General features: G+C 67.8%; 59 protein-coding genes, 1 pseudogene and 1 riboswitch (2 of these 61 only partly in view). Of the genes and pseudogenes, 29 read left to right on the forward strand and 31 right to left on the reverse strand.

Going from position 1 to position 54,209, the window contains the following annotated elements:
• The 3 genes in view from PFY01_RS05840 to PFY01_RS05850 are tightly spaced (at most 8 nt apart) and all read right to left on the reverse strand, a layout consistent with a single transcriptional unit that may run on beyond the window.
• Positions 1-630, reverse strand: partial view of a TenA family transcriptional regulator gene (locus PFY01_RS05840; RefSeq protein WP_271042767.1) — the 5' portion only. It extends 48 nt beyond the left edge of the window; only the first 630 of its 678 coding nucleotides appear in the window; its start codon is at positions 628-630; its stop codon lies beyond the left edge, outside the window.
• Positions 631-638: 8 nt separating this feature from the next.
• A complete protein-coding gene (locus PFY01_RS05845) occupies positions 639-2,063 on the reverse strand; it encodes an AMP-binding protein (protein WP_271042768.1) in 1,425 nt (474 codons plus the stop codon).
• Positions 2,060-2,746, reverse strand: coding sequence for a thermostable hemolysin (locus tag PFY01_RS05850; RefSeq protein WP_271042769.1), 687 nt, complete (start codon positions 2,744-2,746; stop codon positions 2,060-2,062). Before PFY01_RS05850 ends, PFY01_RS05845 begins: the two co-directional genes overlap by 4 nt.
• A 121-nt stretch (positions 2,747-2,867) precedes the next feature.
• Here PFY01_RS05850 and PFY01_RS05855 point away from each other — a divergent pair, with 121 nt between their 5' ends.
• From PFY01_RS05855 to PFY01_RS05865, 3 genes are all read left to right on the forward strand, one after another.
• Positions 2,868-3,431 carry an RNA polymerase sigma factor gene (locus PFY01_RS05855; protein ID WP_271042770.1) on the forward strand — a complete coding sequence of 188 codons (564 nt, stop codon included), beginning with the start codon at positions 2,868-2,870 and terminating at the stop codon, positions 3,429-3,431.
• 85 nt (positions 3,432-3,516) lie between these two features.
• Positions 3,517-4,488, forward strand: a complete 972-nt coding sequence (locus PFY01_RS05860; protein ID WP_271042771.1) for a FecR family protein — start codon at positions 3,517-3,519, stop codon at positions 4,486-4,488.
• A gap of 21 nt (positions 4,489-4,509) precedes the next feature.
• Positions 4,510-6,885: a TonB-dependent receptor gene (locus PFY01_RS05865; protein WP_271042772.1), complete on the forward strand. Its 2,376-nt coding sequence runs from the start codon at positions 4,510-4,512 to the stop codon at positions 6,883-6,885.
• On the opposite strand, the gene PFY01_RS05870 is transcribed toward PFY01_RS05865, so the two are convergent.
• The gene (locus tag PFY01_RS05870; RefSeq protein ID WP_271042773.1) at positions 6,886-7,575 is read right to left on the reverse strand and encodes a VIT1/CCC1 transporter family protein; all 690 of its coding nucleotides are present in this window, start codon (positions 7,573-7,575) and stop codon (positions 6,886-6,888) included.
• A 141-nt stretch (positions 7,576-7,716) separates the two neighbouring features.
• On the opposite strand from PFY01_RS05870, the gene PFY01_RS05875 reads away from it, so the two are divergent.
• Together PFY01_RS05875 and PFY01_RS05880 are read left to right on the forward strand one after the other, a co-directional pair.
• A complete protein-coding gene (locus tag PFY01_RS05875) occupies positions 7,717-8,754 on the forward strand; it encodes a DNA adenine methylase (protein ID WP_271042774.1) in 1,038 nt (345 codons plus the stop codon).
• A 62-nt stretch (positions 8,755-8,816) separates the two neighbouring features.
• Positions 8,817-9,095 carry a hypothetical protein gene (locus tag PFY01_RS05880; RefSeq protein ID WP_271042775.1) on the forward strand — a complete coding sequence of 93 codons (279 nt, stop codon included), beginning with the start codon at positions 8,817-8,819 and terminating at the stop codon, positions 9,093-9,095.
• A 7-nt stretch (positions 9,096-9,102) separates the two neighbouring features.
• Here the strand turns inward: PFY01_RS05880 and PFY01_RS05885 are convergent, their stop codons facing one another.
• From PFY01_RS05885 to PFY01_RS05915, 7 genes are all read right to left on the reverse strand, one after another.
• Complete coding sequence (locus PFY01_RS05885) at positions 9,103-9,744, reverse strand: ribonuclease HII (RefSeq protein ID WP_271042776.1); 642 nt, start codon at positions 9,742-9,744, stop codon at positions 9,103-9,105.
• On the reverse strand, positions 9,737-10,345 hold the full coding sequence (locus PFY01_RS05890; RefSeq protein ID WP_271042777.1) for a DNA-3-methyladenine glycosylase I: 609 nt from the start codon (positions 10,343-10,345) through the stop codon (positions 9,737-9,739). Before PFY01_RS05890 ends, PFY01_RS05885 begins: the two co-directional genes overlap by 8 nt.
• 445 nt (positions 10,346-10,790) lie before the next feature.
• On the reverse strand, positions 10,791-11,549 hold the full coding sequence (locus tag PFY01_RS05895; protein WP_271042778.1) for a 3-oxoacyl-ACP reductase: 759 nt from the start codon (positions 11,547-11,549) through the stop codon (positions 10,791-10,793).
• Positions 11,550-11,556: 7 nt separating this feature from the next.
• Positions 11,557-12,360 carry a YgfZ/GcvT domain-containing protein gene (locus PFY01_RS05900; protein WP_271042779.1) on the reverse strand — a complete coding sequence of 268 codons (804 nt, stop codon included), beginning with the start codon at positions 12,358-12,360 and terminating at the stop codon, positions 11,557-11,559.
• A gap of 50 nt (positions 12,361-12,410) precedes the next feature.
• Positions 12,411-13,799, reverse strand: a complete 1,389-nt coding sequence (locus PFY01_RS05905; protein ID WP_271042780.1) for a response regulator — start codon at positions 13,797-13,799, stop codon at positions 12,411-12,413.
• A gap of 68 nt (positions 13,800-13,867) precedes the next feature.
• The gene (locus PFY01_RS05910) at positions 13,868-14,434 is read right to left on the reverse strand and encodes a hypothetical protein (RefSeq protein ID WP_271042781.1); all 567 of its coding nucleotides are present in this window, start codon (positions 14,432-14,434) and stop codon (positions 13,868-13,870) included.
• Positions 14,431-14,661: a hypothetical protein gene (locus PFY01_RS05915; protein ID WP_271042782.1), complete on the reverse strand. Its 231-nt coding sequence runs from the start codon at positions 14,659-14,661 to the stop codon at positions 14,431-14,433. The genes PFY01_RS05910 and PFY01_RS05915 overlap by 4 nt, the downstream gene beginning before the upstream one ends.
• Positions 14,662-14,747: 86 nt before the next feature.
• On the opposite strand from PFY01_RS05915, the gene PFY01_RS05920 reads away from it, so the two are divergent.
• The 4 genes from PFY01_RS05920 (at position 14,748) to PFY01_RS05935 (ending at position 18,455) form a co-directional block, all read left to right on the forward strand.
• Complete coding sequence (locus tag PFY01_RS05920) at positions 14,748-15,713, forward strand: glycosyltransferase family 9 protein (RefSeq protein WP_271042783.1); 966 nt, start codon at positions 14,748-14,750, stop codon at positions 15,711-15,713.
• 86 nt (positions 15,714-15,799) lie between these two features.
• Complete coding sequence (locus PFY01_RS05925; RefSeq protein ID WP_271042784.1) at positions 15,800-17,131, forward strand: dihydroorotase; 1,332 nt, start codon at positions 15,800-15,802, stop codon at positions 17,129-17,131.
• Positions 17,128-17,856, forward strand: coding sequence for a prephenate dehydrogenase (locus PFY01_RS05930; RefSeq protein WP_271042785.1), 729 nt, complete (start codon positions 17,128-17,130; stop codon positions 17,854-17,856). Before PFY01_RS05925 ends, PFY01_RS05930 begins: the two co-directional genes overlap by 4 nt.
• Positions 17,857-17,897: 41 nt before the next feature.
• Entirely contained in the window at positions 17,898-18,455 is a 558-nt protein-coding gene (locus tag PFY01_RS05935; RefSeq protein WP_199061372.1) for a dihydrofolate reductase family protein, read from the forward strand.
• A 77-nt stretch (positions 18,456-18,532) separates the two neighbouring features.
• Here the strand turns inward: PFY01_RS05935 and PFY01_RS05940 are convergent, their stop codons facing one another.
• Positions 18,533-19,474: an alpha/beta hydrolase gene (locus tag PFY01_RS05940; RefSeq protein ID WP_271042786.1), complete on the reverse strand. Its 942-nt coding sequence runs from the start codon at positions 19,472-19,474 to the stop codon at positions 18,533-18,535.
• Between the two features lie 118 nt (positions 19,475-19,592).
• On the opposite strand from PFY01_RS05940, the gene PFY01_RS05945 reads away from it, so the two are divergent.
• From PFY01_RS05945 to PFY01_RS05955, 3 genes and pseudogenes are all read left to right on the forward strand, one after another.
• A complete protein-coding gene (locus PFY01_RS05945; RefSeq protein ID WP_420197049.1) occupies positions 19,593-21,779 on the forward strand; it encodes a TonB-dependent receptor in 2,187 nt (728 codons plus the stop codon).
• Positions 21,689-22,881 (forward strand): annotated as a pseudogene (locus PFY01_RS05950) (PepSY-associated TM helix domain-containing protein). The gene PFY01_RS05945 and the pseudogene PFY01_RS05950 overlap by 91 nt, the downstream one beginning before the upstream one ends.
• Entirely contained in the window at positions 22,878-23,075 is a 198-nt protein-coding gene (locus PFY01_RS05955; protein ID WP_271042787.1) for a hypothetical protein, read from the forward strand. The pseudogene PFY01_RS05950 and the gene PFY01_RS05955 overlap by 4 nt, the downstream one beginning before the upstream one ends.
• On the opposite strand, the gene erpA is transcribed toward PFY01_RS05955, so the two are convergent.
• Positions 23,059-23,376 carry an iron-sulfur cluster insertion protein ErpA gene (gene erpA / locus PFY01_RS05960; protein WP_271043029.1) on the reverse strand — a complete coding sequence of 106 codons (318 nt, stop codon included), beginning with the start codon at positions 23,374-23,376 and terminating at the stop codon, positions 23,059-23,061. The genes PFY01_RS05955 and erpA overlap by 17 nt on opposite strands.
• A gap of 130 nt (positions 23,377-23,506) precedes the next feature.
• On the opposite strand from erpA, the gene PFY01_RS05965 reads away from it, so the two are divergent.
• The 6 genes from PFY01_RS05965 (at position 23,507) to PFY01_RS05990 (ending at position 29,748) form a co-directional block, all read left to right on the forward strand.
• Complete coding sequence (locus PFY01_RS05965) at positions 23,507-24,697, forward strand: deoxyguanosinetriphosphate triphosphohydrolase (protein WP_271042788.1); 1,191 nt, start codon at positions 23,507-23,509, stop codon at positions 24,695-24,697.
• Positions 24,698-24,773: 76 nt separating this feature from the next.
• Positions 24,774-25,553: an SPOR domain-containing protein gene (locus PFY01_RS05970; protein ID WP_161638765.1), complete on the forward strand. Its 780-nt coding sequence runs from the start codon at positions 24,774-24,776 to the stop codon at positions 25,551-25,553.
• Positions 25,550-26,599: a beta-N-acetylhexosaminidase gene (nagZ, locus tag PFY01_RS05975; RefSeq protein WP_271042789.1), complete on the forward strand. Its 1,050-nt coding sequence runs from the start codon at positions 25,550-25,552 to the stop codon at positions 26,597-26,599. The genes PFY01_RS05970 and nagZ overlap by 4 nt, the downstream gene beginning before the upstream one ends.
• Positions 26,600-26,605: 6 nt before the next feature.
• Positions 26,606-27,424: a segregation and condensation protein A gene (locus PFY01_RS05980; RefSeq protein WP_271042790.1), complete on the forward strand. Its 819-nt coding sequence runs from the start codon at positions 26,606-26,608 to the stop codon at positions 27,422-27,424.
• A complete protein-coding gene (scpB, locus tag PFY01_RS05985; protein ID WP_205681442.1) occupies positions 27,421-28,092 on the forward strand; it encodes an SMC-Scp complex subunit ScpB in 672 nt (223 codons plus the stop codon). Before PFY01_RS05980 ends, scpB begins: the two co-directional genes overlap by 4 nt.
• A gap of 108 nt (positions 28,093-28,200) precedes the next feature.
• Positions 28,201-29,748: a sensor histidine kinase gene (locus PFY01_RS05990; RefSeq protein ID WP_271042791.1), complete on the forward strand. Its 1,548-nt coding sequence runs from the start codon at positions 28,201-28,203 to the stop codon at positions 29,746-29,748.
• Here PFY01_RS05990 and ispH read toward each other — a convergent pair.
• Positions 29,745-30,716, reverse strand: a complete 972-nt coding sequence (gene ispH, locus PFY01_RS05995; protein WP_271042792.1) for a 4-hydroxy-3-methylbut-2-enyl diphosphate reductase — start codon at positions 30,714-30,716, stop codon at positions 29,745-29,747. The genes PFY01_RS05990 and ispH overlap by 4 nt on opposite strands.
• A 251-nt stretch (positions 30,717-30,967) precedes the next feature.
• Here ispH and PFY01_RS06000 point away from each other — a divergent pair, with 251 nt between their 5' ends.
• The 5 genes from PFY01_RS06000 (at position 30,968) to PFY01_RS06020 (ending at position 33,558) form a co-directional block, all read left to right on the forward strand.
• On the forward strand, positions 30,968-31,327 hold the full coding sequence (locus PFY01_RS06000) for an AtpZ/AtpI family protein (protein ID WP_017505296.1): 360 nt from the start codon (positions 30,968-30,970) through the stop codon (positions 31,325-31,327).
• A 6-nt stretch (positions 31,328-31,333) separates the two neighbouring features.
• A complete protein-coding gene (locus PFY01_RS06005; protein WP_017505297.1) occupies positions 31,334-32,119 on the forward strand; it encodes a F0F1 ATP synthase subunit A in 786 nt (261 codons plus the stop codon).
• Positions 32,120-32,177: 58 nt separating this feature from the next.
• Positions 32,178-32,402, forward strand: a complete 225-nt coding sequence (locus PFY01_RS06010; RefSeq protein WP_017505298.1) for a F0F1 ATP synthase subunit C — start codon at positions 32,178-32,180, stop codon at positions 32,400-32,402.
• Between the two features lie 68 nt (positions 32,403-32,470).
• Positions 32,471-33,043 carry a hypothetical protein gene (locus tag PFY01_RS06015; protein ID WP_112861543.1) on the forward strand — a complete coding sequence of 191 codons (573 nt, stop codon included), beginning with the start codon at positions 32,471-32,473 and terminating at the stop codon, positions 33,041-33,043.
• On the forward strand, positions 33,043-33,558 hold the full coding sequence (locus PFY01_RS06020) for a F0F1 ATP synthase subunit B (protein ID WP_017505300.1): 516 nt from the start codon (positions 33,043-33,045) through the stop codon (positions 33,556-33,558). Before PFY01_RS06015 ends, PFY01_RS06020 begins: the two co-directional genes overlap by 1 nt.
• Positions 33,559-33,634: 76 nt before the next feature.
• Here the strand turns inward: PFY01_RS06020 and PFY01_RS06025 are convergent, their stop codons facing one another.
• The 7 genes from PFY01_RS06025 to gcvT form a co-directional block, all read right to left on the reverse strand.
• Entirely contained in the window at positions 33,635-34,105 is a 471-nt protein-coding gene (locus tag PFY01_RS06025; protein ID WP_055753275.1) for a DUF6789 family protein, read from the reverse strand.
• A 132-nt stretch (positions 34,106-34,237) separates the two neighbouring features.
• Positions 34,238-34,642: a PGPGW domain-containing protein gene (locus tag PFY01_RS06030; protein ID WP_271042793.1), complete on the reverse strand. Its 405-nt coding sequence runs from the start codon at positions 34,640-34,642 to the stop codon at positions 34,238-34,240.
• Between the two features lie 211 nt (positions 34,643-34,853).
• The gene (locus PFY01_RS06035) at positions 34,854-35,786 is read right to left on the reverse strand and encodes an SDR family oxidoreductase (RefSeq protein ID WP_271042794.1); all 933 of its coding nucleotides are present in this window, start codon (positions 35,784-35,786) and stop codon (positions 34,854-34,856) included.
• A gap of 66 nt (positions 35,787-35,852) precedes the next feature.
• A complete protein-coding gene (gene gcvPB, locus PFY01_RS06040) occupies positions 35,853-37,421 on the reverse strand; it encodes an aminomethyl-transferring glycine dehydrogenase subunit GcvPB (protein ID WP_420197050.1) in 1,569 nt (522 codons plus the stop codon).
• A gap of 12 nt (positions 37,422-37,433) precedes the next feature.
• Complete coding sequence (gene gcvPA, locus PFY01_RS06045) at positions 37,434-38,780, reverse strand: aminomethyl-transferring glycine dehydrogenase subunit GcvPA (RefSeq protein WP_271042795.1); 1,347 nt, start codon at positions 38,778-38,780, stop codon at positions 37,434-37,436.
• 135 nt (positions 38,781-38,915) lie between these two features.
• Positions 38,916-39,281: a glycine cleavage system protein GcvH gene (gcvH, locus tag PFY01_RS06050; protein ID WP_271042796.1), complete on the reverse strand. Its 366-nt coding sequence runs from the start codon at positions 39,279-39,281 to the stop codon at positions 38,916-38,918.
• An 11-nt stretch (positions 39,282-39,292) separates the two neighbouring features.
• Complete coding sequence (gene gcvT / locus PFY01_RS06055; RefSeq protein ID WP_271042797.1) at positions 39,293-40,405, reverse strand: glycine cleavage system aminomethyltransferase GcvT; 1,113 nt, start codon at positions 40,403-40,405, stop codon at positions 39,293-39,295.
• Between the two features lie 143 nt (positions 40,406-40,548).
• A riboswitch (glycine riboswitch) is annotated at positions 40,549-40,646 on the reverse strand.
• Positions 40,647-40,751: 105 nt separating this feature from the next.
• Here gcvT and PFY01_RS06060 point away from each other — a divergent pair.
• The 3 genes from PFY01_RS06060 (at position 40,752) to PFY01_RS06070 (ending at position 43,510) form a co-directional block, all read left to right on the forward strand.
• Complete coding sequence (locus tag PFY01_RS06060; RefSeq protein WP_271042798.1) at positions 40,752-41,789, forward strand: alpha/beta hydrolase; 1,038 nt, start codon at positions 40,752-40,754, stop codon at positions 41,787-41,789.
• 135 nt (positions 41,790-41,924) lie between these two features.
• The gene (locus tag PFY01_RS06065) at positions 41,925-42,890 is read left to right on the forward strand and encodes a class 1 fructose-bisphosphatase (protein ID WP_271042799.1); all 966 of its coding nucleotides are present in this window, start codon (positions 41,925-41,927) and stop codon (positions 42,888-42,890) included.
• On the forward strand, positions 42,890-43,510 hold the full coding sequence (locus PFY01_RS06070) for a nicotinamidase (protein ID WP_271042800.1): 621 nt from the start codon (positions 42,890-42,892) through the stop codon (positions 43,508-43,510). Before PFY01_RS06065 ends, PFY01_RS06070 begins: the two co-directional genes overlap by 1 nt.
• Before the next feature lie 6 nt (positions 43,511-43,516).
• Here PFY01_RS06070 and PFY01_RS06075 read toward each other — a convergent pair whose 3' ends face one another.
• The 9 genes from PFY01_RS06075 to xseA all read right to left on the reverse strand — a co-directional run bounded on the left by PFY01_RS06075 (position 43,517) and on the right by xseA (position 52,164).
• Complete coding sequence (locus PFY01_RS06075) at positions 43,517-44,779, reverse strand: type VI secretion protein ImpB (RefSeq protein ID WP_271042801.1); 1,263 nt, start codon at positions 44,777-44,779, stop codon at positions 43,517-43,519.
• A gap of 92 nt (positions 44,780-44,871) precedes the next feature.
• Positions 44,872-45,192, reverse strand: a complete 321-nt coding sequence (locus PFY01_RS06080) for a hypothetical protein (RefSeq protein ID WP_165115837.1) — start codon at positions 45,190-45,192, stop codon at positions 44,872-44,874.
• Positions 45,189-46,196, reverse strand: coding sequence for an adenosine deaminase (locus PFY01_RS06085; protein ID WP_271042802.1), 1,008 nt, complete (start codon positions 46,194-46,196; stop codon positions 45,189-45,191). Before PFY01_RS06085 ends, PFY01_RS06080 begins: the two co-directional genes overlap by 4 nt.
• Before the next feature lie 36 nt (positions 46,197-46,232).
• Positions 46,233-48,035, reverse strand: coding sequence for an arginine--tRNA ligase (argS, locus tag PFY01_RS06090; RefSeq protein ID WP_271042803.1), 1,803 nt, complete (start codon positions 48,033-48,035; stop codon positions 46,233-46,235).
• Entirely contained in the window at positions 48,035-48,721 is a 687-nt protein-coding gene (locus PFY01_RS06095) for a Tat pathway signal sequence domain protein (protein ID WP_271042804.1), read from the reverse strand. The genes argS and PFY01_RS06095 overlap by 1 nt, the downstream gene beginning before the upstream one ends.
• A 120-nt stretch (positions 48,722-48,841) precedes the next feature.
• The gene (locus PFY01_RS06100; RefSeq protein WP_271042805.1) at positions 48,842-49,285 is read right to left on the reverse strand and encodes a PaaI family thioesterase; all 444 of its coding nucleotides are present in this window, start codon (positions 49,283-49,285) and stop codon (positions 48,842-48,844) included.
• 74 nt (positions 49,286-49,359) lie between these two features.
• Entirely contained in the window at positions 49,360-49,926 is a 567-nt protein-coding gene (locus tag PFY01_RS06105; RefSeq protein WP_153922976.1) for a DUF3035 domain-containing protein, read from the reverse strand.
• Positions 49,927-49,997: 71 nt separating this feature from the next.
• Positions 49,998-50,504, reverse strand: a complete 507-nt coding sequence (gene lspA, locus PFY01_RS06110) for a signal peptidase II (RefSeq protein ID WP_055804071.1) — start codon at positions 50,502-50,504, stop codon at positions 49,998-50,000.
• A 64-nt stretch (positions 50,505-50,568) separates the two neighbouring features.
• Entirely contained in the window at positions 50,569-52,164 is a 1,596-nt protein-coding gene (gene xseA / locus PFY01_RS06115; protein ID WP_271042806.1) for an exodeoxyribonuclease VII large subunit, read from the reverse strand.
• 64 nt (positions 52,165-52,228) lie between these two features.
• On the opposite strand from xseA, the gene PFY01_RS06120 reads away from it, so the two are divergent.
• From PFY01_RS06120 to purD, 3 genes are all read left to right on the forward strand, one after another.
• Positions 52,229-52,390, forward strand: coding sequence for a hypothetical protein (locus PFY01_RS06120; protein ID WP_165115848.1), 162 nt, complete (start codon positions 52,229-52,231; stop codon positions 52,388-52,390).
• Positions 52,391-52,406: 16 nt separating this feature from the next.
• Entirely contained in the window at positions 52,407-52,838 is a 432-nt protein-coding gene (locus PFY01_RS06125) for a PRC-barrel domain-containing protein (RefSeq protein WP_174085714.1), read from the forward strand.
• Positions 52,839-52,911: 73 nt separating this feature from the next.
• Positions 52,912-54,186, forward strand: coding sequence for a phosphoribosylamine--glycine ligase (gene purD, locus PFY01_RS06130; RefSeq protein WP_271042807.1), 1,275 nt, complete (start codon positions 52,912-52,914; stop codon positions 54,184-54,186).
• Between the two features lie 3 nt (positions 54,187-54,189).
• On the opposite strand, the gene PFY01_RS06135 is transcribed toward purD, so the two are convergent.
• Positions 54,190-54,209: the end of a murein L,D-transpeptidase catalytic domain family protein gene (locus PFY01_RS06135; RefSeq protein ID WP_235551230.1), read on the reverse strand. Its footprint extends 631 nt past the window's final position; only the last 20 of its 651 coding nucleotides appear in the window; its start codon lies off the right edge, out of view; it ends in the stop codon at positions 54,190-54,192.

Genomic DNA, 54,209 nt, shown 5'->3' on the forward strand with positions numbered 1-54,209 from the left:
GAAGACCCCGCCGAACAGGCCGAACATCACCTTGGCCATGTGGACGATGGCGGCGCGGTCGTCGGCGTCCGACACCCCGTCCAGCAGTTGCTTGAGGAACAGGATATGATCCTGATCCAGAGCCCCGTGGGAAATCAGATAGGTGAAGGCGGCGGGCGGCAGGCCCAGGCTTTGCTGCACGGCCTCGGCGCCGACGCTGGCCAGTTGGATGCTGGTGCCTTCCAGCACATAGACCATGCCGAAGAAGGCCATCGGATTGACGCGCTGGATGGTATCATAGGCATAGGCCACCATCAGTTCGGTCGCGACGTTCGGGCCGTCCTGCACGGTCTGATCGGGGTCGCCGCCGGCGGCGCGGATGTCGTTAAGGATCCACTGCTCATGGCCGGTTTCCTCGGCGATATAGTCGTCGAGCGCGGCCTTGAAGACGGCGTGGGCATTGTCCAGCCGCGACCGGGCGGCCTGCATCAACGGCACGGTGTGGCGGACGTGGTGATAGGCCTGGGCCAGATAGGCGACGTAGGTGTCGCGACTGATGCGGCCGGCCAAGCCGTCCCTGATCTGGGGGATGGCGGCGAAGGCGGCCCGCTCGGTTGCGGTCGCGGCGACCAGGGTTTCAAAAAACGACATGCGAACTCTCAGGCGGCTTGCGAGGGGGAGGGGGCGTAGGTGCGCAGCAGGGTCTCGCGACGCGGACGACCGTTGGCGGTGACCTGACCGGCGGCGGGATCGAAGGGCGGGACCAGACGCCAGTCGCCGATGCGGGCGTAGTCGGGCAGGCGGGCGTTGGCGCGCGCCACGGCCGCTTCGACCTGGGCCAGTTCGGCGCCGGGCGTCGCCACGATCAGGGCCGACAACGACGCCTGCGCCTCGCCCATCGCCATGGCCTGAAGGATGTGGGGCTCGGCCAGAAGCTCGCTCTCGACCCATTCAGGCGCGACGTTGCGGCCGAAGGCGGTGATCAGGGTGTTGGCCTTGCGGCCTTCGATGCTGAGCCGTCCATCGGCGTCGAAGCGGCCGATGTCGCCTGTGTGCAGACGCTCCGGCGCGGGCGCCTGGCCGACGTAGCCAAGGAAGGGATGGGGCGAGACCAGGATTTCGCCGTCGTCGGCCAGATGGACTTCAAGGTGAGGCAGGGGCCGGCCGACCGTGCCGGGGCGGGCGTCGTCCGGACTGTTGAGCGCCACGACCGAGGCGCATTCACTGAGGCCATAGCCCTCGACCACGGGCAGGCCGGCGTTGGCGGCGGCCTCCAGCAGGACCGGGGAGACGCGTGCGCCGCCGACCGCGATCATCTCCAGCCGATGATCCAGCCGCATCGCACCCTGGGCGGCGATCAGGCCGCGCAGCAGTTCGGGAACCAGGATCAGGGTCGTGGCGCCGGTCTGGACAACGGTGGTCAGCAGGCGCGCAAAGTCGGGGCGGAAGGCCTGGCCCATCCCGGCCTCGGCTAGGCTGGCGGCGTGATAGCGGCCGCCGGCCAGAAGCGTCGCATAGAGGCCGGCGACATTCTCCAGCAGCACCGCCAGCGGCAGCACCGGCAGATGCAGCCCGGCGCGATCCCGGCCCAGGACCTGAACCAGAGAGGCGGCGACCGCCTCCATCTGATCCTGCGATAGGCAGACGCCCTTGGGCGCGCCGGTCGAGCCGGAGGTGTAGGTGATCTTGGCCGTGCCGGGATGCAGATCGCGCACCGGCAACCCTGTCGGCGTCAACCGGATCGGCGCGCCGCCCGCCGTCAGTTCGCCCGGAGCGCCCGGCGTGATCAGCAGCCCGGCGCCGGCGTCGGCCAAGGCGTGATCGCGTTGAGCGGCCGTGAAGAAGGGCGGGATCGGCACGCTCGGCCGCTGGGCGAGGATCAACGCCAGATCGACGACGACCCAGGCCGGCCCGTTGTCGAGCAGGACGCCGACCGGAGATCGATCATCGGCCAGGGCGGTGGCCAGCTGACCGACCTGCGCCAGCAGTTCGGCCGCGGTCAGCGAACCCTCGGCCCACTGGATCACCACATCATCGGGCGTGGAGCGGGCGCGACGCGACAGGGCGTCCAGAACGGCGCTCATGAGCGATCCTCATAGTGCAGGCGGGTGCGGACGGCCCGTCCGATCGGGGCCGTTTCTGAGAAGTGATCCAGCGGTGCGGTCGCCGCGTCGATCGAGCCGGCCAGCACCACCGGATCGGTCTGATAGTAGGCGCCCCAGCTGCCGCCGCCGTCGTCGAGGCGGCGCGGATCGGCGCGCGCGAGTTGAAGCGCGCCCAGACCGGCCTTGTGGAAGATGCGGCGCAGTTCGTCGGTCGCGGTGGCGACGGCGAACCGCAGACCTTCGGACTGCAGATGATGGGCCATGGCGGCGAACAGGAAGACGGTCGCGCCCTGTCCGCTGGAAGCCAGGCTGCCGATCTCGACCACCTGCGCGCGGTCGATGACGGCGCCGATGGCCTGGCTCAGGACCGTCTCGACGGAGCCGTCCAGATATTGTTCCAAGTACAGGGGCGCCTCGGCGGCGTGCCGGAAGCCGACGGCGGCGTAGATGACGCCAGCCTCGTCCTGAACGCTCATCAGGGTCGGGAAATGGGCCTGGATTTGGCCGCCATAGGCCTCGGCGTAGGCCGCCTCGATGAACTGCTCCACGCGGCGACGTTCGCCTCGGCAGGGGTCGTCGAACCGGATGATGCGCGACGACAGCGTGCGGCGCGCGCGCGGCCGAACCGGATCGGCGTCTTCGGGCAGGCGGAGTGAAAACATGCGGGCCTCGGGCCAGGGGACTTCGGGCCAGAGACGACGCGGTGCGGCGACCCCCACAAAAAAATCTTTCGCCGTCGCAATCGCGGTTGCCGCAGAGGGCGCAGCAACCCACGATGGGGTGGTGAACGCCTCTTCCGGTCCCCCTCAGCACGACCCGAGCCGACCGGCGCGGCAGGCCCTGGCGGACGCGTGGCTGGACAGCCGCCCCGCCTTGGTGCGCTTTCTGACGGCGCGCACGGGATCGTCGGCTGCGGCCGAAGATCTGGCGCAGGATGTCTGGGTGCGGCTGCAATCCATGACCGAGGAGGCCGCCGCCGAGGTTCGCCACCCGCAGGCCTTCCTCTATCGCATCGCCGCCAATCTGGCCCTGGATGCGTCCAAGGCGCAGCGTCGTGCGGGCGCGCGCGATCTGGAATGGCGGCGCGCTTCCGCTATCGATGACGTGGCCGAAGCTCAGGATGCGCCGTCGGCCGAGGATGCCGTCTGGGCGCGGCTGAAGCTGGAAAAGGTGGTCGCCGCGATCGACCGGATGCCGCCCAAGGCCGCCGAGGCCTTCCGTCTGCACAAGATGGCCGGGCTCAGCCAGGCCGAGGTCGCCGAACGGATGGGCGTCTCGCGCAGCGCGGTCGAAAAATACGTTTCCGCCTCGCTGAAGGAACTGCTGCTGCGGGTCGGTTGGCCATGACGACCGGATTTCGCCATTTTTCATTGAGGATGCGGCGCGACCGCGTCGTCTCTCCCCCAAAGCCCGCTCGGGCCCGGACCGGATCATGACCCAGGACGACGTCATCAAGGACGAGGAGATCGCCGCCCAGGCCGCCGCCTGGGTCGTGCGTCTGCGCGCCGATGACGTGACGATCGTGGACATCGACGCGGCCACGGCCTGGCTCGATCAAGACCCGGCTCATCGGCGCGCCTTCGACGAGGCCGAGGGGCTGTGGACCGCTTCGGACGACCTGTCCGACGTTCAGCCGGGGCCGGTCATCGACCTGTCGGCGCACCGCGAGCGGCGCAAGGGCTTGGGGCGGCGATGGATGGTGGCGGCCCCGGCGATGGCTGCGGCCGTCGCCGCGGCGATCTTCCTGGGTCCACTGCTGCAAACCGAGCCGACCGTGGTCTACAGCACCGCACCCGGCGAAACGCGGACGGTGACGCTGGACGACGGATCGCGGCTTCAGATCAACGGCGGCTCGACACTGTCGGTGAAGATGGAGCGGGGACGGCGTCTGGTGCATATGGATCAGGCCGAGGCGACCTTCGACGTCGCGCATGACGCCGGCCGACCCTTCCTGATCAATGTCGGCGAAAGCCAGGTGCGCGTGGTCGGCACGGCCTTCAACATCCGCCGATCCGCCGATGACACCCAGGTGGCGGTGCTGCGGGGCGTCGTCGAGGTCAGCGACCTGAAACAGCCCGCGCGGCGGGTGCGTCTGACGGTCGGTCAGTCGGTGCAGCGCGACGACGCCGACGACCGGATGACCTTGGCCCCGGTCGATGTCCGCACCGCGGCCGCCTGGACCCAAGGGCGACGGGCCTATGACGATCGGCCTCTGCGAGAGATCGCCGCCGACCTCAGCCGCGCCTTCGCCACGCCGGTTTCTGTGGCGCCGAACGCGGCGAACCTGCGCTTCTCCGGCACGCTGGTGCTTGATGACGAAGCGGCGGTGATCGGCCGGCTGGAACGGTTCCTGCCGATCAAGGCCACTCGCGGGCCGCAAGGGGTTCGTCTAGAACGGCGCTGAACCTGCTTCGGACGTCGCCTTTTGGTACGAGCCTTCCTCTGCGCCCTGGTCGTCGTTTGCGGTGTGACCACGCCGTCGATCGGCATGGCCCAAGGGCGATCCTCGCTTCAGGTGTCGGTTTCGCCTCAGCCGTTGCGGACCGCCGTCCTCGACTTCGGTCTCCAGGCGGGCGTCAGCATCGACGCCGCCGGAAGCGAGCGGTGCGGCCCCACGCGCGGGGTGAGAGGCCGACTTTCCGTCGATGCGGCCTTGTCCAGATTGATGCTGGGCACACACTGCGTCGCGACACGCGTCGGCGACGGCGCCTACAGGATCGTGCGGGTCGCCGCTGCGCCGCCTGCCGTGGCGCGGACGATCTCGGCACCGCCTGCGCCCGTGACCCCGACGATGCTGGATGAAGTCGTGGTGACGGCGTCGCGCACGGACAATCTGCTGCTGTCGCGCGCCCCCTACGGCCTGTCGTCGCTGGACGGGGTGACGCTGGAACGGGCCGGGGTCAGCGACCTCGACGGCGTCGCCGCGCGCGTCTCCGGCCTGACAGTCACCAATCTGGGGCCGGGGCGCGACAAGCTCTTCATTCGCGGCCTGGCGGACGGACCCGTTGCGGGACAGGCGCAAAGTCTGATCGGGCTCTATCTCGACGATGTGCGCCTGACTTACGACGCGCCCGATCCGGCGTTGCGTCTGGCCGACATCGAACGGGTCGAGGTTCTGCGCGGGCCGCAGGGGGCGCTGTACGGCGCCGGCTCGATGGGCGGCGTCGTTCAGATGGTCAGCCGCGCGCCGGACCTGGACGGCGTCTATGGGCGCGTGACGGCGGAGGGGGCTCTGACGGCCGGCGGCGCGCCGGGCGACGCCGTCGAGCTGATGATCAACGCCCCGATCCTGCGTGATCGCCTGGCGGTCCGGGTCGTCGGCTATGACGAGACGGTCGGGGGCTACGTCGATGATCAGGCCCTCGGACTGAGCAATACCGGCGGCATGCATCGGCAGGGGTTGAGGGCGGCGGCGCTGCTGCGTCTGACCCCCGGCTGGACCTTGAAGACGGGATTTCTCGCCCAGACCATCGACGTCGATGACAGCCAGTACGCCAACCTGGGCGCCGACCAACCCTATGCGCGTCGTCGCAGCCTGACGGAGCCCAGCCGAAACGATTTCGACGGCGTCTGGGCCTCGGTGGACGGGGATCTGGGCTGGGCGCGGCTGCGAGCCTCGTCCAGCGTTCAGTCGCACGGCCTCGATGCGCGCTACGATGCGACGCCTGCGGCCGGATTGTTCGGGCTTACGGGAACAGCAGCGCTGGACCAGGCCGACGACCTGTCGGCTGCGGTGCACGAGGTGCGGTTGAACGGCGACTTCGGCGCACGGCTGAAGTGGAGCGCCGGGCTGTTCTTCTCGGAATACACCCACACCCGCACCGTTGCGATCTCGGACGGGCAAGGCGGGCCGGGGGTCTATCGACAACGCAGGCGCGACCATGTGGACGAGGCGGCTCTGTTCGGCGACGCCGCCTATGCGCTAAACGACAGCCTGAAGATCACGGCCGGCGCGCGCCTGTTCCGCATCGGGGTCGAGCATCGCAGCGAAACCGCCGGCGATCCGACGCAGGTGTCTGGAGAAGACGCGCTGGTCGATATCACCCCGCGTCTGGTGATCGAATACGATCGCGGTCCTTTCGTCTTCTACGCCCTGGCGACCGAGGGCTATCGCGGGCCGGGCTTCAACGCCGGCGCCGTGCCAAATGGCGATCAGCAGCCCGCGCGACGCGTGAAGCCCGACGAGATCGTCGCCGGCGAGGCGGGCGCGCGCTTCACCCTGTTCGAAGGGCGACTGCGCGGGCGAAGCGCGATCTTCGTCGCCGATTGGCGCAACATCCAGTCGGACCGGTTCGATGCGCGGGGCCTGCCCTTCACCGCCAATCTGGGCGACGGCCGCAACCGCGGCATCGAGGGCGAGGTCGAATGGCGCGACGGCCCATGGACGCTGGATGCGCATGCCGTCTTCAATGATCCCGAGTTGACCCGACCGGATCCCGGTTTCGCGCTGGGGACCGACACACGCCTGCCGGCGGTCGCCGATTTCAGCGTGCAGGGCGGCCTCGTGCATGAGGCGCATCTGGCGCACGCGACGATGCGTTCGGAGCTTCGCCTGGGCTATGTCGGCCCGACGGATATCGCCCTGTCGCCGACCTCGACCGGCGCGTCGGCCGGCTATCTGACCAGTTCGCTGGGCGTCGGCGTGGAGATCGATCGCTGGGCGATCAGGGCGTCGATGGACAATCTGTTCAACCGCAGCGACGACACCTTCACCTTCGGCAATCCCTTCTACGCCTCGGGCGACATCAGCACGCCGCAACGACCGCTCACCGCCCGCCTGGCCCTGACCGCCCGTTTCTGATCAGGCGGCGATGTGGAACAGCCGGCCCACGCCCGCCGTGATGGCCATGGCGAGCGCGCCCCAGAAGACGACGCGCAGGGCCGATCGTCCGACAGGCGCGCCGCCTGCGCGAGCGCCCAGGGCGCCCAGCACGGCCAGACCCAGCAGGGCGGAAACCGCGACCCAGATCGCCAGCGTGTCCAGCGGCGCGACGGCGGCGACGACCAGAGGCAGCGCGGCCCCGGCCGAGAAGGTGATCGCCGAGGTCAGCGCCGCCTGGATCGGCCGCGCGGTGGTGATCTCCGAAATACCCAGCTCGTCGCGCGCGTGGGCGCCCAGCGCGTCATGCGCCATCATCTGGCGCGCCACCTCGGTCGCCAGATCCGGCGCGACGCCTCGTCCGACATAGATGCCGGCCAGTTCGCGCGTCTCCGCTTCATGATCACCGGCCAGTTCGACAGCCTCGCGCGCGAGATCGGCCTTTTCGGTGTCGGACTGCGAACTGACCGAGACATATTCGCCCGCCGCCATCGACATCGCGCCCGCCGCCAATCCGGCGACGCCCGCGATCAGTATGCCGCCATGACCGGTCGCCGCCGCCGCGACGCCAACCACCAGACTGGCCGTCGACACCAGCCCGTCATTGGCCCCCAACACCGCCGCCCTGAGCCAGCCGATGCGATCGACCCGATGGGTTTCACTGTGCAGCATGCGCCTTCTCCGTAGTCGTCGCACCGAGCATGGACCGGGCGTTGGCTTGAAGCTAGGCGCGGCGTTTATATCCCGACGATCCGGGCAACTTCGCGCGCCCCGCGACAGCCGCTATGCTGCCGTGATGAGTCGGGCCGCGTCATGATCAAATATATCGGCTCCAAGCGCGCCTTGCTGGGGCATGTGACGGGTGCGGTGGCGGGGGTGCTGCCGCAGGGCGGGCGGGTGTGCGATCTGTTTTCGGGCACGGCCCGGGTCGGGCACGCCCTGAAGAAGCAGGGGTTTCAGGTCTGGTCGAACGACCTGAACGCCTATGCCCACGCCCTGGCGACGACCTATGTTCAGGCGGATCGGGAGCGGTGGGTCGAGCGGGGCGAGGTCGTGCTGGCCGAGTTGCGGACGGTGAAGCCCGAGGCGGGCTGGTTCACCCAGGCCTTCTGTCAGGATGCGCGGTATTTCCACCCGGACAACGGTGCTCGCATCGACGCCATGCGTGACCGGATCGAGGCCATGGGCCTGGAGCCGGAACTCAAGGCCATCGCCCTGGTCAGCCTGATGGAGGCGGCGGACCGGGTGGATTCCACCGCCGGGGTTCAGATGGCCTATATGAAGCAGTGGGCGCCGAGGGCGTTGAAGACGCTGGAGCTGCGCACGCCGGATCTCGTCCCGGCCGTGGACGGGCCGTGCCGCGCGACGCAGGGCGATGCGGTCGAGATCGCCGAACAGGTCGAGGCGGACCTGGTTTACCTGGATCCGCCCTACAACCAGCATTCCTATCTCGGGAACTACCACTGCTGGGAAAGCCTGGTGCTGTGGGACCGGCCCGAGACCTATGGGGTCGCCAACAAGCGGGTGGACGTGAGGACGCGCAAGAGCGCCTTCAACAGCCGGCCCGGCATCGGCCCGGCGCTGCGGACCGTGATTGAGCGGGTCAAGGCGCCGAACCTGATCGTCAGCTTCAACGACGAGGGGTATCTGAGCCGCGCCGACTTGGTCGAGATGCTGTCGGCGCGAGGCCATGTGCAGGTCCTCGAGGTGGCGCATCCTCGCTATGTCGGCGCCCGGATCGGGATCCATAATCCCAAGGGCGAGAAGGTCGGGCAGGTCGGGCGGCTCAAGAATGTCGAGCACCTGTTCGTGGTGACCGAGCGGCCGGTCTCCCTGCCCGTGGCCGCATAGACACCAATGAAAACAACGGAGGGTAGGGCGGAACGCGAATCGCTGCGTGCCGTTGTGGGACTATGCAACCGCACCCGTACACCGCCCCCAAGACCGATCGCCCCGACGACTACCGCGTGCGTCCGGCGGCTGAGCCGCGCTCTTGGGCGCCGCGGACGGCGGATGCGACCTTCACCCATAACGCCGCGCGCTACACGCGGCAGGTCGAAGCTGCTCAACCCATCGAGCAGATCGATGTCGAGCCCGAGGTGGCGCCGCCGCCGCGCTGGATGATGGCGATCGCCGGGGCGGCTGTTGCGGCCCTGATGGGCGCGCTGCTGGGCGGCTTCCTGCACATCTGAGACGGCGTCAGGCCTCCTGCAACAGCGCCTTGATCGGCGACCAACTGCGCCGATGGGCGGGGCAGGGGCCCAGGGTTTTCAAGGCGTTCTGGTGGATCGGGGCGTTGTAGCCCTTGTGACTGGCGAAGCCGTAGCCGGGATACTGGGCGTCCAGATCGATCATCAACCGGTCCCGCGCCGTCTTGGCCAGGATTGAGGCCGCCGCGATGGATAGCGACAACCCGTCGCCGCCGACGACCGTTTGGATTTCGCACGGAAGCTTGAAGCGATAGTTGCCGTCGACCAGGGCGGCGACCGGCTGGACCTGCAAGGCCTCGATGGCGCGGCACATGGCCAGACCCGTGGCATGCAGGATGTTCAGTTCCTCGATCTCGTCTACAGAGGCGAAGCCGACGCCCCAGGCGACGGCGCGGGCCTTGATCTCGGGCTCCAGGGCGGCGCGACGCTTTTCGGTCAGGGCCTTGGAATCGTCGATGCCGGGCGGCAGGTCGTCGGGGTTCAGAATGACCGCCGCCGCCGAGACGGGGCCGGCCCAGGGACCGCGCCCGGCCTCGTCCACGCCGCAGACGTGACCGTTGACGCGCTGAATCAGCACCGTTTCCAGCGCGAGGGTCGGGAAGGCTTTCGGATTTGCGAAGGCTTTAGCCATGGTTCGCCATCGCACGAACCTGGGCGTGACGGAAGCAGGTCGTCTGGTGATCGTTGACCATGCCGACAGCCTGCATGAAGGCATAGACGATGACCGGGCCGCAGAAGTTGAATCCGCGCTTCTTCAGGGCCTTGGCCATGGCGACGGACTGTTCGGTCTGGGTCGGGGCCCGGCGATAGTCGGCGTAGGGGGTCTGGATCGGCTCCCCGCCGACGAAGGACCAGAGCCAGGCGGAGAAGTCCTCGCCGTCATCGCGCATCTGAAGCCAGATCTGGGCGCCCCGGATGGCGGCGTTGATCTTGGCGCGCGAGCGGATGATGCGGGGATCGCCCAGCAGGCGCTCGATGTCTGCCTCGCCATAGCGGGCGACGATCTCGGGATCGAAACAGTCGAAGGCGTCGCGGATGCCCTCGCGTTTTCTGAGGATGGTGATCCAGGCGAGACCGGCCTGAAAGCCGTCGAGCACCAGCTTTTCCCACAGGGCGCGGGGATCGCGCTCGGGCACGCCCCATTCGGTGTCGTGATAGGCGACATAGAGGGGGTCGGTCCCGCACCAGCCGCAGCGGCCGCCGGAAACCTCTGGGGCGTGTGAGTCGGTCATGGCCTGAAGTTGCCAGTCTGTTCCGATTGAGGAAAGGGCGTTCGGCGTCGGGGCGACGGAGGAAAAACACCGTCTAAAGTGTCTAATTCGTCTAATCTCTGAAGCTGTGCTCGGGTGGATGCGGACAGGTTTTGCGGCCTCTGGCGTAAAACCGCGTATTCTAGGGCGCCGGCGGCGGGGGCTGGTCGATTGACGCTGGTCGCAGACAAGTTACGGAAATGTTGGGGGAAGTTTCGCGGCGATACGATGGATGGCGTCGCTCTTTCGTCATCCTCCGGCGAGCAGAGCGAGACCGGGGGACCCAGCGGCACCGAAGGCGAAATCCATCCGCCGCTGGATGGTTGAACACAGAAGCCGCGACAGGTTCGCGCCCCCGCGCGCCGCTGGGTCCTCCGGTCTGCGCCGCAAGCGGCTTGCCGAAGGATGACGAAAACAGGCGCGGGCTTCAGTCCCGGACCAATCCGCCGTCCACGACCAGGTTCTGGCCGGTGACTGCGCGGCTCCAGGGGGAGGCGAAGAAGAGGACGGCGTCGGCGAACTCTTCGGGCGTTGTCACCGATCGCAGCGGGGTCATGCCGGCGATCAGGTCGAAGACGGCCTCGGGCGTGGCGGCGCTGGCGTCGGTGGTGCGCAACAGACCGCCCGAGACCATGTTGACGGTGACGCCGTCAGGGCCAAGGTCGCCGGCGGCGGTGCGGGTCAGGCTGAGCAGGGCGGCCTTGGCGGCGGTGTAGTCGTGGTAGGGCACGACCGGATTCTGGAACAGGTTGGTGCCGATGTTGACGATGCGGCCGAACCGGGCGGCGGCCATGCCGGGCGCGGTAGCCTGGATCAGGTTCAGGGCGCCGCGCACGACGGTCGAAAACTGGCGATCCATCTCGTCCCAGCCGATGGCGGTCATCTGCGATCGGGCGTCGCCGTTGAAGCTGTAGTCCAAGGCGTTGTTGACGACGGTGGTGACAGGGGCGCCGAAATGGTTTTGCGCAGCCGCGACCATGGCGTCCACCGCGGCGCGGTCGGTCACATCAGCCTGGAGGGCGAGGGCGCGCTCGCCGATCTCGGCGGCCAGAGCGTTCGCCGCTTCGCCGCTGTTCCTCCAGTTGATGACGACGCGGGCGCCTTCATGGGCGAAGGCGCGGACGCAGGCGGCGCCGACGCCGCGCGCCCCGCCGGTGACGAGGACGATCTGATCGGCGATCTTCATGGGGGACTCACGCGTTGGAGGAGGGAAGGACGTCCTCGCCCATCCAGGCGGGTTTGCGCAAGCGCACCGGGCGGCCGTCCACGGTCAGGTCGCCGTCGAGGCGGTCGATGCGCAGCAGGGCCATGACCGAACCGTCCTGACCCGAGAGGACCTCGCCCGCGCGCAGTTCGCCCTTCAGGACCTCGGCGCCGAAGGCGGGGGGCGGGCCGTCGAAATCGAGCGGCAGCATCCGGTTCTTGATCGTGCCCCGGCGCTTCATGCGCGAGGTCGTTTCCTGGCCGACGAAACAGCCCTTCTGGAAATCGATGCCGTTCAGCAGGTCGAAGTCGGCCTCGATCGGATAGGTCTTGTCCTGGGGCGCGTCGGCGGTCGGATCGGGCAGGCCGACGGACAGACGGTGGGCGTCGTAGGCGGCCTCGGCGGCGTCCGCAGTGGCCTCGCCATAGAGACGGCCGCCCATCAGGGGCGTGCGGGGGTCGGGGATGAAGCCGGCGGGGGCCTCGGGCCAGGCGGCGAACACCGGGCGGTCGTCGGCGGCGACTTCGACCTTGGCGCGCAGCCTGTACATCGACAAACGCTGGATCAGGGCGTCGCGTCGCTCGGCGGCGACATCCAGAACGACGCCGTCAGCCTGTCCCAGAAGGAACAGGTCGAACAGCAGCCGGCCGGGCGGGGACAACAGGGCGCCGAACCGCAGTTCCCCGTCGGCCAGCGTCTCCACATCCTGGGTCAGCAGGTTGTGCAGAAAGGGTTTCGCCTCCTCTCCCGTGACGGAGATCAGGGCGCGACTGTCGAGACGGGCGATGGGCATGGGGCGAAGATAGGGCCGACGGCGTGGCTTCAGAAGACGCCGCGCCGAATTTAGGCGACAGCGACCGCCGCGTCCTCAAGGCGAGGATCGAAGGTGCGCCAGTCGCTGGCGCCCCAGGCGGTGACGCGCATGACCAGGTCGACGATGTTCATTGGCTTGGCGATGCAGTCGTCCATGCCGGCCTGTTCGTACTGGGTCAGCTGTTCCGGCAGGGTGTTGGCGGTCAGGGCCAGGATCGGCGTGCGGCCTGTCACGCCGGGCAGGGCGCGGATGGCGCGGGTCGCCTCGACGCCGTCCATAATGGGCATCTGGATGTCCATCAGGATCACGTCCCAGTCGCCGGTGCGGGCGGCCTCGACGCCCTGTTGGCCGTCGTTAGCGGTGGCGCAGGCGATGCCCTGGGCCGTCAACACCGCCATGACCAGGGCGCGGTTGCTGTCGTGATCGTCGACATAGAGGACGCGCAGGGTCGGGACGTCCTCATTGGCCAGCGGGGCGGGCTCGGCCGGGGTGTCTGAGGGCGCCAGGGGAACGACGTTGTCGGCCGACAGGTCGATCATGTCGTTGACGACGGACAACAGACGCTGGCCCGCGCCGTTGATGCGGGCGGCCTGATCGGCCTGTTCGTCGGGCAGGCCGGCCTTGGACAACAGGTCGGAGAAGCCGATGACCGCATTCAGGGGCGTGCGCAGTTCGTGCGACATGTCGGTCAGGAACTTCTGCCGGGCCTCGGCCATCGCTGTCTTCTGCTCGGCGGCGACGCGGGCCTGTTCGGCCTCGACGCGCTCGGTCACGTCGATCTCGTTCAGCAAGACGCCGAGATGGCCCGTGACGGGGTCCGTCACGGGACGAATGTCCAGATGGTGCCAGCGCACGCCCTCGCGCGTGATAATCTCGCAGACGTCGGAAATCGCTGACCCCGACAGGGCGGCCGCCAGCATGGGCTGGGCGCGCTCGGGTTCGGCGAACCGGGCCTCGAAGGGGTGCGCGGTCGATCCGTAGGCGGCGAAGGCCGACGGATTGGAGAAGATCGGGCGGGCTTCGCTGTCGAACAGGGTGATCAGGGTCGAGGTGTGACGAAGGGCCTCGACCGCGCGACGCTCCTCGTTTTCCACTGTGATTGGCGCGGCCTCGAACAGCAGGACCGGCGTGCCGTCCGTCAGGCGATAGGTCGAGATCACCGCCGACACGGTCAGCGGTCGCCCGTGCGGGTAGAAGGTCCAGTCTTCCGTCAGGGTCTCGCCATTGGCCGTCTCGCGGGCCAGACGCTCGGTGCGGGCCAGGACGGCGGGGGAGACATTGCTGAAATCGCGCGCCAGCAGGGCGTCGAGATTGTCGGAGCCCCAGAGGTCGAGCGCGGCCGCATTGGCGTAGACGCCGCGCAAGGCGACCGGATCGAACATCCAGATCGGTCGTTTCAGCGCGTCCCAGGCCTGCATCGACGGCGTGCCCTTTCCAGCGACGGCGTTACGGATTTTTATCGTAGGGCCAAGGGCTTAAGCTTCGGCTAAGCTTTCGGCCGATCCAGGGTTGTCACCGCATATCGCGCGACGACGCCGTCCGGCTGGAAATCGTGTTCGGCCAGCCGGTCGAGGGACATCAGGACGCGAGTGGTAAAGGCGTCGGTGTCGCCATCCTCGATCGCCGGGCGCAGCCAGTCGGTGACGACGGCGCGGGCGGGATAGGTTCCGACGGGGCCGGGAATGCTGAGCGCCACCTCGATCCCTTCCGCGATCCAGCCGGCGACGGTCACGAAGAAGTCGGGCGAGGCCAGGAAGTCGGAGCGGCGCAGGACATACAGGGTGATGACCCCGTCCTCCACGCCGTCGGGGCGGACGATGACGCCGCTGCGATCGGGCCGCCAGTCGTCCGACAGCTCGACCACGCGCCACAGGCAGAACCAGATGCGGCAGGTGTTCGGCCGGATTGCGTGGACCGAACAGCCCGCGCCGTCGACGCAATAGGCGCACAGCTCGCCCGTCGGCTTGGCCAGTTCCGGCAGGTTCAGCGGAATGACCCGGCAGCATTCGACGCAACCGCCGCAGGTCCGGCCGGGAAGCAGGGGCAGGCTCACCCGGCTGAACGCTCCAGGCGGGCGATGCGGCGGTCCATGTCGGCGACGACCGCTTCCAGCCGGGCCTTTTCGGAGGCCATGTCGATCGGCGTGCCGTCCTCGTAAGAAATCGTCGCGCCCTTGGCGATCAGGTCCAGCCGGTAGATGGCCGTCACGCGCTGGGCCTTGAAGCGTTCGAGGGCGGCGGCTTCTAGATCGGGGGCGGCTGGGTCGGGCGTCTGGCTCATGCGCGTCGCTGTAGCGCATGGGGCCTTCCTGTGGAAACACGCGTTTGGCGCTGAATCGCAGATAGAATCCCTGTATCCGTCGACGGATGATCGGGCGGTTTCCCATCCTGTACATCGCCGAGGCCGACGCCGAGGACGCCGTGCTGTCCTCCGGCGTTCTGGCGCATCTGGTCGAGAGCCTGCCGCACGCGACCTTCACCATTGTCGGATCGGCCGCCAGCGCGCCGCTGTTCGCCGATACGCCGCGCCTGACGAAGTTGATCGTGCTGGAGCGCGAGGGCCATTTCGAATGGATCGCCCTGTGGAACCAGGTGCGGGCGACCAAATGGGGGCTGGTCGTGGACATGCGCGGCTCTGACCTGTCGGGCAAGCTGAGGCGGCACAAGCGCGCGGTGCGGGGCAAGGATCAGCCGGGCCTGCATGCGGTGGAGGCGGCGGCGGCGGTGCTGAAGCTGGAGCCGGACGAGATTCCGGCGCCGAAACTCTATGTCTCGGACGAGACGCGGGCCCAGGTCGAGGCGCTGATCCCGGCGACGGGCGGTGACGGGCCGATCCTGGCGGTCGGGCCGGGCGTGGAATGGATGGGCAAGCGCTGGCCGGCCGAACGCTACGCCAAGGTCGCGGCCAAGCTGCTGGCCGACGACGGGCCGCTGGCGGGCGGGCGGCTGATGATCGTGGGCGAGGAGATCGACCGCGAGGCGGCGCACACGATCCGCTACGCCGTGCCGCGCGCGCGGGTGATCGAGCTTCAGGGCAAGCTGACGCGGCTGCAGACGGTCGCGGCCCTGTCGACGTCGGTGCTGTACATCGGGGCGGACTCGATCTGGACCCAGCTGGCCGTAGCCTCGGGCGTACCGGTCGTCGCCGCCTTCGGGCCGTCGGACGAGACCGTGCGCGGACCCTGGAAGGGCGAGGCCGTGCGCGGGCCGCGCACCTATGACGAGTTCAAAAAGCTGGATCCGCGCCTGAACCAGGCGATTCAGCATATGATGGACCTGCCGTGGGAGCGGGTGCTGAAGGCGGCGCAGCGGATGTTGAAGGTGCGGGGTTAGCGCGCCCAAAGCGCTGGGTCCCCGCTTTCGCGGGGATGAGCGGAGATATAGTAAGAGCGCATCGCTCATCCCCCAGGAACCGCCCCATGACCCAGACCTATGACCTGATCGTCCGTGGCGGCGAGGTGGCGAACCATGCGGGGCGAGGCATGGCGGATGTCGGCGTGATCGACGACAAGATCGCCTTCATCGGCGACCTGAGCCAGGCCTCGGCGGGCGAGGTCTTCGACGCGACGGGACTGACGGTCCTGCCCGGCGTGATCGACACCCAGGTCCATTTCCGCGAGCCGGGGCTGGAGTGGAAGGAAGACCTGGAGACGGGCAGCCGCGCGGCGGCCCTGGGCGGCGTCGTCGCCGTGTTCGAGATGCCGAACACCAATCCCAACACCACCGACCCCGACGCCATGGCCGACAAGCTGGCGCGGGCGAAGGACCGCATGTGGACCGACCATGCCTTCTACGTCGGCGGCACGCATGAGAACGCCGACTATCTGGGCGAGTTGGAGCGGCTGCCCGGCTGCTGCGGGGTCAAGGTCTTCATGGGCGCCTCGACCGGTGACCTGCTGATCGCCGACGACGAGGGGGTGAGGAAGGTCCTGTCCAATGTGCGCCGCCGCGCCACCTTCCACTCCGAGGACGAATACCGCCTGGTCGAGCGGCGCGGTCTGGCCCGCACCGGCGACTGGACCAGCCACCCCGAGGTGCGCGACGCCGAGAGCGCCATCCGCTCGACCCGACGCCTGGTCGGCCTGGCAAAGGAGACAGGCGCGCGCATCCATGTGCTGCACGTCACGACCCGGGAAGAGATGGAATATCTGCGCTTCCACAAGGATGTCGCCACCGTCGAGATCACGCCCCAGCACCTGACCCTGGTCGGACCGGAAGCCTATGAGCGGCTGGGCAGCTATGCCCAGATGAACCCGCCGATCCGGTCGCAGGAGCATGTGGACGCGCTGTGGCTGTGGGGCATGCAGCAGGGCGTCGCCGACGTGCTGGGCTCCGACCATGCGCCGCACACCAAGGAAGAAAAGGCCAAACCCTATCCGGCCTCGCCGTCCGGCATGCCGGGGGTGCAGACGCTGGTGCCGCTGATGCTGACCCATGTCGCCAATGGGCGACTGTCGCTGGAGCGGTTCATCGACCTGACCTCGGCGGGCGCGCAGCGGGTGTTCGGTACGGCCAACAAGGGGCGGATGGCCGTCAGCTATGACGCCGACCTGACCATCGTCGATCTGAAGTCTAAGCGGACGATCACCCATGAACAGCAGGCGACGCGCTGCGGCTGGACTCCGTTCGATGGGGTGGAGGCGACAGGCTGGCCGATGGCGACGATCGTGCGCGGTCGGGTGGTGATGCAGGACGGCGAACTGATCGGATCGGCGCACGGGCGGCCGGTGCGGTTCATGGAGACGCTGTGAGGGAAGAGCTCGGCCTGATCGGCTTCGGCGCCTTCGGGCGGCTGACGGCGCGTCATCTGTCTGTCTGGTTCGATATCCTGGCGCATGATCCGGCGGCGAGCGATGGCGAAGGCCTCGCGTCCCTGACCGATCTGGCGACCGCCGCCGCCTGTCCGACGGTGGTGCTGGCCGTGCCGGTCGAGGCGTTGGAGACGACGCTGATCGCCATCGGCCCGCATCTGGCGCCCGACGCCCTGGTCGTCGACGTGGGCTCGGTGAAGGTGAAGCCGGCGCGGGCGATGGATGAACTCCTGCCGCCCGGCTTGCGGATCGTGGGAACCCACCCCCTGTTCGGTCCTCAGAGCGGCAAGGACGGTATCGCGGGCCTGCGCATCGCCGTAAGCGAGGTAAGGGGTGCAAAAGACGCCCGCCGCGTCGCCGCCTTCTGCCGCCGGGCGCTGAGGCTGAAGGTGTTTCAGGTCAGCCCCGAGGACCATGACCGCGAGGCCGCGACGGTCCAGGGTCTGACCCATCTGATCGCCCGCGTCCTGATGGCGATGGAGCCCCTGCCGACGCGCATGACCACCGCCAGTTTCGACCGGCTGATGCAGGCCGTCGACATGGTCCGCCACGACAGCCCCGCCGTCTTCCGCGCCATCGAACGCGACAACCCGTTCGCGGCCGAGGTGCGGGCGCGGTTCTTCGCTTTGGCGGATGAAGCACGGGGTGGCTTAGCGTCGAACTGAGGCGCAGAGTGACAATGGGTACTCTAGGGGAGGCTTGGCGCATGGGACTTCTGACCTTCTGTCTGAATGTCACCCTGGATGGTTGCGTCGATCATGAGGCGGGCATCGCCGATGATGAAACACATGCCTTCTTCACCCGCCTGATGGACGAACACGGGGCGATGTTGTGGGGCCGCGTGACCTACGAAATGATGGAAAGCTACTGGCCCGCTGTCGCCCGGGGCGAGGCGGACGCGCCGCCGATGATCCGCCAGTGGGCGCTCAAACTGGAGGTCAAGCCAAAGTATGTGGCGTCATCGACGCGAGCGGACTTTCCATGGACCAACAGCCGCCATATTGGCCGCGACCTTCGGACAGGCGTCCAGGCGCTCAAGGACGCAACGCCTGAAGGCGTCTTGCTCGGGAGCAGCGAACTGGCGGCCGAACTGGATCGGATGGACCTGATCGACGAGTATCAGTTTCTCGTCCATCCCCGCATCGCCGGGCGCGGCCCGACCCTGCATCAGAGTGGCTTGCCCAGCGCGCGACGGCTGAAACTGGTGTCCGCGACGCCGCTGACTAACGGGGTGATCGCCACGCATTACAGGCGTGACGGCTGACGTCGAACTGCGGCTAAAGGCCTCGGCGTCGCATCTGTTCGCCCGGTGACGCAAGCGCAGGCCGAACTCGTTGACGCTCAGCGCTTCCCATTCGCCCGAATGAACGCCGCCACATCCTGCGCCACGCCCGGCGCGAGCGGCAGCGCCGGGTCGGCGTAGGTGGCCATATTGGCGGCGCGGTCGGCGGGGGCGGTCTTGAGGAGGTGGTTGACGCCGTCCCAGAGTTTCAGCGTTGCCTTGGGGTCGGCGGCGGCCAGGGCTTGTGCGTCCGTGACGCCGATCTGGAGGTCGGTGGTCCCCTGGCCGATGAAGACCGGGCCCTCGTAGGCGGCGAGCAGGGCGGCGGGGTCCAGCGGCAGCCACGAGATCAGATAGGGCTGGACCGACGGGCGGAACAGGGCGGCCAGCGCGGGCGGCGTGTCGGCGACGGTGCGGCCGGCTTCGAGTTCGGTCAGGACGGCGAAGGCCTGGGTCTTCAGGGGGTCGGGCAGCCCGGCTTGAAGCTGTTCGCGGATCACCACGCCGGCCGGGCGACCGGCGCCGGACAACAGGATCAGGCCGCAGACCTTGTCGTCTCCGCCCTCGACCGCCTTCAGCGCGACCAAGGCGCCTTCGCTGTGACCGATCAGCCAGGCGCAGGGCTGGCCCGTGCGCGCGGCGGCCTCGGTCGCCCAGGCGCGGGCGTCGGCGGCGTAGGCGTCAAACCGCAGATCGGCCTCGGCGGGACCGGCGGCAGCGCTGGTGGCGATGCCGCGTTTGTCGATGCGCACGGTGGCGACGCCCTGTTCCGCCAGGCCCTCGGCCAGCAGGCGATAGGTGGAGGCGGCGACGCCCATCGGGCTGTTCCCATCCCGATCGGTCGGGCCGGAGCCGGGCAGGATGACGGCGACGGCTGTGGGCGCCTCCGGCGTCAGCAGCGTGCCATGCAGGGGCGCGGGCTGGGCGGGCAGGGCGATGTCGGTCGAGACCGGGCCGGCGAGCAGGCTGGCGGCCAGAAGGGCGTGGGTCAGCGTCAGCATGATAATCTCCTTGGCGGCGAGGTCAGACGAGAAACTGCTCGAATGCAATATGTCGCGGGCGCGGCGGATTGCATTGCGCCCACCGATCGGGCTAGGGACGCGCAACTTGATTTTGAGAATGCGTATCAAAATGCCCTGCCTTCGCCGTGCCTCCGTTCTTTTGACCGCCAGCGCCCTTGCGCTGACGCTCGCCTCGCCGGCCTTGGCGCAGCAGGCGACGGCCCCGGCGGAGCTGGGCGAGATTGTGGTGACGGGGTCGCAGGTGCGGCTGACGGCCCCGGCGGCGGGCGGTCAGGTGGCGCGTGGGGGACGCATCGGCCTGCTGGGCAATCTGGGCGTGATGGACACGCCGTTCTCGACCACCAACTACACTGAAAAGCTGGTGCGTGATCAGCAGGCGCGCGGCATTGGCGACGTGCTGCAGAACGACCCGACGGTGCGTGTGTCCAAGGGATTCGGCAACTTCCAGGAGCTGTATGTCGTCCGGGGCTTCCCGGTCTATTCGGACGACATGAGCTACAACGGCCTCTATGGCGTGTTGCCGCGCCAGTTTGTAGCGGCCGAACTGGTCGAGCGGGTCGAGGTGTTTCGCGGAGCCAGCACCTTCCTAAACGGCGCCGCGGCGGGCGGAACGGGGGTCGGCGGCGCTTTCAACCTGACGCCGAAGCGGGCGGGCGACGCCCCCCTGACGCGCCTGACCGGAGGCGTGTCGGGCCGTGACGAGATCTACGCCGCCGCCGACCTGGCTCGCCGTTTCGGCGACGAAGGCGAATGGGGCGCGCGCCTGAACATCGCCAGCCGTGCGGGCGAAAGCGCCGTCGAGGACGAGACCGGCCAACTGCGGGTCGTCGGCCTTGGACTGGACCGCCGAGGCGATCGCGCCCGGTTTTCGGCCGATCTGGGCTGGCAGGATCACCGGATCGATGCGCCCCGTCCCAGCGTGACGCCGGGAACCGCCATCCCTGAGGCGCCCTCGGCCGACAAGAACTTCGCCCAGCGCTGGACCTACACTGACGAGGAGCAGGTGTTCGGCGCCGTGCGCGGCGAGCTCGACCTGACCGACAGCATCAGCGCCTGGGCCGCTTTCGGCGGGCGTCAGGGCGAGGAAGACAACAGCCTGGCCAATCCGCGCGCCGATGCGGCGGGCGCGATCCGCGGCTATCGCTTCGACAATATCCGCGAGGACACTGTGTGGTCGGGCGACATCGGCGTGCGCGCCGACCTGACGACCGGCCCGGTCGAACATCGCCTGGTCGCCTCGGCCTCGCAGATCCAGTCCAAGTCCAAGAACGCCTGGGCGGCATCGAGCTTCGCCGGCTATGCGATGGGAACGCTGACCAATCCGCTGTTGTCGCCGGCCCCGGCCATCGGCAGCGTCTCGGGCGATCTGGATGATCCCAACGTCACCGAGCGGGTCAAGAACACCAGTTTCGCCGTCGCCGATGTGCTGTCCTTCCTGGATGGACGGCTGCTGGCGACCGTCGGCGTCCGCTATCAGGAGATCGAAACCCGATCCTATGCCTATGCCGACGGCGCATTCACGTCGGGCTATTCCAGCGACGCGACGACGCCGGCCTTCGCCGTGGTCTACAAGCCCAGCGACACGATCTCGCTGTACACCAACTATGCCGAAGCCCTGGTTCCGGGCACGACCGCGCCGGCGGTGGTCAATGGCGTGACGGTGGTGAACGGCGGCGAAGTGCTGTCGCCGTTCCGCGCCGAGCAGGCCGAGATCGGCGCCAAATACGACGCTGGTTCGTATGGCGGCACACTGAGCGTCTTCCGCACGACCCTGCCCAGCGCCTTTTTCGATCCGAACACCGCCGTCTATTCGGACGGGGGCGAGCAGGAGAACAAGGGCGTCGAGCTGACCGTCTATGGCGAACCGGTCCCAGGCTTGCGTCTGATCGGCGGCGCGACATGGCTGGACGCCGAGATCAATCGGTCGCTGACCGCCGCCAATGCGGGCAAGTCCGCCATCGGCGTGCCGGACTTTCAGGCCAATCTGAACGTCGAATGGGACGTGCCGATGGTCAGCGGCCTGACGGTCGAAGGCCGTGCGATCCATACCGGCGCCCAGCCGGCCAATGCGACGAATACGCTGGAGCTGGAAAGCTGGACCCGGTTCGACGCCGGGGTCCGCTACGCCTTCGTGGCGGGCGACAAGCCGTTGACGCTGCGGGCGCGGGTGGAGAATGTCGCGGACGAGGATCAGTGGGTCGCGGTCGGCGGCTATCCGGGATCGAACTATCTGACGCTGGGCGCGCCGCGGACCTTGCGTCTGTCGGTCTCGACCGAGTTCTGATCCGCGTCGGCCGATGCACGCCCGGACGATCCGCGCCTGGACCTGGACGCACAAGTGGTCGAGCCTGATCTCGACCCTGTTCCTGCTGATGCTGTGCGTCACGGGACTGCCGCTGGTGTTCAGCCACGAGCTGAACGAGGCGCTGCTGCATGAGCCGTGGGCGCCGAAGAACCCGGGCGGCCGACTGCTGACGCTGGACGAGGTGCTGGCCGCCGGTCTGGCCAAACATCCGGGCGAGGTTCCGGCCTTCATGAGCTTCGACGAGGATCGGCCGGTGGTGAACGTCACCAGCCGCGCCCCCGACGCCCCGGCCGGCAAATACAGTTTCGAGCCCATCGACCAGACCAGCGGCGAGGGCGCGCCGCTGGTCGCCGGTCATCCGGTGATGGAGTTCCTGCTTCAGCTGCACACCGACATGTTCCTGGGTCTGCCGGGAATGCTGTTTCTGGGCGCGATGGGTCTGTTGCTGGTCGTGGCCGTGGTGTCGGGCGTGGTGCTGTATGCGCCCTTCATGCGTCGGCTGCCGTTCGGGACGGTGCGGGTCAAGAAGGCGGCGCGGACGCGGTGGCTGGACTATCACAATCTGCTGGGCGTGGTGACGGCGGCCTGGGTGCTGGTGGTGGGGCTGACGGGGGTGGTCAACACCTTGGCCACGCCCATCCTGGCCTATTGGAAAGAGACGGCGCTGAAGGAACTGACCGTCGCCTACGATGCGCCGGCGCCCGCGCAGGGCCGGGCCTCGCTGGATGCGGCGGTGGAGCGGGCCAAGGCGGCGCTGCCGGGCATGAAGCTGCAGTTCGTGGCGTTTCCGGGGACCGACTATTCGACCGACCACCACTATGCCGTCTTCTTCCACGGCGACACGCCGCTGACGACGCATATGACCACGCCGGCGCTGATCGACGCACGGACAGGCGAGCTCGCGGCGGTGGCGCCGATGCCCTGGTATGTGAAAACCCTGTCGCTGTCGCAGCCGCTGCATTTCGGCGACTATGGCGGGCTGGCGCTGAAGATCCTGTGGGCGCTCCTGGACATCGCCACCATGGTGATCCTGGGGTCCGGTCTTTATCTGTGGCTGGGCAAGGGGAGGCGGAAGGCGTGAGCCGTCGCCGTCACAACCCGAGGGATCTGAGCCTGTGGGCGATCTTCCGCGCGCCCATCGTCCTGTTCGCGCTCAGCCTGATCGGGCTGGTGGGCGCGCTGTTGCAGGATGGCGTGTGGGACTTGGTCTTTGCGGCCTTGCTGGCCACGCCGATCCTGGCGACCGGCTGGGCCGTCGTCAGATCGAGAAGCTGACGCCGCAGCCGCAGCTGGAGGCGGCGTTCGGGTTCCTGACCACGAACTGGGCGCCGGCCAGCTCATCGACGTAGGCGATCTCGGAATTCTTCAGGAAGGGCACCGAGACGGGGTCGATCAGGGCGGTCTGGCCGTCGGCCTGGATGCGCAGATCGTCGTCCTCGGCCGTCTCGACCGGTTCGAACCGGTACTGGAAGCCCGAGCAGCCGCCGCCGTCCACCGCCACGCGCAGCATCAGGGTCTTGCCCTCGGCCGCGCCCAGCTTGGCCAGTCGCTTGGCGGCGCTGGCGGCCAGGACGATGCCTTCCGGCGCGCGCGTGGCGACGGTGAAGGCGGGTGTGGATGGTTCTGTGGATTGGACGGTGCTCACGGCTGTCTATATGAGGCGGGCAGGGCCGTTCGCAAAGGGCCGCCGCTTTAAAGTTGATGACTTGAGCCACACAGACCTCGCCTCCTACGCCGAGCGCGCCGACCTGACCAAGGGCCGCCGCGTTTTCGAGCCCGCCAGCCGCACGCGCACCGCCTTCGCGCGGGACCGTGACCGCATCATCCATGCGACGGCGTTCCGGCGGCTGAAGGAGAAGACCCAGGTCTTCGTGGCGCATGAGGGCGATCACTACCGCACCCGCCTGACCCATTCGCTGGAGGTGGCGCAGATCGCGCGGTCGCTGGCCCATGCGCTGAGGCTGGACGACGACCTCGCGGAAACCATCGCCCTGGCCCACGACCTGGGCCATCCGCCCTTCGCCCACGCCGGCGAGGACGAGCTGGTGGTGCAGATGCGCGATCATGGCGGGTTCGATCACAACGTTCAGAGCTTCCGCGTCGTGACCGAGCTGGAGAACCGCTATCCGCAGTTCGACGGGCTGAACCTGAGCTGGGAGACGGTCGAGGGCGTCATCAAGCACAATGGCCCGGTGTCGCACCGGCTGGACGAGCCGGCCTGGTCGGTCGTGCGCCCCTATGCGGCCGGAGGCGAGGCGGGGTGGGACCTGCGGCTGGGGACGTTCGCCTCGCTGGAGGCCCAATGCGCGGCCATCGCCGACGACATCGCCTATAACAATCATGACGTGGACGACGGGGTGCAGGCGGGTCTGATCACCCTGCGCGATCTGGATCAGGTGCCGCTGATCGGCCCGATGTTGGCCGAGGTGCGCCGCGAATATCCCGACATCGACGACCGGATGCTGCGCATCGAGGCGGTGCGGCGGATGATCGGCGTCATGGTCGAGGACGTGCTGGCCGAGACGGCGAGGCGGCTGGAGGAAGACCGGATCGTCACGACCGAGGACGTGCGGATGGCCAGGCGCACAATGGTGGATTTTTCGCACGCCATGCACGTCGATCTGGCGGTGCTGAGGAAGTTCCTGTTCGAGCGGATGTATCGCCACTACCGCGTCAACCGAACCCGCAGTCAGGCGCGGCGCGTGCTGTCGCAACTGTTCGAACTGTTCATGGCCGAGCCGGAGGTGATGCCGCCGGAGTGGGGCGAACCGGCCATGACCCCGGACAAGACGCAGCGGGCGCGCGCCGTGTGCGACTATATCGCCGGCATGACCGACCGTTACGCCATAGAAGTGCACCAGAAGCTGTTCAGCCTCGACCTCGCCCTCGATCTGTGATTCGAAAGATGCACGCGGGGGCGTAGAGTGATCGTTCGGCGCGCCGATTCGCGCCGACAGACGGCGGAGCGCGACCATGTCCTTTGAAGACGACAACAAACCCGGCCGGGGCGCCTATACGCCGCCGACCGACGACGACCTGCCGTTCCGCCGCAACAGCTACGATCCGCGCAGCGGCCGCAATGTCGGCTCGGGCGGGGGCAAGGCGCCGCCGGTGACGTTGATCATCAGCGCGGTGGTCCTGTTGCTGCTGATCGTGGCGGTGATCTTCTTCTATCGTTCGGGCATGCGCGCCTCGACCGACGCGCCGCCGGCCGTGGGTCAGCCCGTCGGCGAGATGAAGACCGCCGCGCCTATCGACGCCCAGCCGATCGACCCGGCCGAGGGCGTGCGCGTCTATCGCGACGAGACCGAGACCACCGATGCGCCCGTGACCTTCACCCCGCCGCCCGAGGCGCCCCAGCCGCGTCCGGCCGCGCCGCCGACCGCCGCACCGACCGGACAGGGCCTGCCGCCCGCCAATACGGCGACGCCGGCCGCGCCTGCGCCGCGTCCGACGACTCCGGCGCCCGCGCCCGTCGCTGCGCCGGCGACCAAGGCTCCGGCCGCGACCGGCGGATCGGCCTCGGTCCAGATCGGCGCCTTCTCCTCGACCGAGATCGCGGACCGTGAATACGCCGCCGTCGCCGGCCGCTTCGGCGCGTACGCCTCGGGCGCTGAAAAGCGGGTGACCGAAGTGACCTCGTCCAGCGGATCGACCCTGTACCGCACGGCGTTCTCGGGCCTGTCGCGCGAACGGGCGGTCGCCTTCTGCAATGCGCTGAAGGCGGCGGGCCGGGACTGCATCGTCCGGTGACGTCCGCCGCCATCTATGGCTGCCTGGGACATCGGCTGACGGAGGCCGAAAAGGCCTTCTTCGCCGAGGTCCGACCCTGGGGCTTCATCCTGTTCCGGCGCAATATCGACACGCCGGAACAGGTGCGGGCTCTGACTGCCGAACTGCGGGCGGCCATCGGCGATCCCGAGGCGCCGATCCTGATCGACCAGGAAGGCGGTCGGGTCCAGCGGATGGGGCCGCCGCACTGGCCCAAATATCCGCCGGGCGCCGCCTATCTGAAGGCTACTAACGAGCTGGCTCAGGCGCGTGAGCTGACGCGGCTGGGCGCGCGTCTGATGGCGCACGACCTGCGCGAGGTCGGGGTGACCGTCGACCTGCTGCCGGTGCTGGACGTACCGGTTCCCGGCGCCCACGACATTATCGGCGACCGCGCCTATGGCGTCGATCCCGAGACGGTCGCCGTGCTGGGCCGGGCGGCGGCGGAGGGGTTGCTGGCGGGCGGGGTTCTGCCCTGCATCAAGCACATGCCGGGCCATGGCCGGGCCTTTGCGGACACGCATAAGGATCTGCCGACGGTTCACGCCGATCTGGACACGCTGGACGCCTGGGACTTTGCGCCGTTCAAGGCCCTGTCGGACATGCCGATCGGCATGACGGCGCACATCGTCTTTACCGCAATCGATCGCAAACATCCGGCGACGCAGTCGAAGAAGGCCATTCGCCTGATCCGCGAGCGGTTGGGATTCGGCGGCCTGCTGCTGTCCGACGATCTGGTGATGAACGCCCTTTCGGGCTCGTTGACCCAGCGCGCGCACAAGGCGCTGAAGGCGGGGTGCGATCTCGTCGTCCACTGGAACGGCGACATGGACGAAATGCGCCAGGTCGCCGAGGGCGTCGGACCGCTGAAGGGCGGGGCGCGCCGCCGGGCGGAAGCCGCGCTGGCCCGGATCGTGCGGACGCCCGAACCGCTGGATCCCGTCGCGGGACACGATCGCTTCTTCAAGGCCATGGGCGGTCGCATGGACGCCGCCAAGGGGCCGGACGTGGGTGAGGCGCAGGCCTAAAGACCTATGACGGAGTCTTTCCAGCCCAATCTGGATTTCAACGCCGAGGAGGTCGAGGAGCGCGAGGCCTTCGTCGTCGATCTGGAAGGCTATGAGGGACCGCTGCACGTCCTGCTGGCCCTGGCGCGAAACCAGAAGGTCGATCTGCTGAAGCTGTCGATCACCCAGCTGGCGGAACAGTATCTGGCCTTCGTGCATGAGGCGCGCAGGCGCAACTTCGCCTTGGCGGCGGACTATCTGGTGATGGCGTCGTGGCTGGCCTATCTGAAGTCGCGCCTGCTGCTGCCGCGCACCGACAAGGGCAAGACCGAGGAGCCGCCGGCTGAGGAAATGGCCGCCGCCCTGGCGTTCCGGCTGCAGAAGCTGGAAGCGATGCGAAAAGCCGTCGAAAAGCTGATGGCTCGGCCCCAGCTGAAGCGCGACGTCTTCACGCGCGGCGACCCCGAGGCGACGGTGATCGTGCCGTCGGATCGCATCGACGCCAGCCTGTACGAACTGATGAGCGCCTATGTGGTGCAGCGCCGGCGCGAGGAGGCCCGGCGCTACGCCCCCGGCCAGCGGGTCGAGGCCTTTCCATTGGAAGCCGCCCGCGACTGGCTGCGCGAGATCATGCCCAAGCTGGCCGACTGGACGCCGCTGGAACAGGTCGCGCCCCATCGTGAGGACGAGGAGGGGCCGAGCCAGGCCAGCTTTACGGCCTCGACCCTCTCGGCCAGTCTGGAGCTGGTGAAGGAGGGGGCGATGGATATCCGGCAGAGCGAGGCGTTCGCAGACCTGTATCTGAAGCGGCGCGGACCGGGCCAGCCGCTGGAGCTGACGCCGTGAGCGACCTCGCCTTCCAGCCCGACGAGGCCGAGATCGAGCGGCGAGTCGAAGCCCTGCTGTTCGCCGCCGCCGGGCCGCTGACGGCGGCCGAGATCGCCGCGCGCCTGCCCGAGAATTGCAATGTCGCCCGCGCCATATCGGGTCTGCGCGCCCGCTATGAGGGGCGGGGGGTCGAGCTGGAGTGCGTCGCCGACCGCTGGCGCTTTCGCACCGCGCCGGACCTGGCCTTCATGATGACGCAGGAGCGCGAGGAGCCGCGCCGTCTGTCCAAGGCCGCGCTGGAGACGCTGGCGATCATCGCCTATCACCAGCCCGTCACCCGCGCCGAGATCGAAAGCGTGCGCGGCGTCAGCATCTCCAAGGGCACGCTGGACCTGCTGCTGGAGATGGGTTTCGTGCGGCTGCGCGGACGCAGGCGCACGCCGGGTCGGCCCGTCACCTATGCGACCACCGACCGGTTCCTGGAGCATTTCGGCCTTGCGACCCTGTACGACCTGCCGGGCGTGCAGGAGATGAAGGCGGCGGGCCTGCTGGACCTGTCGCTGCCCGTCGGGTTCGAGGTGCCCGACCCCAGCCGCGCGTCGGAGGCCGACGACGAGGACGGCACCCTGCCGCTGGACGACGAGGCGCCCGAGTTCGCCCAGGATTTCGTCGGCGAACGAAGCTGACCCAGCGTGATGTTCACGCCGTCTTAGTCTGCGCGCCGTAAGCCAGACCGTATGAGTGGCGTGACATCGAAGACGGGTTGGCGGGCGTGGAGCACGTTCAGGATCGCAATGATCCTGATGCTGTCGTCCATTGTCGGAATGGCCGGGGTTCTGGCCATCGTCAGTCGCGGCATCGACGCCCACCAGGCCAGCAAGGAAGAAGGTCTGGTGCGGCTGCGTCTGACCCGCGCGCTGGAGACCATTGGCGAAAACCTGACCACCGCCTCGGTCTGGGACGAGGCCGTCGATCGGATGACGGTGGGCGATGTGGCCTGGTACGACCGCAACTTCGGCGCCTTCTACGCCGCCCAGCACAAGCATCAGTTCACACTGGGTTATGACGGGACCGGGCGGCTGTTTCGCATCAGCACGCTGGGCCGACCGGCCGAGACGCAGGTCGGCGAGCCATTCGGTCAGGCGGCCCGGCCGCTGATCGACGCGCTCCGGGCCGAGGCCGCTGGCCGCGACCGATCGGTCACGGCGGATGCCGGGGTGCGGCTGAAGGCGGCGTTCGTTCGCGTCGGCGACGACGTCTATGTGCTGGGGGCGTCCACGGTCGTGCGGCATACGGCGGGCGGATCGACGCCGGCGTCCGATCCGGTCGTCGCGTCGTTCAAACCGTTCGCCGGCGAGCTCAATCTCTTGCGAACGCGCTTGGCGCTGGACCGGATCCACTTCCAGCCCGGCGATGCAGAGCCGCCCAAGGGCATGATCGGCGTCGATGTGCGCGATGTCGGCGGCGCCCTGTTGGGTCGTGTCGTCTGGGCGCCGGAGCAGCCCGGCTATCAGATCCTGACCAAGGCCGGGCCGCTGCTGCTGCTGCTCTTCATCGTGCTGCTGATCGGCACGGGGTCGCTGCTGTGGAACACGACGGCCGACGTGCGGCGCCTCAAAGCCTCGGAGGTCGCCCTGTCCGCGGCGCTGGAGCGGGCCGAGGCTGCGAACCGGGCCAAGACGCGGTTCCTGTCCAACGTCAGTCACGAACTGCGCACGCCCCTGAACGGGGTTCTGGGCATGGCCGAGATCATAGGGGCCGATCTGGTGACGCCGCAGCAGCGCGAGCGACTGGAAATCCTGAAGGCGTCGGGACGTCAGCAACTGAGGCTGGTCGAGGAGCTGCTAGACGTGGTGCGGCTGCGCGACGGGGCCGTGGCGCTGGAAACCCGACCGTTCCGGCCCGACAACCTGCTGCAGCGGGTCGCCAACGACTTCCGGGGCGCCGCCGAGGCCAAGGGGCTGAAGATTTCGGTCGAGGCCGCCGAAGGCGAGTGGCTGGGCGACCCGGTCCACGTCGAAAAGCTGATGGCGGCGCTGACGGACAATGCGGTGCGGTTTACACGCACCGGCGGCGTGATGCTGCGCGCCGTTGCGGGCGCGGGCCTGGCCTTGGAGGTCGAGGATACGGGGCCGGGCATGGAGCCGGCGGAAGCGGCGCGCCTGTTCGAGGCTTTCACCCAGGGCGATGAAAGCGCGACGCGCACCGCCGAAGGGCTGGGACTGGGATTGACGGCGGCGCACGGTCTGGCGGCTCTAATGGGCGGCAAGATCGAAATCGTCACAGCGCCCGGCGCCGGCAGCACCTTCCGCGTCGTCTTGCCGTTGAAGGCGGTCGCCTAGGCTGTCAGCAGGCGCGGCAGTTTGAAGGTGACGGTTTCGCGCGCGCCGTCGTCTTCGGTCACCGTGGCGTCGAAACGCGCCCGGATGGCGTCGACCAGGGCCTCGATCAGCGGCTCGGGGGCCGAGGCGCCGGCGGTGACGCCGACGGTGTTCACGCCGTCAAACCACGACCAGTCCACCTGGGACGCATCGTCCACCAGATAGGCGGCCGGGGCGCCGGCGCGCATCGCGACCTCGACCAGGCGCACCGAATTGGACGAGTTCTTTGACCCCACGACCAGTACGAGGTCGCAACCCTCGCCCAGCGCCTTGACGGCGTCCTGGCGATTGGTCGTGGCGTAGCAGATGTCTTCCTTGTGCGGATCGGGCAGTTCGGGAAAGCGGCGCTTCAGCACCTTCAGGATGCCCGCCGTGTCGTCCACCGACAGGGTGGTCTGGGTGGCGTAGGCGAGGGGCGCGTCGTCGGGGCGTTCGAACGATTCGGCGTCGGCCTCGGTCTCGACCAGGGTGATGGCGCCGGGCGGCAGCTGGCCCAGGGTGCCGACGACCTCGGGGTGGCCTGCGTGGCCGATCAGGATGATGTGCCGGCCGGCCGCATGGTGACGTTCGGCCTCGACGTGGACCTTGGACACCAGGGGGCAGGTCGCGTCCAGGAAGACCAGTTCGCGTGCCCGCGCCGTCGCCGGCACGGACTTGGGCACCCCGTGGGCCGAGAAGACGACCGGCCGGTCGTCAGGGCATTCGTCCAGTTCCTTGACGAAGACGGCGCCCATGGCCTTCAGCCGCTCGACCACATGTTTGTTGTGGACGATCTCGTGGCGCACATAGACGGGGGCGCCGAACTTTTCGATCGCGCGCTCGACGATCTGGATCGCCCGGTCGACCCCGGCGCAAAAGCCCCGTGGGGTGGCCAACCGCACCGAAAGGGGGCGAAGCGGAGCGTTGGGGACAGGAACATGCGCATTCATGGCGGCGAACCTAGTCGTTTGCGGCGCTGACCGCCATCGGAGCCGAAGGGCGGATGCGACGGATTCTGTCGCCCGCTGCAGCGGCGCATCGTCACGGCGGGCGGGCCTGAATAGAAAGTCGATATTCTACAATGCGTTAGCGCATGATCACGACGCCTTGACCTGTAGGCCGCTCACGATTAGTTTCCGCGCCGAATTCAGACCCGTCCGGACGCACTGTCTGGACGCCGAACGCACAGGTCCTATCCCCCATGTCGGAATCGCGCGAAGAGGCGATCAAACGCCTCCAAGACAGCGCATCCGCATTGGAGGCGCGGACCACGGCGGAGAAATCCGCCGAACTGACCGGCCATCAGGTGTCGGGTCAGGCCTACAAGATTATTGCCGAGCTTCTCGGCGGCGTCTTCGTGGGGCTGGCGTTCGGAGCGATCGCAGACTGGGCCCTCGGGACCCGTCCGTGGGGTTTGATCGGCGGGGTCCTTCTGGGCTTCGCCTTGTCGATTTACATGGCGCGTCGCACAGCCAACCGGCTGATGGCGCAGGCCAAGGCGCAAGGGACGACGGCTCCGGCCGAGCCCTACGTCGAGGCCGACGAAGACGGGGAACGATAGGGCTTCATGGCCGATCCGATTCATCAGTTTGCGATTCAGAAGGTCGTCGACCTTGGCGACGTCACCCTGCCTGTGCTGGGGACGGTCGATCTGGCGATCACCAACTCGCACATCGCCATGACGGTCGCCTTCGTGCTGATCGTCGGCTTCCTGGCCGCCGTGACCGCGAACGCCCAGGTCGTGCCCGGTCGGCTGCAAGCCGCCGGCGAGGGTCTGTTCGGCCTGATCGACAATCTGGCCGATTCCATCATCGGTCACGAAGGCCGCAAGTATTTCCCGTTCATCTTCACCCTGTTCATCCTGATCCTGGGCATGAACATTCTGGGTCTGTTCCTGACCTTCACGGCGACCTCGCAGCTGGCCATTACCGCCACCTTCGCCCTGATCACCTTCGGTCTGGTGCTGGTCGTCGGCTTCGCAAAGAACGGTCTGGGCTTCTTCAAGCTGTTCTGGCCGATGGGTGCGCCGCTGGCGCTGCGACCGGTGGTCGGCCTGATCGAGTTCGTGTCCTTCCTGCTTCGCCCGGTCACCCTGGCGCTGCGTCTGTTCGGCAACATGCTGGGCGGCCACGTCGCGCTGAAGATCTTCGCCGGCTTCGTCGTGTCGCTGGGCCTTCTGGGCCTGGGCGGCGGCATTGGTCTGCTGGCCTTCCCGGTCGCGGCCCTGTCGCTGGGCATGGTCGTCGCCCTGACCGCTCTGGAGTTCCTGGTGGCCTTCCTCCAGGCCTTCGTCTTCGCCGTTCTGGCCTGCATCTATCTGAACGATGTGGTCAACCTGGACCACGCCCACTAAAGGGCCGGACCAGTCTCTTCACCCCAACCACCAACGACTTTAATCTAGGAATACAATCATGGACGCTGAAGCCGCGAAGTACATCGGCGCTGGTCTCGCCACCCTGGGCATGATCGGTTCGGCCCTGGGCGTGGGCAACATCTTCGGCAACTTCCTTGCCGGCGCCCTGCGCAACCCGTCGGCCGCCGCCGGCCAAGTCGGCAACCTGTTCGTCGGCGCCGCTCTGGCCGAAGCCCTAGGCATCCTGGCCTTCGTGCTCGGCATCCTGATGATCTTCGGCTGATATCAGTCGATCACGGCGCGCGGGGTTCGCCCGCGCGCCGCTTCATCTGATCCTGCAGTAGACGGTTCATGGCCAGCACCCACACCATCGACGCGGTCCCGCCTTCGGTCGAAGCGGACCTGCACGCCGAGACGGCGACCCCCGCCGAGCACGGCTCGGGCGGCCTGCCGCAATTCCAGTTCGAGCACTGGGCGGGCCAGATCGGCTATCTGCTGATCCTGTTCGTCATCCTGTATGTTCTGGTTTCCAAGGTCTTTGCGCCACGCCTTCGCAAGGTGATGGACGAACGGGCCGACACCATTTCCACCGCCGTTGCGACCGCGCGTCAGGTTCAGGCTGAAGCCGCCGACCAGGCCGCCCAAGCTCAGGCGGAAGTCGCCAAGGCTCGCGCTGACGCCCGCGCCACGGCCGCCGCCGCCAAGGCGCGCGTGACCGAAGAAGCGAACGCCCGTCAGGCCGCCGAAGAAGCCGTGGTCAACGCCCGCATCGCCGAGGCGGAAGCCTCGATAGGCAAGACGCGCGACGCCGCCATGGCCAATGTCTCCACCATCGCCTCCGACACGACCGCCGCCATGGTCGAGCGTCTGACCGGCAAGGCCGCGACCGCCGCCGAGCTGGCCGCCGTCAAGGGAGCCGCCTGATGAACCTGATCTTCGAACACGGCATCTGGAGCTTCGCCAATGCGGAGATCTGGGTCGGCATCGGCCTGATCATCTTCTTCGGCATCCTGATCGCCGCCGGCGTGCCCAAGATGGCCGGCAAGGCGCTGGACGCCAAGGCAGTCAAAATCCAGGCCGACCTGGACGAGGCCGCTCGCCTGCGCGCCGAGGCCGAAGCCCTGCTGGCCCAGATCCGCAAGGAGAAGGCCGAGGCTGAAGCCCAAGCCGCCGAGATGATGGCTCAGGCCGAAGCCGACGCCCGTCGTCTGGAAGTCGAGACCAAGGCCAAGCTGGAAGAGACCCTGGCCCGTCGTCAGAAGATGGCCGAAACCCGCATCGCCCAAGCCGAAGCCCAGGCCTCGGCCGAGGTGAAGGCCGCCGCCGCCGATCTGGCCGCCAAGTCGGCGGAACAGGTTCTGGCCGCGCGCCTCGCCAGCGGCGCCAAGGATCCGCTTCTCGACAGCGCCATCGCCCAGATCGGCGATCGCCTGAACTGATCAGGGTCGATCCTGAATGAAACAAGGCCCCCGACGTCGCCGTCGGGGGCCTTTTTCTCGGGCGATCAAGTCGTGATCAGTGGGCGTGTGCGCCGCCGATGATGGTCGCGCCCATCCGCTTGTCGCGCGCCACCAGCCGGGCGTAGACGTTGCCCAGCACAATGCCGAAGACCGCATGGGTGATCAGCAGCCAGGCGAAGGTGCCGAAGCCCGCGCCGGCCGTGAAGGTGCGGTAGTTCCCGAACATCACGATGGCCGCCATCATGAGGATCCAGGCGCCGACGGCGAAGACGATGCCCTTGGTCTCGGGCGTGTCCGTCGGCAGGCGGGGACACAGGACGGCGAACAGCGGCCCCAGGATGAAGACGCCGCTGATGACATGGACCACCCAGCCGACGGCCAGATTGCCGGGCATGCCGATCATGCTGGCGATGACCCCCTGGAAGGGATCGAACCAGTTCAGGAACATATTGGGTATTTCGAGCAGTGAGACGGCCACGGTCGCCGCAACGCCGGCGATCAGACCTTTTTGTACGCGTGACATCATGACCTTAGCGCCTCCCAACGCCTAAGTGGTTCTCTGATAACGCGCAGACAGGATACGCCTGACTTGAGAGAGCGGTGTTCACGATCCTGTGGTTAGCGGTTGCAGCAACGCAACCGCGAAATCAGGCGGTGACTAGCGGAAGAGTTTGCGGAAATAGCGCCGAACGCTCTTGCGGCCGCGCGAGAGGCGACGGCTGGACCGCTTGGTAACGATCTTTTCGGCCCGCAGCGCCTGTTGCCAGAAGACCGGTGCGAACTCGGGCTTCTTCCGCATCAGGCGACGGAAGGGATAGACCCATTTCGGCCGCGCATATTGGGCGCGAATGAACTGGCGCTTGGCCCAGAACGAGCTTTTCAGAATCAGCATCAGGCCGACGGCGATGACGGGAATGCCGCCCGGGCCGGGCAGGGGGGCGATCAGAATGCCCAGCAGCACGACGAACAGACCGCCGATCATCAGCGCCCAGCGCTTGACGACCCGCAGCGTCGAGGCGCGCGGTCTGTCTGGGCGGACGAAGGGAACGGGGAGTGAGGTCACGAATACGCCGGATGGGGAGGAGGATCGTCATGACAACGGTCGCCACGGACGCGCGATCCCTCGTCGGGAAAGGAAAAGGCGACCGTGACGACCTTGCCACAAGACCCCTTAACGCCCTGCGTCCATGGCGGATGGATGTCCGGCGGGTGAAGCTTTGGTCATGAAGAGACGATCTCTCCGCGTCGTGTCGCGACGGACACGCTCCGCGCCGTCAGCCGTAGGTCACGCCCGTCAGACGCTCTGATTCCGCCCAGAGACCCCTGGCCACATCAGCGTCCTTGGCCTGGCGCTTGATCGCCGCAACGCCGGGCGGGCCTTTCATCTCCTGAAAGCCGGTGGGGCCGTAATAGCCGCCGGGCGTCGGGTCCGGCAGGGTCGCGGCCATCAGGATCGGCAGGACGCCGTCCGCAGCCGAATGGCTGAGCACGGCCTCCAGCAGCCGGGCGCCGCGCGCGAACAGGCCGGGCTTGCCGGCATGGCCGTTGGCGATCAGGTCGGTTCGGGCGAAGCCGGGGTGGGCCGCCACGCTGATCAGGCCCCAGCCGTGGGCGTCGCTGCGGCGCTGAAGCTCCAAGGCGAACATCAGCATGGCCAGCTTGGACTGCTGATAGACCGGCCAAGGACGGTAGTGGGTTTGATAGTTCAGGTCGTCCAGGCGGATATGGCCGCTGCGGTGGGCGACGCTGGACAGCTGGATCACGCGGGCCCCTCCTCTGTTGGAATGGGCAGCCGTCAGCAGGGGCAGCAGGCGGCCGACTAGGGCGAAGTGGGACAGGTAGTTGGTCCCGAACTGCATCTCGAACCCGTCGACGGTCGTCTGGCGCGTCGGCAGGGCCATGACGCCCGCATTGTCGATCAGGATGTCGATGGGGCGTCCCGTCGCCAGATACTGCTCGGCGAAGGCCCGGACGGAGGCCAGGCTGGCGAGGTCCAGCAGTTCGAACCGCACGGCCGCATCCGGATGACGAGACCGGATCAGCCGTTCGGCCTCGGCCCCCTTGGCGGGATTGCGGGCCGCCAGCACGACCTCGGCGCCCTTGCCGGCCAGCACCAGGGCGGTCTCCAGCCCCAGCCCGCCGGTCGCGCCGGTGATGATGGCCAGTCGGCCGGATAGGTCGGGGATGTCGTTCGTCGTCCAGGTCATGGCCATGACCTAGCGATGGATCAGCCCCGCGTCAGCCCCTTCCCGCAGGAAGGGGCGACTAAGGGGTCAGGCCGCCTTGTTGGAGCCTTCCGGCGCGGTCCAGCGCAGAACCGGCGAACGGGCCGCGCGGGTTTCGTCCAGACGTTTCAGCGGCGCGTGGAAGGGCGCGCCCTTGAAGCGGTCGACGTCGCCGGCCTTGGCTGCCCCGGCCAAGGCGCGCATCGCCTCGATGAAGCGGTCCAACTCGGCCTTGGACTCGGTCTCCGTCGGCTCGATCAGCATGGCGCCGTGGACGACCAGAGGGAAATACATGGTCATCGGGTGGAAGCCCTCGTCGATCATCGCCTTGGCGAAGTCGAGCGTGGTGATGTCCGTGCCCTTCAGCCATTCGTCGTCGAACAGGGCCTCGTGCATGCAGGGGCCGTCGGGGAAGGCGGACGACATCAAATCACCGAGCCGGGCCTTGATGTAGTTGGCGTTCAGTACGGCGTCCTCGGCGACCTGACGCAGGCCGTCGGCGCCGTGCGACATCATGTAGGACAGGGCGCGGGTGTACATGCCCATCTGGCCCTGGAAGGCGCATAGACGGCCAAAGGCTTGCTCGGCCTCGTCCTCCTCGCGCTCGATCAGGCGGTAGCCGCCGTCGTCATGCACGACCCAGGGGGCGGGGGCGAAGGGGGCCAGGGCTTCGGACAGGACCACCGGACCCGCGCCCGGACCGCCGCCGCCGTGGGGCGTCGAGAAGGTCTTGTGCAGGTTGATGTGCATCGCATCGACGCCAAGGTCGCCCGGACGAACCCGGCCGACGATGGCGTTGAAGTTGGCGCCGTCGCAGTAGAAATAGGCGCCGGCCTCATGCGTCAGGCGGCTGATCTCCAGGATGTCGCGCTCGAACAGGCCGCAGGTGTTGGGGTTGGTCACCATGATGGCGGCGACGTCGTCACCCAGCTTGGACGCCAGGTCAGCGACGTCCACGCGGCCGTCTTCGGTCTGCGCCACTTCGACCACCGAATAGCCGACGAAGGCGGCAGTGGCGGGGTTGGTGCCGTGGGCGCTGGTGGGAACCAGAACCTTGCGGCGCTTCTCATGCTGACCCGAGGCCTCGTGGGCGGCGCGGATCGCCATCAGACCGCACAGTTCGCCGTGGGCGCCGGCCTTGGGCGACAGAGCGACGGCGGGCATACCGGTCAGGGTCTTCAGCCAATGGGCCAGGGTGTCCATCAGCTCCAGCGCGCCCTGAACCGTCGAGATCGGCTGCAACGGGTGGATGTCGGAGAAGCCGGGCAGGCGGGCCATCTTCTCGTTCAGGCGTGGGTTATGCTTCATCGTGCACGATCCCAGCGGATAGATGGCCAGGTCGATGGCGTGGTTCTTCTGGCTCAGACGCACATAGTGGCGCATGGTTTCCGGCTCGGACAGGCCGGGCAGGCCGATCGGATCCTTGCGGACGAGGTCGCCCAGGTCAGAGCCGTTCGTCTTGGGTTCCGGCAGATCGACGCCGGTCTTGCCCCAGCCTTCCCCCTCGAAGATCAGGGCTTCGTTCTGCAACAGGCCGCGGCCGCCGGTCAGGGTGGCGGGCTTGGTCTGGACCTGGTTCGGGGCGGTCGGGCGGCCGACGGTGTTCATGGTGCTCATGGTCAGTATCCCTTACGCGCCGAGGACTTTGGAGAGCGACTTGGCGAGGATCTGGATGTCGGCATCCAGGGTCGTCTCGGTCGCGGCGACCAGCAGGACATCGTCCATGCCGGCGTCGGGGACCAGGCGGCTGTAGGGCACGCCAGCCAGGACGTGATGGGCGGCCAACTGATCCACGACCTCGGCCGCGTTCTTGGGCAGGCGCACCGCGAACTCGTTGAAGAAGCGGTCGGTCAGGATTTCGACGCCCGGAATGGCGGCCAGGGCGTCACGCGTGGCGACGGCCTTTTCGTGGTTCAGCAGGGCCAGCTTGCGCAGGCCCGTCTCGCCCAGCAGGCTCATGTGGATGGTGAAGGCCAGGGTGCACAGGCCCGAGTTGGTGCAGATGTTCGAGGTCGCCTTGTCTCGGCGGATGTGCTGCTCGCGCGTGGACAGCGTCAGGACGAAGCCGCGCTCGCCGTCGGCGTCCACAGTCTCGCCGGTCAAGCGGCCGGGCATCTGGCGGATCAGCTTCTCGCGCGTGGCGAACAGGCCGACATAGGGGCCGCCGAAGTTCAGGGCGTTGCCGATCGACTGGCCTTCGGCCGCGACGATGTCGGCGCCCATCTCGCCGGGCGACTTCAACAGGCCCATCGACACGGCCTCGGTGACCACAACGATCAGCAGGGCGCCGGCGGCGTGGGCGGCCTCGGCGATCTTGGTCACGTCGGTGGCCGTGCCGAAGACATTGGGGGTCTGGACGACGACGCAGGCGGTGTCGGGACCGATCTGGTCGATCACGGCGGCCTCGGCGTCCACGGCGGCGGGCAGGGCCAGGGTTTCGACGCCGACGGCGTGAACCACGGTCTCGGTCGCCTTGATGTAGTGCGGGTGCACGCCGCCCGAGATCACCGCCTTGTTGCGGCGGGTCACGCGGGTCGCCATCAGCACGCCCTCGGCCATGGCGGTCGAACCGTCGTACAGGCTGGCGTTGGCGACCGGCATGCCGGTCAGGTTCGCGACCTGGGTCTGGAACTCGTACAGGTACTGCAGCGTGCCCTGCGCAATTTCCGGCTGGTAGGGGGTGTAGCTGGTCAGGAACTCCGAGCGCTGGATCACGTGGTCCACCGTCGCCGGGACGTGGTGCTTGTAGGCGCCTGCGCCGCAGAAGAAGGGCACAGCGCCGGCCGTGGCGTTCTTGGCCGCCATGGCGGACAGGGCGCGCTCGACCTCCAACTCACCCGCGACGCGCGGCAGATCGACGGGGCCGTCCAGACGGGCGGCCTGGGGCACGTCCACGAACAGATCGTCGATGGATTTCGCGCCGATGGCGGCGAGCATCGCCGTGCGGTCGTCGGGCGTCAGGGGGAGGTAACGCATATCCGGTTCCTTGCATCCGTCATCCTCGGGCTTGACCCGAGGACCAGATGTTGTGCGGCTCGTGCGTCGAAGGCTTCGCACGAGTGGTTGATCGTCCGGCCCTCGGGTCAAGCCCGAGGGTGACTGAGTTTAAACTTAGAGGGTTTTCAGGAAATCGTCGTAGGCCGCCTGGTCCATCAGAGCGTCCAGTTGCGAGGCGTCCGAAACCTTGATCTTGGCGAACCAACCGTCGGCCTCGGCTGCCGAGTTAACGGTTTCCGGGGCGGTCGACAGGGCGTCGTTCGCCTCGACCACTTCGCCCGAGACGGGGGCGTAGACGTCCGACGCCGCCTTGACGCTCTCGACCACGGCGAAGCTGTCGCCCTTCGAGACGGTCTTGCCGACTTCAGGCACTTCGACGAACACAACGTCGCCCAGGGCGTCGGCGGCGTGTTTGGAGATGCCGACGGTGGCGATGTCGCCGTCAAGGCTGACCCACTCGTGATCCTTAGTGAACTTCATGGTCTGATCTCTCAGGCTTTGGGTTTGCGGTAATAGCGTTGGGCCACGAAGGGCATGGCGACGACTTCGGCGGCGGCGGTCTTGCCGCGCACGATGACCTTCAGCTCCGTGCCCAAGGCGGCATGGGCCGGCGGGACGTAGCCCATGGCGATATTCTTGCCCAAGGTGGGGGAGGGGCCGCCAGAGGTGACCTTGCCGATCACGGCGCCGTCGGCGTCGGCGATCTCGGCGCCTTCACGGGCCGGGGCGCCTTCCTTGACGATCAGACCGACGCGAACGCGCGAGGGGCCGTCGGACAGTTCCTTGAGGATACGGTCTGCGCCGGCGAAATCGGCGCGTTCTTTGCGCGACTTGGAGAGGGCGAAGGTCAGGGCGCCTTCGACCGGCGAGGTCGTCGGGTCGATGTCGTGGCCGTGCAGCGGCAGGCCGGCTTCCAGACGCAGGCTGTCGCGGGCGCCCAGGCCGATCGGCTTGACGCGGTCGTCTTCCAGGATCGTGTTCCAGATGCGCTCGGCCTGGTCCGCCGGGACCGAAATCTCATAGCCGTCTTCGCCGGTGTAGCCCGAGCGCGAGACGTAGCAGTCGGCGCCGAACAGCATCAGACGGGCGCATTCCATGAAGCCCATTTCGGCCAGGATCGGCTCGTGCGCGGCCATGACCTCGGCGGCTTCCGGCCCCTGGATGGCGATCAGCGCGCGGTCCAGCACCGTCAGCTTGGCGTCGCTTTCGAGGTTGGCTTCCCAGAAGGCGAAGTCCTCGTCCTTGTTGCCGGCGTTGACGACGACGAACAGGCCGTCGTGATCCGGCCGGCCGGCCATCAGGTCGTCGATGATGCCGCCGTCGCCGTTCAGCAGGAGGGAATATTTCTGTTTGCCGGCCTTCAGGATCGCATAGTCGCCGGGCACGAACCGCTCGAACTGGGCGGTCGCATCCTCGCCGGTGATCTTGCACTGGCCCATGTGGGAGACGTCGAACAGACCGGCGTGTTCCCGCGTCCAGCGATGCTCGGCCAGAACACCTTCGTACTGGACCGGCATGTCATAGCCGCCGAACCCCACCATGCGGGCGCCCAGCGCGCGGTGCGCGGCGTTCAGGGGCGTGGTCTTCAGGGTCTGGTCGGTCATGGTTCAGGCTTTCACGGTCGCGTGTTGTGGCGGAGCTCCGCCGTCCTCGCGCCCCCGCTGTCCTGAAGCCTGAGAGATTCCGGCGACCAAATCATGTCGCCTTGCTCCGTCGGCGCGCCCGAATGGGCGACTTTCCAGCGTCCGTATGCTTCGCGGTCCGTTTGCCTGAGCGTTTCCGGGGCGGTTGCGCCTTCGGCGTCGAACCCTGTTTCCAGCGCCCGATCTCTCCCGCGAGAGCCTGCGACCTAAGGCATCGACTCAAGCGCCAAGTCAAGCGGGCCGGGAACAAGGATGCGCGCGGCGGGTTGTCGTTGCGGACCCCGAAACCAGACCCAGGAATGCTAAAATGTCCATTATAGACAAGCTGTTCGGCGACAACGACAAGCCGCGCGACACGCCCGCCAAGGCCGATGGCCCGATGCAGAAGGTGCTGGACGAACTGGCGTCTCTCGGCGGCAAGCCGATCGAGACCCTGTCGCCCGAGGAGGCTCGCCAGCAACCGACCCCGACTGACGCGGTGAAATCGCTGCTGCGCAAGGACGGCAAGGACCCCAGCGACGACATGGGCGTCAAGACCAGAGACATCACCATTCCCGGCGCCACCGGCCCCATTCAGGCGCGCATCTACAAGCCGCACGACCATTCCGAAGACAAGCTGCACCCGGTCGTCGTCTATTTCCACGGCGGCGGCTTCGTGATCGCCGATCTGGACGTCTATGACGGCGGCCCGCGCGGCGTGTCCAAGATGGCCGATGTGATCGTGGTCTCGGTCCATTATCGCCAGGCCCCGGAACATCATTTCCCCGCCGCCCACGACGACGCACTGGCCGCTTATCGCTGGGTGCTGGAGAATGCGCAGACCTTCCGCGGAGACCCGCAAAAGGTGGCGGTCATGGGCGAAAGCGCAGGCGGCAACCTGGCCATCGGCGTGTCGATGATGGCGCGCGACGCCGGCCTGCCGGCGCCCAAACATCAGGTGCTGGTCTATCCGGTCGCCGGCGTAGACATGGACAATGAGTCCTACGTCGAGAACGCCGACGCCAAGCCGCTGAACAAGCCGATGATGAAGTGGTTCGTGAAACACATCTTCGCCAACGAGGCCGATGCTCAGGACCCGCGCATCAATATCGTCGAGAAGGCGAACCTGTCGGGCCTGCCCTCGACGACGGTGATCTGCGCCGAGATCGATCCGCTGCGCACCGAGGGCGAGCTGCTGGCCGAGAAGCTGGAGCAGGCGGGCGTCGATGTGCGTCACAAGACCTTCCACGGCTCGACGCACGAGTTCTTCGGCATGGCGGCGGTCGTGCCAGATGCGGGGGCGGCCCAAACCTTCGCCGCCCACGAACTGAAGCGGGCGTTCGGTACGGCGATCCTGCCGATCTGATCCAACGAGACGCCGAAAGATAAGGAAGCGCCCCGGCTTTCGCCGGGGCGTTTTCGTTGGCGCCTCGCCCTGCCGCCTTGCCCTGGGGCCTGTCCCCCGCCAAAACGGCGCAACGCCCAGAACCGGACCGACTGCATGACCCGCACACGCCTTGACGCCCATATCGCCGCCCTGGATGCGCCCGAGGGGCTGAAGACGGTTCTGACCGTGGTCGCCGCCACCTGCGCGGACATCAGCAAGGTCGTTGCGGGCGGGGCGCTGGCCGGGGCGCTGGGCGCATCGGGACAGATCAACGTGCAGGACGAGGAGCAGAAGAAGCTCGACGTCATGACCAACGACATGCTGACCGAGGCCCTGCTGGCCAGCCCGGCCGTCGCCGGCGTCGCGTCGGAAGAGATGAACGAGGTCCAGCCGGCCTCCAATCCGGCCGGCGACTATCTGGTGCTGTTCGACCCGTTGGACGGCTCGTCCAACATCGACATCAATGCGCCCGTCGGCACCATCGTCTCGGTGCTGAAGTCCGCGACGGCGACGCCGACCGAGACTGATTTCATGCAGCCCGGCCGCAATCAGGTCGCCGCCCTCTACGCCGTCTATGGACCGCAAACCATGCTGGTGCTGACGACCGGCGCGGGCGTGAAGGGGTTCACGCTGTCGAACGACGGCGACTGGATCGTGACCCACGACGACATCGCCATTTCGCCGGACACCAAGGAGTTCGCCATCAACATGTCGAACCTGCGCCACTGGGCCGAGCCGGTGCAGACCTATGTCGGCGACCTGCTGAAGGGCGAAGAGGGGCCTCGGGCCAAGAACTTCAACATGCGCTGGGTCGCGGCCATGGTCGCGGATGTTCACCGCATCCTGATGCGCGGCGGGGTCTTCCTCTATCCCTGGGATCGGCGCGAGCCGAACAAGCCGGGCAAGCTGCGGCTGATGTACGAAGGCAATCCGATGGCCTTCCTGGTCGAGCAAGCGGGCGGCAAGGCGACGACGGACGGACGCCAGGCCATTCTGGACGTGCAGCCCGAGTATCTGCACCAGCGCATCCCCGTCGCGCTCGGTTCGGCCAACGAGATCGACGCCTACGCAGGCGTCTGATGAGCGCCGCCCTTTTGGTCATCGATCCGCAGAACGACTTCTGCGAAGGCGGCCGTCTGGCGGTGGCGGGCGGCGCGGGCATCATGCCGCTGATCAACCGGCTATCGGCTCGGTTCGACCGGGTGATCGTGACGCAGGACTGGCATACGCCGGACCAGATCTCTTTCGCCTCGAACCACCCCGGCGCGGCGCCCTTCACCGAGATCAAGGTCGCCTACGGCCGTCAGATGCTGTGGCCGGATCATTGTCTTCAGGGCATGCCCGGCGCCGACTTTCATCCCGATGCAGCGCCGACGGTCGAGAAGGCCATGGCCGTGATCCGCAAGGGGTATAATCCGGCGGTCGACAGCTATTCCGGCTTCTTCGAGAACGATCACCGCACGCCGACGGGGCTGGCCGGACTGCTGCGCGAACTGGGCGTGACGCGCGTCTTTCTGTGCGGCCTGGCCTTCGACTACTGCGTCCGTTTCACGGCCGAAGACGCGGTGCGCGAAGGGTTTGAAGCCGTGGTGATCACTGACGCCAGCCGGGCCATCGCGCCGCAGACCGAGGCGGCGGCCCAAGACAGTTTCCGGGCCTTGGGCGTCGCGGAGATCGCGGCGGAGTCCCTGCTGAGCTAGCTTGGTTCACTCCCAAAAATCCTCGGCCTCGGGGATGCGGGTGAAGGCGATCTTGGCGCCGATATAGTCGGGCAAGCCGGCCTTGGGGCCGATGCTGACGGTGTCCTTGCCATAGCGGCGGTTCAGCGCATCCAGCGCCTGGGAAAGGCGAAGAGACGGAGCCTCGCCATCCTGATCCGGGCCGGCGGCGAATAGGTCGGTCTCAAAAGCGTCGCGGGATTTCAGGCCGTGCACCCCGACCCCGACATAGCTCAGGCGTCCCGCCTCCAGCTCCGGCTCGACCTTGCGCCACAGACTATCGAGCGCGGCCAGAAGGGCGAAGGTGTCCTGCGTCGGCGCGATGGGACAACTCATCGCCGCCGTTTCCCAGCCGCGACGACCGCTTCGGGGCGTCGCCTTCGGCCCCATGTCCAGATGCAGGGTCAGGCTGGCGCCGGTCAGACCCATGCGGCGCAGGCGGGCTCCGCACTTGACCACCAGCCGCCGCGCAACGGCCCGCGCCTTGTCCGGGGTCCGCATGGCCTGGGCCAGAACGTGGCTGTGGCTGATCGAGGCGGGCGGTTTGTCCGGGGTCGGCTCGCTGTCCAGACCGTGCAGGCCGCGCCAGATGCGTTCGCCCTCGATGCTGTTCCAGACCGCGCGCGCTTGTTTCGCGCTCATGTTCCAAAGGCCGGCCGTGTCGGTGACCCCCGCCGCCTGCAACCGGATCTTCATGCGCGAGCCGATGCCTGGATATTTCGACAGCGGCAGGTCCAGCAGGGGGCCGGGCAGCTCGTTGGCGCGCAGCACCGTCAACCCGGCGGGCTTCTGCATGCCGCAGGCGGTCTTGGCCAGGAAACGCGACGGCGCCAGCCCGACGGACGACCGCAGACAGTCGCCGACGTTTTGCAGGATGCCCGCCTGAATGCGTCGGGCCAGGGCGACGGCGTTCGCCTCCAGCCGTTCCGGCCCCAGCAGTTCGCACGAGCATTCGTCGATCGAGCCGACCTTCCACACCGGAACATGGCGGTCGATCTCGGCCATGATCTGCTGATGGATTTTGACATAAAGGTCGGGGCGCGCCTCGGCGACGATCAGGTCGGGGCACAGTTTGCGCGCCTCGGACACCCGCATCCCGGTATGAACGCCCCAGGCCTTGCTCTCATAGCTGGCGGCGATGGCGCCGGTGTATTCGCTCTCAGCCGGCCGCACGATGACCGGCTTGCCCCGCCAGTCCGGGTTCATCTGCTGTTCGACGCTGGCGAAGAAGGCGTTCAGATCAACGAACAACCAACGGAGGTTCGCCTCGTCTTCCACCGGTGATCCTGTCCTCTCCATCGCCGGAACATAACAGGAACATGAAGCGATCTAAAGGGCGTCGATCACCAGATGACCAGGCTTATGACGAATGCAGCGAGGAAGGCCGCGGCGAGGACGAAAGCTACCCGCGCGACTTTGACGCAGCGCGTTATGAAGCGGCTCTTATAGTGACGGTGTGCGCCGGAAAAGATCGTCCTGAACGACGGCCCTATGCCGAAGTAAAAGACATTTCTCGAGAAGTCGTAGAAGTCCGGGGTCTTCCGGGGAACGAGCCCGTTTCGCCTTCTGTGGTCGGCCGCGAGATGTGCGCCCATGCTGCTGACCATGCCTGTCGCCAAGCTGAACCAGCCAGCGATGGCCAGAACGGCTTGAGCGGTATTCATCGCTTCGCGTAGGCATCAACCTCAGCCAGGTAGGCCGCCTTCTCCGGCTCGCCCAGGAACGACCCCTCGAAGCTGTTCTTCGCCAGTTGCGTCACCTGATCGCGCGTCAGGCCGACGGCCTCGGCCAACCGGCTGTAGTTGTCGTTCACATATCCCCCAAAATAGGACGGGTCGTCCGAGTTCAGGGTGACGTGCAGGGCCCGCCGCAGCATCTCGGGGACGGGATGGGCCTTCAGATCATCGACCACGCACAGTTTCAGGTTCGACAGAGGGCAGACGGTCAGGGTCATCTGCTCGGCGACCAACCGCTGCACCAGCGCCTCGTCCTCCATGGAGCGATTGCCGTGGTCCATCCGGTCGATGTTCAGCAGGTCCAGCGCCTCGTGCACATAGGCGGGCGGGCCCTCCTCGCCCGCGTGGGCGCACAGTTTTAGGCCCAGCTCACGCGCGGCGGCGAAGACGCGCTGGAACTTGGACGGCGGATGGCCGACCTCCGACGAATCCAGCCCCACGCCGATGAAATGGTGCAGATAGGGTTTGGCCGCCTCCAGCGTCGCGAACGCTTCCTCCTCGGTCAGGTGGCGTAGGAAGCTGAGGATCAGGCCGCTGGACACGCCCAGCTCCGCCTTGGCCCGGTCCATGCCTGCGATCAGCCCCTCGACCACCACGCCGAAGGGCACGCCTCGGTCGGTATGGGTCTGGGGATCGAAGAAGATTTCGGCGTGGCGCACATTATCCGCCGCCGCGCGCTGGAAATAGGCGAAGGCCAGATCCTCGAAATCCCGCCGCGTCAGCAGGACGGCGGCCCCCGCATAGTAGATGTCCAGAAAGTCCTGCAGGTTCGAGAAATCATAGGCCGCCCGCACCGCCTCGACGCTGTCGTAAGGAATGGACACGCCGTTGCGCTGCGCCAGTTCGAACATCAGCTCGGGCTCCAGCGAGCCCTCAATATGCAGGTGCAGTTCGGCCTTGGGCAGGCCGGCGATGTAGGCGTCGAGCGACATGGGCGATCTCCGGGAGGATGTCGCCCCGTCTATACCCTACATCCGCTCCGGCGTGTCGATGCCCAGCAGGTTCAACGCGATTTCCAGCTGGCGCAGAGCCGCCGCCGACAGGGCCAGGCGCGAGCGTTTGGTCGCTTCGTCCGGCGCGATCAGCACGGGGCAGGCGGCGTAGAACTTCGAGAAGGACTGGGCCACCCGATAGGCGTGTTCGGCGACCAGATGCGGCATCCGCTTGTCGTAGGCGTCCGACACGGCCGTCGAGAAGGCGTCCAGCGTCAGGGCCAGATCGCGCTCCGCCGGTTCGGCGATGACGATGGCGCCCGGCGTCAGTCCCTGTTCGGCGGCTTTGCGCAGCAGGGATTTGATGCGGACCGACTGGTAAAGCAGATACGGTCCGGTCTTGCCCTCGAAGCTCATGAAGCGGTCGAGATCGAAGACGTAGCTGGTGGTGCGCGCGTTCGACAGGTCGGCGAACTTCAAGGCCGCGATGGCCACCTTGTGCGCGATGGCCTCGAACTCTTCCGGCGACAGGTCGTCGCCCAGCTTGGCCTCGTGAAGACGCTCGCGCGCCTTTTCGGTCGCCTGATCGATCAGGTCGCGTAGCTTCAACACCCCCCCCGCGCGGGTCTTGAAGGGTTTGCCGTCCTGTCCGTTCATCGTGCCGAAGCCGAGATGCTCCAGAGCGCCCTCTGCGGCGTAACCGGCCAGATAGGCGGCGCGGAAGACCTGTTCGAAATGCTCGGCCTGGCGTTCGTCGACGACATAGAGGGCGAGATCGGGCGACAGGGCCTTCTTGCGGTCCAGGATCGTGGCCAGGTCGGTCGTGCCGTACATGGCCGAGCCTTCCGAGCTGATGACCAGCAGGGGCGGGGGGGACGGGGCCTCGATCACCGAGCCGTCGGCCAGCTTTTTCTTGCGCGTCTCGCCGGGCTTGGCGACGTGGACCACCTGGGCGCCGTCGTCCTCGACCAGCAGGCCGGTCTCTTTCAGATGCGCCAGCATTTCCGGCATCTGCGGATCGGCGTCGCTTTCGCCGTTCCACAGGTCGAAATCGACCGACAGGTCGCCGTATTCGCGCTTCAGCGCCTCGCGGCTGACCGCCACGAAATGCTGCCAGAGCGCGCGGTAGCCGGGACGGCCGTTCTGAAGTTCCGCCGTCGCCTTGCGGGCGCGGTCGCGGAAGGCCGGATCCTCCTTGGCCTTGCCGGCGGCCTGCGGATACAGGCGGTCCAGGTCAGCCAGGGTGACCGGGCTTTCGGCCGGGAAGGGGCCGTCGCCTTCGGCCATGAAGGCCGCGGCCAGGCCCTCGTCGCCGCAGGCGACGATCAGCAGGCCCATCTGGAAGCCCCAGTCGCCGAAATGGGCGTCGCCGGTGACGTGGTCGCCGCGGAAGCGGAACAACCGCTTCAGGCTCTCGCCGATGATGGCGCTGCGCAGATGGCCGACGTGCATCGGCTTGGCGACGTTGGGACCGCCGTAGTCGATGACCACCTGGCGCGGTTCGGCCACAGTCGCGGCGCCCGCGTGGTCTGCGTCGTTCGCCACCTCGGTCGCCCGTTCGGCCAGCAGCGCGTCGGAGAGCTTCAGATTGATGAAGCCGGGTCCCGCCACCTCGACCGAGGCGAAGCGCACGTCCGCGCTCAGCCGCTCGGCGATCTTGCCGGCCAGTTCGCGCGGATTGGCCTTCAGCGCCTTGGCGGCGGCGAGCGCGCCATTGGACTGGAAATCGGCCAGGTCGGGGCGGTCCGACGGGGTAACGCGGGCCAGGGCCGGGTCCACGCCTTCGGCGGCGAAGGCGGCGGCGACCGCTTCGCTGAGGACGGTCTTCAGATCAGACATTATTGGCTCGGTGCGGAGGCAGGCGCGGGGGCGGCCGGCGTCGTGCCGGCGTTGACGCGGAAGCGGCTGCCCGAGCGGTTGAACTCGGCCATTTCCGGCGTCACGTCGAAACCGACCAGGATTTCGAAGTTGCTGCCGCTGGTTTCGATGCCGGCGCGCGGAATGACGATGGTGCGCTTTTCAGTCACCGAGGCGGTGCGCTGGCCTTCGAAGTTCACCGGCAGGTCGAAATATTCCTTGGACAGGATGGCGTTGTTCCGCTCCGTCACCGCAATCCAGTAGCGGTAGGTGCGCTGTTCGCCCGCCGCCTGCGGACCACGGCCCAGGTTGAACAGCACGTCCATGTCGACGCGAATCGGATCAGCCTCGCGATATTCGCAGTCCGAGGAGATACCCTCGATCTCGCCGGTGTAGCCGACATTGGCCACGGCGGCGCGGCCGCCTTCCAGTTCGACGTAACGGGCGGCGTCGTAGAGAATCTTCACATAGGGGCAGGGGCCGGCGTTGGCGCGGCGACGCAGGGGCGCGATGCGCGGCGCGCGCGACGGCGCGGCGTCTTCGCCCGATGCCTGCTGCTGTTGCCCGCTGCGCTCGCGTTGACGCTGGGAAGTCTGGGCCTCGGCGGCGACGGGCAGGACGGAGGCCGCGATGGAGAGGGCGGCCAGGGCGGTGAACACGCGACGCATCAGCTTATTTTTCCGACAGCGAGAGAGGGCGCACGACGATCGGCGGCCGATCATCAACGCTCGCCGCTGATAGCGGCTAAAGCGAGGCGCGGCAAACGCTTGCTGGCCTCGGCGCTCCCCTCAGCGCTCCATGACCAGGCAGGTCGAGGTCGCGGTCGCATAGAGCTTGCCGTCCAGGCCGCGTAGATCGGCCTCCGAGAAGGCCGCGCGGCGACCGGCCTGAACGATCCGACCCTCGGCCCGAACCGGCGTGCCGGCGATCAGCGCCTTGTGAAAAACCGTCTTCAGTTCCAGCGTCGTATAGGTCTGGCCCGGCCGAAGCGTGGAATGCACAACGCAGCCGCAGGCCGAATCGAGCACCGTCGCGATCCAGCCGCCATGAACCGTGCCCAGCGGATTATAGACGGCGGTGGTGGGGATGGCCTCGAACACCACCCGGCCTTCTTCCACTTCGGTCAGTTCGAAGCCGACGGTGCGGGCGATAGGGGCGATGAAGCCGCCCGTCATGCCCAGACGCAGTTGGTCGATCCCGGACAGGGCGGCGATATCGACGGTTTCGGTCATGCAAACGGCTCCTGATTAGGTCCGTTTACAATAAGGACGGACGCTGCCGTGGCAAGCGTCCGTCGTAGCGGTCCTTACAGGCCCGGCAGCTTGAAGCCGTTGCTGCGACGCGGCTGGATCGTGATGGCCTGCTGGCCGCCGGTCAGAGCCTGAAGGCGGGCGGCCTCGGTCGAGGCGTCGATGGTCTTCTGGCCTTCGGCGGTCTGGCGGACCGTCGGCGCCTGGGTCGAGGCGTCGTCCTTGCGCCAGAACATCAGGCGGTTGGCGAAGCTTTCGTCCTTGTGCGCCAGATCGCCGAACTCGTCATCGACGACATAGCGGGCCAGCGGGTCGGCCTGCTCGCCGCCGGCCTGGGCCACCAGGACCTGTTCGCCCGGCGTGCGGGTGACGGCCTGACGCTGACCCAAAAGGATCTGACGCGCGGCGCTTTCGGGGGCCAGTTCCTGCGGGCGCGGCTGGCCGGGCGCGGGCGGACGCAGGCCGTATTCCGGCGGAATGCTGAGCGGGGCGGTCGAGACGGTCACGAACTCGTCCGGCACGACCTTGGTCAGGCCGATGCCCTGTTTGATGCTGCCGCAGGCCGAGACGGCGAGCGCGGAGGAGGCGACGAGGGTCAGGACGGCGACACTGCGGATACGCATGGTTTCAGGCTCTGGTCGGCTGATGCAGGAAGCGCCGCGATGGCGCAGTCGGCATAGTGAAGACGGGGTGATTACGACTTTTCGACGGCCGCGCCAACCTTGGCGGGTTTGTCAGACACCAGACTGTCGATGATCAGTAGCACGACGCCGATGGTGATGGCGCTGTCGGCGACGTTGAACACCCAGGGAAAGACGCCGGTGCCCGAGAAGTCGATGAAGTCGACCACATAGCCGAAGCGGATCCGGTCGATCACATTGCCCAGCGCCCCGCCCATGACGAAACCGATTGCGGTGATCAGCAGGCGTCGGTTCGATTGCGTCGCCCACCAGGCCAGGCCGGCCGAGACGACGATGGAGAAGATGGCCAGGCCCCAGCGCGCTTCGCCGCCGCCGAACAGGCCGAAGCTGACGCCGGTGTTCTCGACCCAGCTGAAGTTGAGGATCGGCGGGAAGACGGGGATGCGGCCGACTTCCTGCAGCGACAGGCCGCTGATGATCCAGGCCTTGGTCAGCTGATCCAGAACGATGATCAGGAGGGCGAACACATAGGCGGTGACGGCGAGGCGCGTGATCTTCATGCGGCGCCGTTAGCAGGAAGCGGCGCCGGGGCGAAGCGGAAAACGCGGATCCTATCCGGCGCCGTCAGAACAGGCTGCCCTGATCGGCGGCGATCTGCTTCGGCTTGGCCGCCGGACGCGGCGGGGACGGACGGAATTCGCCGCCGTCGATCGTCGCCGGCTGAACACCGTCGCCGAACACCAGCTTGACGGCCTGACCCGCCTCCAGCGCCTTGGCCGAGGTGATCCAGGCGCCGTCTGAATCTTCCACACGGGCGAAGCCGGGCTTGGGACGTCCGGGGTCCAGGGTCGTCAGCGCGCGAGACAGCGCCGCCAAGCGATCGGCGTCCCGCTCCAGCCGGCGTGGCAAGACTCCGTCCAGTCGCGCGCCGACGGCTTCGAGCCGCGCCTGACGCTGGTCCAGCCGTCGATGCAGCGGTTCGGGCGACAGCCGCCCAGAGACCTGCAACAGCCGCCGCTCGCCGCGCGCCACTCCGGCCTGAAGCGCCGCGCCCAGCCGATCGCGCGCGCCGCGCAGCCGATCCTGACCTCGCTCGATCCGCGTGCGCAGCAGGGCCGGGCTCAGCTTGCCGCCCGTCACCGCCAGATGCCGCTCGTGCAGGGCGACGTTGCGTTGCAGCCCCGAACCGAGGCGGCTCGACACATGGTCCAGCCGCTGCTGCGCCAGGGCCAGCAGGTCCTCCGGCCGCGCCGGCAGGCCGCGCGTCACCGCCCGCAGGCGTGTGCGTCGATCCTCGATCAGCCGTCCGCCCGCTTGCACCATGCGCCGGTCCATGTCGGCGACGGCGTAGCGCAGGTCCGCCAGCACGGGCGTCGCCATTTCGGCCGCGCCCGTCGGGGTCGGCGCCCGACGATCCGAGACGAAGTCGATCAGGGTGGTGTCGGTCTCGTGCCCCACGGCCGAGATGATCGGAATGCGCGCCGCCGCCACGGTCCGCGCCAGGCCTTCGTCGTTGAAGCACCACAGGTCCTCGACCGACCCGCCGCCGCGCGCGACGATCAGCAGGTCGGGGCGGGGGATCGGCCCGTCGGCGGTCATCCCGTCAAAACCGCGAATGGCGTTCGACACCTGACCGCAGGCCGATTCGCCCTGAACGACCACAGGCCAGACTATGACGCGACAAGGCCAGCGTTCCGCGATCCGGTGCAGCACGTCGCGGATCACCGCGCCGGTCGGGCTGGTGATCACGCCGATGGTCGCGGGAAAGGCGGGCAGGGGCTTCTTACGCCCGGGTTCGAAAAGCCCTTCCTCACGCAGGCGGACCTTCAGCCGCTCCAACTGGGCCAGCAGGGCGCCGGCGCCAGCCGCCTCCATGCTCTCAATCACGATCTGATAGGAGGACCGCGCCGGATAGGAGGTGATCTTGCCGGTGACGATGACCTCCAGCCCCGCTTCGGGCTGAACGCCCAGGCCGCGCACCGACCCCTTCCACACCACGCCGTCGATGGCCGACTTGTCGTCCTTCAGTGTCAGATAGATGTGGCCCGAGGCGTGGCGATTGACCTTGGAGACCTCGCCGCGCAGCCGCACGTGGCCAAACCGGTCTTCCAGCGTGCGCTTCAGCGCGAACGACAGTTCCGAGATCGACAGGGGCGGATTGTTGTCGCGCGGGGCAGGGACCTCGGCCGGGCCTTCGAATACGTAGGAGTCGTCGCTCATGAAGACATCCTAGCCTGCGTCGATCCGCCCGGGAACGCTGCGCGCGCCCTGCCGTTCGACTTTCATGGCCGCCGACCCGCCCGGAACCGATCCTTCTGACCGTGACCCGCACGAGCGCGATCTGTCGCGCCGCGCCGGGGGCGGCGGGGCCATGAGCCCGTGGCTGATAATCGGCTGCATCATTCTGCTGGGCCTGGGCGTCTATGTCGTCTCGGCCCTGCTCTAATGCCCAAGGAGGCCGTATGAACCGCTTCGTCCCGCTCGCCGCCATTCTTTGCCTGACCGGCGGCGTCGTCGCCTGCTCGGATCGCGACGACGATGTGGTCCAGGCCCCTGCGCCGGGCGCAGCGCCCGTGGCCTTGCCGGATCAACAGGCGGATGCCGCCGCCTCGAACGCCGCCTTGGCCTTCAACATGACCCGCGATCAGCTGGAGGATGCAGACCTGTATTCGCGCGCCAACGTCGATCTGGGCGATGTCGAAACCCTGGTGCTGGACGCTTCAGGCGCCCTGACCCATCTGGTGATCGAGCTGGAAGGGCCTGGCGACATGAAGGTGTTGGTTCCGGTCGCGGACGTGTCTCCGATCGACCGCAACGGCGACCGGGATCTGGTCACCGATCTGACGCCCGGTCAGCTTCAAGCCCTGCCGGCCTGGACCCCGCAAGCGCGCTGATTGGACGCTGAATGCGGCGTTAAGTCTGACGGGCGCTTGACCGGCCGGCGCCGGCCGGTCATTGCCCGATCTCATGAACATTCTTCTCGTCGGATCGGGCGGCCGCGAACACGCCCTGGCCTGGAAGATCGCCCAGTCGCCGCTGGTCACGCGCCTGGTCGCGGCGCCCGGCAACCCTGGCATCGAGAAGTTGTGCGAGCTGCGCGCCGTCAAGGCGGACGACGCCGACGGCCTGGCAGCCCTGGCCAGAGAGATCAAAGCCGACCTGGTCGTTGTGGGGCCCGAGGTAGCGCTGGCCGCCGGTCTGGCTGACCGCCTGGCCTCAGCCGGCATCCCCTGCTTCGGGCCGACCGCCAAGGCGGCGCAGTTGGAAACCTCGAAGGCCTTTTCGAAGGGCTTCCTCGAACGTCACGAGATCCCCACCGCCGGCTACGGCGTCTATGACACGGTCAAGGACGCCAAGGCGGCGCTGGACGTGTTCCGGCCGCCCTATGTGATCAAGGCCGATGGCCTGGCCGCCGGCAAGGGCGTGGCCATCAGCCCCGACCGCCCCGACGCCGAGGCCGAAATCGAGCGCATGCTGGGCGGCCGGTTCGGTGCGGCCGGCGCTCGCGTCGTGATCGAGGAGTTCATGGACGGCGAGGAGGGCTCGCTGTTCGCCCTGTGCGACGGTCAACGCGCCCTGCTGTTCGGCGGCGCCCAGGACCACAAGCGCGCCTTCGACGGCGACCTTGGCCCCAACACCGGCGGCATGGGCGCCTATTCGCCCGCGCCCGTCTTCACCCCCGAGGTGGTGCAGCAGGCCGACGCGCTGATCGTCCAGCCGACGATCCGCAAGATGGCCGAAGAGGGCGCGCCCTATCGCGGCGTCCTCTACGCCGGCCTGATGGCGACCGAGGACGGCCCCAAGGTGGTCGAGTTCAACGCCCGCTTCGGCGACCCGGAATGCCAGGTGCTGATGATGCGGATGGCGGGCGACATCGTCCCCTATCTGCTGGGCTGCGCGCGCGGCGACGTCTCGGGACTGGCTTCGCCCGCCTTCAAGCCTCAGACGGTGATCTGCGTGGTTATGGCCGCTAAGGGCTATCCCGACAGCCCGCTGGAAGGCTCGATCATCCGCGGCGCCGATCAGGACTTCGGCCCTCATGTCCAGGTCTTCCACGCCGGGACCAAGCGCCGCGACGACGGCTTGCTGGCCGCCTCGGGCGGGCGCGTCCTGAACGTCTGCGCCGAGGGCGACGACATCGCCCAGGCCCGCGAACGCGCCTATGGCGCCATCCGCAAGATCGACTGGCCGGGCGGCTTCAACCGCTCCGACATCGGCTGGCGGGCCCTGGACCGGGGCTGAAGCCTAGGCTGCAGCGAACAACA

Origin of the sequence: Brevundimonas vesicularis (genome assembly GCF_027886425.1) — a bacterium.
GTDB lineage: Bacteria > Pseudomonadota > Alphaproteobacteria > Caulobacterales > Caulobacteraceae > Brevundimonas > Brevundimonas vesicularis_C.

Bases quoted from the DNA above. Each gene is read 5' to 3' on its own strand.
- PFY01_RS05845 (WP_271042768.1), bottom strand. From the start codon at position 2,063: ATGAGCGCCGTTCTGGACGCCCTGTCGCGTCGCGCCCGCTCCACGCCC.
- PFY01_RS05850 (WP_271042769.1), bottom strand. From the start codon at position 2,746: ATGTTTTCACTCCGCCTGCCCGAAGACGCCGATCCGGTTCGGCCGCGC.
- PFY01_RS05860 (WP_271042771.1), top strand. From the start codon at position 3,517: ATGACCCAGGACGACGTCATCAAGGACGAGGAGATCGCCGCCCAGGCC.
- PFY01_RS05870 (WP_271042773.1), bottom strand. From the start codon at position 7,575: ATGCTGCACAGTGAAACCCATCGGGTCGATCGCATCGGCTGGCTCAGG.
- PFY01_RS05875 (WP_271042774.1), top strand. From the start codon at position 7,717: ATGATCAAATATATCGGCTCCAAGCGCGCCTTGCTGGGGCATGTGACG.
- PFY01_RS05880 (WP_271042775.1), top strand. From the start codon at position 8,817: ATGCAACCGCACCCGTACACCGCCCCCAAGACCGATCGCCCCGACGAC.
- PFY01_RS05885 (WP_271042776.1), bottom strand. From the start codon at position 9,744: ATGGCTAAAGCCTTCGCAAATCCGAAAGCCTTCCCGACCCTCGCGCTG.
- PFY01_RS05890 (WP_271042777.1), bottom strand. From the start codon at position 10,345: ATGACCGACTCACACGCCCCAGAGGTTTCCGGCGGCCGCTGCGGCTGG.
- PFY01_RS05895 (WP_271042778.1), bottom strand. From the start codon at position 11,549: ATGAAGATCGCCGATCAGATCGTCCTCGTCACCGGCGGGGCGCGCGGC.
- PFY01_RS05900 (WP_271042779.1), bottom strand. From the start codon at position 12,360: ATGCCCATCGCCCGTCTCGACAGTCGCGCCCTGATCTCCGTCACGGGA.
- PFY01_RS05905 (WP_271042780.1), bottom strand. From the start codon at position 13,799: ATGCAGGCCTGGGACGCGCTGAAACGACCGATCTGGATGTTCGATCCG.
- PFY01_RS05915 (WP_271042782.1), bottom strand. From the start codon at position 14,661: ATGAGCCAGACGCCCGACCCAGCCGCCCCCGATCTAGAAGCCGCCGCC.
- PFY01_RS05920 (WP_271042783.1), top strand. From the start codon at position 14,748: ATGATCGGGCGGTTTCCCATCCTGTACATCGCCGAGGCCGACGCCGAG.
- PFY01_RS05925 (WP_271042784.1), top strand. From the start codon at position 15,800: ATGACCCAGACCTATGACCTGATCGTCCGTGGCGGCGAGGTGGCGAAC.
- PFY01_RS05935 (WP_199061372.1), top strand. From the start codon at position 17,898: ATGGGACTTCTGACCTTCTGTCTGAATGTCACCCTGGATGGTTGCGTC.
- PFY01_RS05940 (WP_271042786.1), bottom strand. From the start codon at position 19,474: ATGCTGACGCTGACCCACGCCCTTCTGGCCGCCAGCCTGCTCGCCGGC.
- PFY01_RS05945 (WP_420197049.1), top strand. From the start codon at position 19,593: ATGCGTATCAAAATGCCCTGCCTTCGCCGTGCCTCCGTTCTTTTGACC.
- PFY01_RS05970 (WP_161638765.1), top strand. From the start codon at position 24,774: ATGTCCTTTGAAGACGACAACAAACCCGGCCGGGGCGCCTATACGCCG.
- PFY01_RS05980 (WP_271042790.1), top strand. From the start codon at position 26,606: ATGACGGAGTCTTTCCAGCCCAATCTGGATTTCAACGCCGAGGAGGTC.
- PFY01_RS05990 (WP_271042791.1), top strand. From the start codon at position 28,201: ATGATCCTGATGCTGTCGTCCATTGTCGGAATGGCCGGGGTTCTGGCC.
- ispH (WP_271042792.1), bottom strand. From the start codon at position 30,716: ATGAATGCGCATGTTCCTGTCCCCAACGCTCCGCTTCGCCCCCTTTCG.
- PFY01_RS06000 (WP_017505296.1), top strand. From the start codon at position 30,968: ATGTCGGAATCGCGCGAAGAGGCGATCAAACGCCTCCAAGACAGCGCA.
- PFY01_RS06005 (WP_017505297.1), top strand. From the start codon at position 31,334: ATGGCCGATCCGATTCATCAGTTTGCGATTCAGAAGGTCGTCGACCTT.
- PFY01_RS06010 (WP_017505298.1), top strand. From the start codon at position 32,178: ATGGACGCTGAAGCCGCGAAGTACATCGGCGCTGGTCTCGCCACCCTG.
- PFY01_RS06015 (WP_112861543.1), top strand. From the start codon at position 32,471: ATGGCCAGCACCCACACCATCGACGCGGTCCCGCCTTCGGTCGAAGCG.
- PFY01_RS06020 (WP_017505300.1), top strand. From the start codon at position 33,043: ATGAACCTGATCTTCGAACACGGCATCTGGAGCTTCGCCAATGCGGAG.
- PFY01_RS06025 (WP_055753275.1), bottom strand. From the start codon at position 34,105: ATGATGTCACGCGTACAAAAAGGTCTGATCGCCGGCGTTGCGGCGACC.
- PFY01_RS06035 (WP_271042794.1), bottom strand. From the start codon at position 35,786: ATGACCTGGACGACGAACGACATCCCCGACCTATCCGGCCGACTGGCC.
- gcvPB (WP_420197050.1), bottom strand. From the start codon at position 37,421: ATGAGCACCATGAACACCGTCGGCCGCCCGACCGCCCCGAACCAGGTC.
- gcvPA (WP_271042795.1), bottom strand. From the start codon at position 38,780: ATGCGTTACCTCCCCCTGACGCCCGACGACCGCACGGCGATGCTCGCC.
- gcvH (WP_271042796.1), bottom strand. From the start codon at position 39,281: ATGAAGTTCACTAAGGATCACGAGTGGGTCAGCCTTGACGGCGACATC.
- gcvT (WP_271042797.1), bottom strand. From the start codon at position 40,405: ATGACCGACCAGACCCTGAAGACCACGCCCCTGAACGCCGCGCACCGC.
- PFY01_RS06060 (WP_271042798.1), top strand. From the start codon at position 40,752: ATGTCCATTATAGACAAGCTGTTCGGCGACAACGACAAGCCGCGCGAC.
- PFY01_RS06065 (WP_271042799.1), top strand. From the start codon at position 41,925: ATGACCCGCACACGCCTTGACGCCCATATCGCCGCCCTGGATGCGCCC.
- PFY01_RS06070 (WP_271042800.1), top strand. From the start codon at position 42,890: ATGAGCGCCGCCCTTTTGGTCATCGATCCGCAGAACGACTTCTGCGAA.
- PFY01_RS06080 (WP_165115837.1), bottom strand. From the start codon at position 45,192: ATGAATACCGCTCAAGCCGTTCTGGCCATCGCTGGCTGGTTCAGCTTG.
- PFY01_RS06085 (WP_271042802.1), bottom strand. From the start codon at position 46,196: ATGTCGCTCGACGCCTACATCGCCGGCCTGCCCAAGGCCGAACTGCAC.
- argS (WP_271042803.1), bottom strand. From the start codon at position 48,035: ATGTCTGATCTGAAGACCGTCCTCAGCGAAGCGGTCGCCGCCGCCTTC.
- PFY01_RS06095 (WP_271042804.1), bottom strand. From the start codon at position 48,721: ATGCGTCGCGTGTTCACCGCCCTGGCCGCCCTCTCCATCGCGGCCTCC.
- PFY01_RS06100 (WP_271042805.1), bottom strand. From the start codon at position 49,285: ATGACCGAAACCGTCGATATCGCCGCCCTGTCCGGGATCGACCAACTG.
- PFY01_RS06105 (WP_153922976.1), bottom strand. From the start codon at position 49,926: ATGCGTATCCGCAGTGTCGCCGTCCTGACCCTCGTCGCCTCCTCCGCG.
- lspA (WP_055804071.1), bottom strand. From the start codon at position 50,504: ATGAAGATCACGCGCCTCGCCGTCACCGCCTATGTGTTCGCCCTCCTG.
- xseA (WP_271042806.1), bottom strand. From the start codon at position 52,164: ATGAGCGACGACTCCTACGTATTCGAAGGCCCGGCCGAGGTCCCTGCC.
- PFY01_RS06120 (WP_165115848.1), top strand. From the start codon at position 52,229: ATGGCCGCCGACCCGCCCGGAACCGATCCTTCTGACCGTGACCCGCAC.
- PFY01_RS06125 (WP_174085714.1), top strand. From the start codon at position 52,407: ATGAACCGCTTCGTCCCGCTCGCCGCCATTCTTTGCCTGACCGGCGGC.
- purD (WP_271042807.1), top strand. From the start codon at position 52,912: ATGAACATTCTTCTCGTCGGATCGGGCGGCCGCGAACACGCCCTGGCC.